45 protein-coding genes, 5 tRNA genes and 3 rRNA genes (2 of these 53 only partly in view) are annotated in these 57,671 nt (G+C 36.2%); 39 read left to right on the top strand and 14 right to left on the bottom strand.

The annotated features are described in order from the left end of the window. Window positions 1-25, top strand: the final stretch of a protein-coding gene (gene purL / locus AC5LXV_RS16285) for a phosphoribosylformylglycinamidine synthase (protein ID WP_493467039.1). 3,878 nt of this gene lie to the left of the window's left edge; 25 of the gene's 3,903 nt are visible here — the last part of the coding sequence; the start codon falls outside the window, past its left edge; it ends in the stop codon at window positions 23-25. Between the two features lie 57 nt (window positions 26-82). On the opposite strand, the gene AC5LXV_RS16280 is transcribed toward purL, so the two are convergent. Then, the gene (locus tag AC5LXV_RS16280) at window positions 83-1,153 is read right to left on the bottom strand and encodes a 3-deoxy-7-phosphoheptulonate synthase (RefSeq protein ID WP_493467038.1); all 1,071 of its coding nucleotides are present in this window, start codon (window positions 1,151-1,153) and stop codon (window positions 83-85) included. Between the two features lie 259 nt (window positions 1,154-1,412). Here AC5LXV_RS16280 and AC5LXV_RS16275 point away from each other — a divergent pair, with 259 nt between their 5' ends. After that, complete coding sequence (locus AC5LXV_RS16275) at window positions 1,413-2,333, top strand: FAD:protein FMN transferase (RefSeq protein ID WP_493467037.1); 921 nt, start codon at window positions 1,413-1,415, stop codon at window positions 2,331-2,333. A gap of 46 nt (window positions 2,334-2,379) precedes the next feature. Here the strand turns inward: AC5LXV_RS16275 and AC5LXV_RS16270 are convergent, their stop codons facing one another. After that, window positions 2,380-3,303 (bottom strand): LysR family transcriptional regulator, encoded by a 924-nt coding sequence (locus AC5LXV_RS16270; protein ID WP_493445449.1) that lies wholly within the window; start codon window positions 3,301-3,303, stop codon window positions 2,380-2,382. 244 nt (window positions 3,304-3,547) lie between these two features. On the opposite strand from AC5LXV_RS16270, the gene AC5LXV_RS16265 reads away from it, so the two are divergent. The 3 genes from AC5LXV_RS16265 to AC5LXV_RS16255 are packed head-to-tail and all read left to right on the top strand — an operon-like array spanning window position 3,548 to window position 7,828. Further along, the gene (locus AC5LXV_RS16265) at window positions 3,548-4,174 is read left to right on the top strand and encodes an NADPH-dependent FMN reductase (protein WP_086364966.1); all 627 of its coding nucleotides are present in this window, start codon (window positions 3,548-3,550) and stop codon (window positions 4,172-4,174) included. Next, window positions 4,171-6,627: a flavocytochrome c gene (locus tag AC5LXV_RS16260; protein ID WP_493467036.1), complete on the top strand. Its 2,457-nt coding sequence runs from the start codon at window positions 4,171-4,173 to the stop codon at window positions 6,625-6,627. The genes AC5LXV_RS16265 and AC5LXV_RS16260 overlap by 4 nt, the downstream gene beginning before the upstream one ends. After that, window positions 6,611-7,828, top strand: coding sequence for an L-lactate MFS transporter (locus tag AC5LXV_RS16255; RefSeq protein ID WP_086364968.1), 1,218 nt, complete (start codon window positions 6,611-6,613; stop codon window positions 7,826-7,828). Before AC5LXV_RS16260 ends, AC5LXV_RS16255 begins: the two co-directional genes overlap by 17 nt. A gap of 97 nt (window positions 7,829-7,925) precedes the next feature. On the opposite strand, the gene aroB is transcribed toward AC5LXV_RS16255, so the two are convergent. Continuing rightward, window positions 7,926-9,005 (bottom strand): 3-dehydroquinate synthase, encoded by a 1,080-nt coding sequence (gene aroB / locus AC5LXV_RS16250; protein ID WP_493467035.1) that lies wholly within the window; start codon window positions 9,003-9,005, stop codon window positions 7,926-7,928. A gap of 113 nt (window positions 9,006-9,118) precedes the next feature. Here aroB and AC5LXV_RS16245 point away from each other — a divergent pair, with 113 nt between their 5' ends. Next, on the top strand, window positions 9,119-10,726 hold the full coding sequence (locus AC5LXV_RS16245) for an NAD+ synthase (protein ID WP_493468015.1): 1,608 nt from the start codon (window positions 9,119-9,121) through the stop codon (window positions 10,724-10,726). A gap of 23 nt (window positions 10,727-10,749) precedes the next feature. Further along, a complete protein-coding gene (gene glnB, locus AC5LXV_RS16240; RefSeq protein ID WP_034883030.1) occupies window positions 10,750-11,088 on the top strand; it encodes a nitrogen regulatory protein P-II in 339 nt (112 codons plus the stop codon). Here glnB and AC5LXV_RS16235 read toward each other — a convergent pair. After that, complete coding sequence (locus AC5LXV_RS16235; RefSeq protein ID WP_493467034.1) at window positions 11,081-11,737, bottom strand: hypothetical protein; 657 nt, start codon at window positions 11,735-11,737, stop codon at window positions 11,081-11,083. The two genes, glnB and AC5LXV_RS16235, sit on opposite strands and share 8 nt — an antisense overlap. A gap of 318 nt (window positions 11,738-12,055) precedes the next feature. Between AC5LXV_RS16235 and AC5LXV_RS16230 the strand changes: the two genes are divergently transcribed. Then, entirely contained in the window at window positions 12,056-12,661 is a 606-nt protein-coding gene (locus AC5LXV_RS16230; RefSeq protein WP_493467033.1) for a TfoX/Sxy family DNA transformation protein, read from the top strand. A 105-nt stretch (window positions 12,662-12,766) separates the two neighbouring features. Here the strand turns inward: AC5LXV_RS16230 and rhlB are convergent, their stop codons facing one another. Further along, window positions 12,767-13,993, bottom strand: a complete 1,227-nt coding sequence (gene rhlB / locus AC5LXV_RS16225; protein ID WP_493467032.1) for an ATP-dependent RNA helicase RhlB — start codon at window positions 13,991-13,993, stop codon at window positions 12,767-12,769. Window positions 13,994-14,146: 153 nt separating this feature from the next. Between rhlB and trxA the strand changes: the two genes are divergently transcribed. The 5 genes from trxA to nrdG all read left to right on the top strand — a co-directional run bounded on the left by trxA (window position 14,147) and on the right by nrdG (window position 20,649). Next, on the top strand, window positions 14,147-14,473 hold the full coding sequence (gene trxA / locus AC5LXV_RS16220; protein ID WP_493467031.1) for a thioredoxin TrxA: 327 nt from the start codon (window positions 14,147-14,149) through the stop codon (window positions 14,471-14,473). 339 nt (window positions 14,474-14,812) lie between these two features. Continuing rightward, entirely contained in the window at window positions 14,813-16,075 is a 1,263-nt protein-coding gene (gene rho, locus AC5LXV_RS16215; protein ID WP_034883026.1) for a transcription termination factor Rho, read from the top strand. A 166-nt stretch (window positions 16,076-16,241) separates the two neighbouring features. Then, window positions 16,242-17,657 (top strand): NADP-dependent phosphogluconate dehydrogenase, encoded by a 1,416-nt coding sequence (gnd, locus tag AC5LXV_RS16210; RefSeq protein ID WP_110432494.1) that lies wholly within the window; start codon window positions 16,242-16,244, stop codon window positions 17,655-17,657. 374 nt (window positions 17,658-18,031) lie between these two features. Beyond that, window positions 18,032-20,167 (top strand): anaerobic ribonucleoside-triphosphate reductase, encoded by a 2,136-nt coding sequence (gene nrdD, locus AC5LXV_RS16205; protein ID WP_493467030.1) that lies wholly within the window; start codon window positions 18,032-18,034, stop codon window positions 20,165-20,167. Window positions 20,168-20,184: 17 nt separating this feature from the next. Next, on the top strand, window positions 20,185-20,649 hold the full coding sequence (gene nrdG / locus AC5LXV_RS16200; RefSeq protein ID WP_493460954.1) for an anaerobic ribonucleoside-triphosphate reductase-activating protein: 465 nt from the start codon (window positions 20,185-20,187) through the stop codon (window positions 20,647-20,649). Window positions 20,650-20,651: 2 nt separating this feature from the next. Here the strand turns inward: nrdG and can are convergent, their stop codons facing one another. The 4 genes from can to AC5LXV_RS16180 all read right to left on the bottom strand — a co-directional run bounded on the left by can (window position 20,652) and on the right by AC5LXV_RS16180 (window position 23,813). Continuing rightward, window positions 20,652-21,311 (bottom strand): carbonate dehydratase, encoded by a 660-nt coding sequence (gene can, locus AC5LXV_RS16195; protein ID WP_493452542.1) that lies wholly within the window; start codon window positions 21,309-21,311, stop codon window positions 20,652-20,654. 56 nt (window positions 21,312-21,367) lie between these two features. Further along, window positions 21,368-22,426 (bottom strand): FAD-binding protein, encoded by a 1,059-nt coding sequence (locus AC5LXV_RS16190; RefSeq protein ID WP_493467029.1) that lies wholly within the window; start codon window positions 22,424-22,426, stop codon window positions 21,368-21,370. Window positions 22,427-22,566: 140 nt separating this feature from the next. Next, window positions 22,567-23,598 (bottom strand): CobW family GTP-binding protein, encoded by a 1,032-nt coding sequence (locus AC5LXV_RS16185; RefSeq protein WP_493467028.1) that lies wholly within the window; start codon window positions 23,596-23,598, stop codon window positions 22,567-22,569. 17 nt (window positions 23,599-23,615) lie between these two features. Then, complete coding sequence (locus tag AC5LXV_RS16180; RefSeq protein ID WP_034883017.1) at window positions 23,616-23,813, bottom strand: YbdD/YjiX family protein; 198 nt, start codon at window positions 23,811-23,813, stop codon at window positions 23,616-23,618. A gap of 305 nt (window positions 23,814-24,118) precedes the next feature. Between AC5LXV_RS16180 and murA the strand changes: the two genes are divergently transcribed. The 14 genes from murA (at window position 24,119) to AC5LXV_RS16110 (ending at window position 35,985) form a co-directional block, all read left to right on the top strand. Then, the gene (gene murA, locus AC5LXV_RS16175; protein ID WP_110432499.1) at window positions 24,119-25,372 is read left to right on the top strand and encodes a UDP-N-acetylglucosamine 1-carboxyvinyltransferase; all 1,254 of its coding nucleotides are present in this window, start codon (window positions 24,119-24,121) and stop codon (window positions 25,370-25,372) included. A 52-nt stretch (window positions 25,373-25,424) separates the two neighbouring features. Then, a complete protein-coding gene (locus AC5LXV_RS16170) occupies window positions 25,425-26,000 on the top strand; it encodes a DJ-1 family glyoxalase III (RefSeq protein ID WP_493467027.1) in 576 nt (191 codons plus the stop codon). 11 nt (window positions 26,001-26,011) lie between these two features. Continuing rightward, on the top strand, window positions 26,012-26,908 hold the full coding sequence (locus tag AC5LXV_RS16165) for a cation diffusion facilitator family transporter (protein ID WP_493467026.1): 897 nt from the start codon (window positions 26,012-26,014) through the stop codon (window positions 26,906-26,908). A 94-nt stretch (window positions 26,909-27,002) separates the two neighbouring features. Then, window positions 27,003-27,965: a 6-phosphofructokinase gene (gene pfkA, locus AC5LXV_RS16160; RefSeq protein WP_493467025.1), complete on the top strand. Its 963-nt coding sequence runs from the start codon at window positions 27,003-27,005 to the stop codon at window positions 27,963-27,965. A 173-nt stretch (window positions 27,966-28,138) separates the two neighbouring features. Then, on the top strand, window positions 28,139-28,402 hold the full coding sequence (locus AC5LXV_RS16155; RefSeq protein WP_493467024.1) for a GNAT family N-acetyltransferase: 264 nt from the start codon (window positions 28,139-28,141) through the stop codon (window positions 28,400-28,402). 146 nt (window positions 28,403-28,548) lie between these two features. Next, complete coding sequence (locus AC5LXV_RS16150; protein ID WP_493467023.1) at window positions 28,549-29,619, top strand: acyltransferase; 1,071 nt, start codon at window positions 28,549-28,551, stop codon at window positions 29,617-29,619. A gap of 548 nt (window positions 29,620-30,167) precedes the next feature. After that, window positions 30,168-31,705: ribosomal RNA gene (locus tag AC5LXV_RS16145) — 16S ribosomal RNA — on the top strand. A 55-nt stretch (window positions 31,706-31,760) separates the two neighbouring features. Next, a tRNA-Ile gene (locus tag AC5LXV_RS16140) sits at window positions 31,761-31,837 on the top strand. Between the two features lie 49 nt (window positions 31,838-31,886). Next, window positions 31,887-31,962 (top strand) — tRNA-Ala (locus tag AC5LXV_RS16135). Between the two features lie 208 nt (window positions 31,963-32,170). Then, window positions 32,171-35,069, top strand: a 23S ribosomal RNA gene (locus AC5LXV_RS16130). Between the two features lie 134 nt (window positions 35,070-35,203). After that, window positions 35,204-35,319, top strand: a 5S ribosomal RNA gene (rrf, locus tag AC5LXV_RS16125). The 16S, 23S and 5S rRNA genes sit together here with 4 tRNA genes alongside, the layout of an rRNA operon. 32 nt (window positions 35,320-35,351) lie before the next feature. Then, window positions 35,352-35,428, top strand: a tRNA-Asp gene (locus tag AC5LXV_RS16120). 8 nt (window positions 35,429-35,436) lie between these two features. Then, a tRNA-Trp gene (locus AC5LXV_RS16115) sits at window positions 35,437-35,512 on the top strand. A gap of 134 nt (window positions 35,513-35,646) precedes the next feature. Beyond that, the gene (locus AC5LXV_RS16110) at window positions 35,647-35,985 is read left to right on the top strand and encodes a MaoP family protein (protein WP_110432513.1); all 339 of its coding nucleotides are present in this window, start codon (window positions 35,647-35,649) and stop codon (window positions 35,983-35,985) included. A 4-nt stretch (window positions 35,986-35,989) separates the two neighbouring features. Here the strand turns inward: AC5LXV_RS16110 and AC5LXV_RS16105 are convergent, their stop codons facing one another. The 3 genes from AC5LXV_RS16105 to znuC all read right to left on the bottom strand — a co-directional run bounded on the left by AC5LXV_RS16105 (window position 35,990) and on the right by znuC (window position 39,217). Next, complete coding sequence (locus AC5LXV_RS16105; protein ID WP_493467022.1) at window positions 35,990-37,519, bottom strand: YifB family Mg chelatase-like AAA ATPase; 1,530 nt, start codon at window positions 37,517-37,519, stop codon at window positions 35,990-35,992. A gap of 119 nt (window positions 37,520-37,638) precedes the next feature. Beyond that, window positions 37,639-38,439 carry a zinc ABC transporter permease subunit ZnuB gene (znuB, locus tag AC5LXV_RS16100; protein ID WP_493467021.1) on the bottom strand — a complete coding sequence of 267 codons (801 nt, stop codon included), beginning with the start codon at window positions 38,437-38,439 and terminating at the stop codon, window positions 37,639-37,641. Then, a complete protein-coding gene (gene znuC / locus AC5LXV_RS16095; RefSeq protein ID WP_493445435.1) occupies window positions 38,432-39,217 on the bottom strand; it encodes a zinc ABC transporter ATP-binding protein ZnuC in 786 nt (261 codons plus the stop codon). Before znuC ends, znuB begins: the two co-directional genes overlap by 8 nt. Window positions 39,218-39,311: 94 nt before the next feature. Here znuC and znuA point away from each other — a divergent pair, with 94 nt between their 5' ends. The 9 genes from znuA (at window position 39,312) to AC5LXV_RS16050 (ending at window position 50,718) form a co-directional block, all read left to right on the top strand. Continuing rightward, a complete protein-coding gene (gene znuA, locus AC5LXV_RS16090) occupies window positions 39,312-40,262 on the top strand; it encodes a zinc ABC transporter substrate-binding protein ZnuA (RefSeq protein ID WP_493445434.1) in 951 nt (316 codons plus the stop codon). A gap of 16 nt (window positions 40,263-40,278) precedes the next feature. Beyond that, a complete protein-coding gene (gene mepM, locus AC5LXV_RS16085; RefSeq protein WP_493453052.1) occupies window positions 40,279-41,640 on the top strand; it encodes a murein DD-endopeptidase MepM in 1,362 nt (453 codons plus the stop codon). Between the two features lie 123 nt (window positions 41,641-41,763). After that, the gene (gene mrcB, locus AC5LXV_RS16080) at window positions 41,764-44,088 is read left to right on the top strand and encodes a bifunctional glycosyl transferase/transpeptidase (protein ID WP_493445433.1); all 2,325 of its coding nucleotides are present in this window, start codon (window positions 41,764-41,766) and stop codon (window positions 44,086-44,088) included. Window positions 44,089-44,101: 13 nt separating this feature from the next. Then, window positions 44,102-44,911 (top strand): bifunctional DNA-formamidopyrimidine glycosylase/DNA-(apurinic or apyrimidinic site) lyase, encoded by an 810-nt coding sequence (gene mutM, locus AC5LXV_RS16075; protein WP_493445432.1) that lies wholly within the window; start codon window positions 44,102-44,104, stop codon window positions 44,909-44,911. A gap of 385 nt (window positions 44,912-45,296) precedes the next feature. Continuing rightward, window positions 45,297-46,592, top strand: a complete 1,296-nt coding sequence (gene tolB, locus AC5LXV_RS16070) for a Tol-Pal system beta propeller repeat protein TolB (protein WP_493468014.1) — start codon at window positions 45,297-45,299, stop codon at window positions 46,590-46,592. Window positions 46,593-46,764: 172 nt separating this feature from the next. Then, window positions 46,765-47,241: a peptidoglycan-associated lipoprotein Pal gene (pal, locus tag AC5LXV_RS16065; RefSeq protein ID WP_110432521.1), complete on the top strand. Its 477-nt coding sequence runs from the start codon at window positions 46,765-46,767 to the stop codon at window positions 47,239-47,241. A 67-nt stretch (window positions 47,242-47,308) separates the two neighbouring features. Further along, window positions 47,309-48,049 (top strand): tol-pal system protein YbgF, encoded by a 741-nt coding sequence (gene ybgF, locus AC5LXV_RS16060; RefSeq protein ID WP_493453049.1) that lies wholly within the window; start codon window positions 47,309-47,311, stop codon window positions 48,047-48,049. A 136-nt stretch (window positions 48,050-48,185) separates the two neighbouring features. Continuing rightward, window positions 48,186-48,261: transfer RNA gene (locus AC5LXV_RS16055), tRNA-Lys, on the top strand. A gap of 339 nt (window positions 48,262-48,600) precedes the next feature. Then, window positions 48,601-50,718: a TonB-dependent receptor gene (locus AC5LXV_RS16050; protein WP_493467020.1), complete on the top strand. Its 2,118-nt coding sequence runs from the start codon at window positions 48,601-48,603 to the stop codon at window positions 50,716-50,718. A gap of 121 nt (window positions 50,719-50,839) precedes the next feature. Here the strand turns inward: AC5LXV_RS16050 and pepT are convergent, their stop codons facing one another. Together pepT and AC5LXV_RS16040 are read right to left on the bottom strand one after the other, a co-directional pair. Next, window positions 50,840-52,069, bottom strand: a complete 1,230-nt coding sequence (gene pepT, locus AC5LXV_RS16045; protein WP_493467019.1) for a peptidase T — start codon at window positions 52,067-52,069, stop codon at window positions 50,840-50,842. A 21-nt stretch (window positions 52,070-52,090) separates the two neighbouring features. Further along, the gene (locus AC5LXV_RS16040) at window positions 52,091-53,650 is read right to left on the bottom strand and encodes an AbgT family transporter (protein ID WP_493467018.1); all 1,560 of its coding nucleotides are present in this window, start codon (window positions 53,648-53,650) and stop codon (window positions 52,091-52,093) included. A gap of 394 nt (window positions 53,651-54,044) precedes the next feature. Here AC5LXV_RS16040 and AC5LXV_RS16035 point away from each other — a divergent pair, with 394 nt between their 5' ends. The 3 genes in view from AC5LXV_RS16035 to AC5LXV_RS16025 are tightly spaced (at most 21 nt apart) and all read left to right on the top strand, a layout consistent with a single transcriptional unit that may run on beyond the window. After that, window positions 54,045-56,309 carry an aconitate hydratase gene (locus AC5LXV_RS16035; RefSeq protein WP_493467017.1) on the top strand — a complete coding sequence of 755 codons (2,265 nt, stop codon included), beginning with the start codon at window positions 54,045-54,047 and terminating at the stop codon, window positions 56,307-56,309. 21 nt (window positions 56,310-56,330) lie between these two features. Continuing rightward, entirely contained in the window at window positions 56,331-57,593 is a 1,263-nt protein-coding gene (icd, locus tag AC5LXV_RS16030; protein ID WP_493467016.1) for an NADP-dependent isocitrate dehydrogenase, read from the top strand. Between the two features lie 17 nt (window positions 57,594-57,610). Further along, window positions 57,611-57,671, top strand: partial view of a citrate/2-methylcitrate synthase gene (locus AC5LXV_RS16025; protein ID WP_110432528.1) — the 5' portion only. Its footprint extends 1,295 nt past the window's final position; the window shows 61 of its 1,356 coding nt (coding positions 1-61); its start codon is at window positions 57,611-57,613; its stop codon lies off the right edge, out of view.

Below are 57,671 nucleotides of genomic sequence, written 5' to 3'. Positions count from 1 at the left end.
TAATGCTCGTAAGCAACTTGGTTAGTAAAAAAATCGCCGACAATAGTCGGCGATTTATAAACATAATTTTAGCTTTAACCGTTTACTTTTTTCTACTCTTTAACGGCTGTGCTAAATCATTATTCATTCTTCGCAATAATTGCTCAGTTGTTTCAAAGTTAATGCAAGCGTCAGTAACTGATACCCCATATTTGAAATTTTCTTTTGGTTGTTCGGATGATTGATTGCCTTCAAATAAATTACTTTCTATCATGACACCAATAATTGAATTATTACCTTGCTTAATTTGCTCAATAATTGAGTCAGCAACAATTGGTTGATTACGGTAATCTTTGTTTGAGTTGGCGTGACTACAATCTATCATTAGGTTAGGTACTAATTTAGCCTTATCCATTTGCAGTTCGCATAATGCAACATTTTCAGCATCAAAATTAGGTGCTTTGCCACCTCTTAGAATGACATGACCATGTGGATTGCCCAAGGTTTGTAATACAGTAACTTGCCCTTGTTGATTAATACCCACAAATCGATGAGCCATGGAAGCTGATTTCATGGCATTAATCGCCACATCTAAACTGCCATCTGTGCCATTTTTAAAGCCAACAGGCATTGATAACCCTGACGCCATTTCGCGGTGGGTTTGTGATTCCGTGGTTCTTGCGCCAATAGCCGACCAGCTGATTAAATCACCAATGTATTGAGGTGTATTTGGGTCTAATGCTTCAGTGGCAATGGGTAAGCCGATTTTAGAGATATCAAGAAGTAATTTACGAGCTTTTTTCAGACCATGTTCAATATCAAACGAACTATCCATATGCGGGTCATTGATCATGCCTTTCCAACCAACGGTTGTTCTTGGTTTTTCAAAATAGACACGCATGACAATAAATAAGTTATCTTTAACTTCATCAGAAAGTTTTTTCAGTTTATGCGCATATTCAATTGCGGCTTGAGTATCGTGAATTGAGCAAGGACCGCAAACAATCAATAAACGGTGATCACGACGTTCTAAAATATTTACGATGGTTTGGCGTGAAGCGGCAATTTGGTTTTCTAATTCAGAAGATAATGGATAAAGATTTTTAATCTCTTCTGGGGTGATTAGCATCTGTTCATCTCTGATTCGAACATTATTTAGTGTGTCTTTTAACATTTTATTTTCCTTGTTAAAATCATTCATATTTTTTATATGTAAAATATTAAATACATAAACATGACATATGTAAACACAAAATTACATTGCAGTAAACTTAATTTTCGATATTTTACTTAATTAATTTAGTTGTGTAATAAAATGTTTACATATCACCTGTGAAACTGTGATTTGATAGTCGATTATTTTTTTGTTATAACTGACTTTAAGATTAATAAGTTGTGACCAGCATAATTTTTACTATTAGGAACTCATCAGCATGAAGAATGATAAGCGATTCCTCAATTTAATGGGGACCATAATTCAAATCTGGGTCGAACATGATCGTGCAAAAGATTTATTAGATATAGCTGAAAAAAAATTAATTGATTATGAAAGTCGTTTTAGCGCTAATTGTCGCAATTCAGATTTAATGCAAATCAATCTTAATGCCGGTATTAAGCCTGTAACAGTAAAACCCGATCTTTTTACCTTGATAAAAATAGGTAAAGCGCAAAGTTTAATTAATAATCGTTTTTTAAATATTGCAATTGGTCCGCTCATACAAGCATGGCGAGTCGGATTTCATGACGCTAGATACCCACCGGATTCAGAGATTCAGCAACTTTTAACTCTTATCGATCCAAATGATATTGTTTTGGATGAGGTAAATAAGTCGGTATTTTTAAAATATAAAGGAATGGCCATTGATCTGGGGGCGTTAGCTAAAGGGTATTTTGCCGATAACATACTGCAAATTTTTAAAAAACTGAACGCAAAATCGGCATTTATTGATTTAGGGGGCAATGTATTAACTTATGGTGAGTGTCCCTTTCATGATGATGGATTTTGGCGAGTAGGTATTCAAAACCCGTTTCAAAGTCGCGGCAATGTAATTAAGGTATTAAAGATTAAAAATCAATCGGTAGTCACATCTGGACTTTATGAAAGAACATTTAATTATAAAGGTAAAACTTATCATCATATTTTTAACAGTCAAACCGGATATCCTGTAGAAACAGAGATCGAAAGCCTTACCATTGTATCAACGCATTCAATAGATGGTGAAATTTTGACGACGCAACTCTATGGTTATAGTGCCGAGAATGCGATAAAAAAAATTAATCAATTAGCCAATATTGAAGGAATGGTTATTACCACCAATAAAGAATTTGCTTGTTCAAATGGGTTATTGACGTAATCTACAGCTAATTTGGTTATTTAAGATTAGTCATTAACCCGATAATTTATGGTATAGAAGAGATGAATAGGTCAATAAGTTCTTTTTCCACACTGCTAAGCATTTTATGAGAAGAGTAGGCAATAAAATAACTCAACGAGATGAGATCCAAAGGCAGTGGTATTAAATTATATGCTAGATCACCTGGTTTTTCATTGACACAGACGCTTTCAGGGATAAAAGTAATTCCTAACCCTTTTTTAGCTAACTCAACAAGTGTAAAAATGTTACTACTTTCGAGAATAATATTGGGTTGAATCCGATATTTTTGAATAAGATAATCAACTTGTTGACGAATTGCTGAACCATGTGCAGTCAAAATAAGCTTTTCTTGTAACAATGATTTCATGAATTTATGATTATATTCATTAGCGTTAACTTCTTTTCGATATAATTTTGAGGTTTCTGGTATTAAGGCGTAATATCGATGTTTACCACATTTATGACAAATTAAATTTTGGGATATTGTTTCTGGATTCTGTCCTATAAAAAAATCCAGGGTTTGATTTTCAATTTTTTCTTCACTATTTTTAGGAATATATTCATGTAATTCTATTTTAATATCAGGATATTTACTCATAAATTTAGGTAAAAATAGCGGTAGTAGATAAGTCCCTAAACTTGGTAATACACCAATTTGGATAACGGTATAATCACTGTCAGTATATTTTTTGATTTTTCTTTTGAATTGTTCTTGTTCGTTAACTAATGATGTTAAATACTGATAATAGATCTTTCCCGCTTCGGTTAATTGTAAGGGGGTACTTTGCCGATTGATAATATCAATCCCTAGTTCATTTTCTATTTTTTTTATTGTTTGGGTTAGATATGATTGAGAAATATACAAATTCTGCGCAGCTTTAGTGTAATTGCCATGCTTAAGTAAAACATCAATGTATTGCAACATACTGAGCGAATTAATTTTTGCCATTTGTTTAAATTCTTTTATTAAACCTCATTATAATAAATTACTTATAACCCCATAATTAATCAGCTATTTCACAAACCTTTTTTTCTGTTCTACACTAGCTTACATAATGATTTGCACAATAGTCAATAGGCCTAATATAACTAAAATTCAATCTACCTCTTTGTGCTGTCGACTAAAGAATTTGTATTACTAAAATTTTAATATTGATTTAATTGTACTGTAAGGTACTAAGTGAGGTTATAAAGTGAAATTCGTTGGTATAGTTGGAACTAATTCAGATAGTTCTACTAATAGAAAATTACTTCATTATATGAGAGAACATTTTGCTGATAAAGCAGAAATTGAAGTTTGTGAAATAAAATCGTTACCGGCATTTAATGAACCGAAGGATAAAACGCCTCCTCCAGCGGTTAAAGCGTTATCGGATAAAATTGAATCGGCTGACGGAATCATCATTGCCACGCCAGAATATGATCATTCAATAACAGCCGCGTTGAAAAGTGTTATTGAATGGCTGTCTTATACCACCAGACCGTTGATTAATAAATGTGTCATGATTGTTGGTGCATCGCACGGTATGTTAGGTTCTTCAAGAGCCCAAGCTCATTTAAGGCAAATCTTAGATGCTCCTGAATTGAAAGCCCGTATTATGCCTAGTTCTGAATTTTTATTAGGAAAATCTCTGCAAGCATTTGATGAAAAAGGTAATCTGGTTTATTTAGACAAAGTGAAAGAATTGGAAGAGTGTTTTGACGAATTTTTATTATTTGTAAAATTAACTAACCAATTACTGGCGACAGAAAAATTTAATACCGAGCAAAATAAAAAATTCAGTTGGTTAAAAACAGCAGAAGAAGGAGCATTGTCATGAAATTAATTGGAATTGTTGGAACTAATGCTCAAGAATCTTATAACCGAATGCTATTACAATTTATGCAAAAACATTTTAAGCATAAAGCAGAAATTGAAATATTAGAATTGACCGATGTCCCAATGTTTAATGAGTCAGATGATCAATCTAATAGTGATATTATTCAGCATTTTAATAATAAAATTATTGAGGCTGATGGCGTTATTATTGCAACACCAGAACATAATCATTCGATTCCTTCAGCTTTGAAAAGTATACTTGAATGGCTTTCATTTAATTTACATCCTTTTGATGGTAAACCGGTGATGATTGTTGGTGCATCTTATGATGTACAAGGTTCGTCACGTGCTCAATTACATTTACGCCAAATTCTTGATGCCCCAGGTGTTAATGCAACCGTTATGCCTGGCTACGAATTTTTGCTCGGTCAAGCACATCATGCTTTTGATGAACAGGGTAATATTAAATCAGAACGGACTATCGATTTTCTTGAAAGTTGCTTTTGGCGTTTTTTACGTTTCACTCAAGTTGCTAATTTACTTAATGTGCCGGAAGAGATTACCTATGAACCGGGCCAATATTGTGTAACTGCGCCTGGACATAATGGTGATTTACCTATGGTAGTTACGTTATCAATGGATCGTATTGAATCAATTGATATTGATACTGAAGGTGAATCAGAGGGAATTGCTGATGTCGTATTTAAACGTATTCCTTCACAAATTCTTGAAGGTCAGACCCTTAATGTTGATATTTTATCAGGAGCTTCAGTAACGAGTAATGGTGTTATCGACGGCGTGGCTAAAGCAATAAAAATGGCAGGAGCTAACCCGGATGTATTACGTAAAAGACCGAAAGCACCGAGTGCGGTCGATACTTCAGATGCACAGTATACTACTGATGTAGTGGTAGTTGGTGCTGGTGGGGCTGGATTATCCGCAGCTGCAAGTATTTTGCAGGAAGGTAAAAAGGTCATAGTCGTGGAAAAATTCCCAGCTATTGGCGGTAATACTGTACGGACCGGAGGTCCAATGAATGCGGCAAATCCGCAATGGCAAAACACTTTTGATGCTATCGCGGGTGAAAGTCATACTTTACAGGAAATTTCGGCTATTGATGAGTCAACGATTGATAGTGAATATCTTGATGATTTTAAAGAGTTAAAACAACAAATTACCAACTATTTAGCTGAAAATACCGGTAAAACAGGTTATTTGTTTGATTCAGCATTATTACATCGTATCCAAACTTATCTTGGTGGTAAACGTACAGACCAATTAGGTAATATTATTTATGGTCAATATGATTTGGTTAAAATTTTAACTGACGAGGCGTTAGAATCGGTCAAGTGGCTTGAAGATGTTGGTGTTGAGTTTGACAAACACGACGTGACAATGCCAGTTGGTGCTTTATGGCGTAGAGGTCATAAACCGTTAAAAAGTGAAGGTTATGCATATGTTTCTGCTTTACAGAAATATGTTGAAGATCATGGTGGCGTAATCATTACTGACACAGCGGTTAAAAAACTGATAGTTGAAGATGGACATGTATCTGGAGTTATTGGTACTGGTTTAAATGGTAAAAAAATTACTGTTAAAGCCAATGCTGTCATCTTGGCATCAGGCGGTTTTGGTGCAAATACTAAAATGTTAAAAGAGTATAATACTTATTGGACAGAAATTGACGATGATATTAAAACCTCTAACTCACCAGCTATTACAGGCGATGGTATTATTTTAGGGCAAAGTGTTGGCGCTGATTTGGTCGGTATGGGATTTTCTCAAATGATGCCGGTTTCCGATCCTGACACAGGTGCATTATTCAGTGGACTACAAGTACCACCGCAAAATTTCATTATGGTAAACAAGCAAGGTAAGCGATTTGTTAATGAATATGGTAGTCGAGATAAACTAACTCAGGCCGCTATTGATAATGGTGGGTTATTTTATTTAATTGCTGATGAACAAATTAAAAAAACGGCTTACAACACTTCGCAAGAAAAAATTGATAAGCAAATTGCTGCCGGAACGCTATTTTGCGCTAACACCCTAGAAGAGTTAGCTGAAAAACTAGCAATGGATTCGACAGTCTTTAAACAAACTATTGCTGATTATAATACTTATGTTGATGCTGGACACGATCCTGAATTTGGTAAAGATGTGTTTGATCTAAAAGTTGAAATTCCGCCATTCTATGCTACGCCAAGAAAACCGGCAGTACATCATACAATGGGTGGTTTAAGAATTGATACACAAACTCATGTATTAGATAGTAAGGGACAAAAAATTTCCGGTCTATATGCTGCAGGTGAAGTGGCAGGAGGTATCCATGCAGGAAATCGTTTGGGCGGTAACTCTCTAACTGATATTTTTACATTTGGTCGAATTGCAGGAAAAACGGCTTCGCATGACATAAATCTAAGGAAGGATAGCAATCATGGATCAAACAAATAAAACGATAAATCGATGGGTAGTACTAATTGCCTCAACTTCGATTTTACTTTGTACTGGGGCCATTTATGCTTTTAGTGTATTCGCCGAACCATTAAGCCTTGCAAAAAATTGGAGTAAAGCGGATGTCATGATTGCATTTTCAATTAATGCAGCAGTGGGTCCTATTCCGATGATACTAGGTGGTTTTTTAACCGATAAAGGGTTGGCAAAATGGTCTAGTGTTATTGGTGGGCTGTTATTTGGGCTTGGTTTTTTCCTATCAGGTTTTGTTACTAGTCCAATTATGTTGTATGTAACTTATGGATTATTAAGTGGTTTTGGCCAAGGGTTGGCCTATTCTGGCTGTTTAAGTAATACTATAAGGTTTTTCCCGGATAAAAAAGGTCTTGCCTCCGGAATTATCACCGCCGGGATGGGCGGTGCATCGATTATCGCTGCGCCGATAGGTCATCATTTAATTGAAAATTATGGGGTTTTGCATGCTTTTCAAACACTTGGATGTAGCTATTTAATCGTCGTTGTGGTTGCCAGTGTCTTTATTAAAGTTGCCCCCGTTAATTACCAACCAGAAGGTTGGACTCCGGCAAGTATTCAACAAGGTAAAGCTATTATTAATAAAAATTGGCTAGAGATGTTACAAACACCTTATTTTTACCTTATATTTTTTATGCTTGGAACAGGGGCTTTCTCGGGATTAATGATTGCCTCAAACGCCTCTGGAATTGGTCAACAAATGTTTGGATTAACTGCGGGTATTGCTTCATTTTATGTGAGTTTATATTCGTTAAGTAATTGTGCCGGACGTGTGGTTTGGGGGACAGTGTCAGATAAACTGGGACGAAATAAAACATTGAATATCATTTTTTTGGTAATCATCTTTGCTTTTATCGCATTTTTATATATACCATCGCAAATAGGTTTTGCAATAGGAATTATAGCGTTAGGTTTATGTTTTGGTGGTGTGATGGGCGTTTTCCCGCCAATGGTAATGGAAAATTATGGTCCAGTTAATCAAGGCGTAAACTATGGTGTCATTTTTATTGGCTATTCTTCAGCAGCCTTTTTTGCCCCCAAAGTAACCGCTGATATTTTAGCAAATAATGGTGGAAGTTATACCTATGCGTTTTATATCGCTATTTCAGTGGCATTCGTTGGTTTAATATTAAATATAATCTATAAATCACTAAAGAATAGACAATAATACTTAAGTTTATTGTCTATTATATTGGTAAAGGGAGCACACTGTTAGTGCTCCTTTATTTACATATACAATATCATTTAACATAGTTAAATAAATTTTATGAGTTGTTTATTGACTCAAGTACCACACTTTTCTCTATTCCATCCATTACTTCAACCTGACCAATTTTAGTTGGAATTACTAACCGAAGCTTACCAGAAATAACTTTTTTATCTCGTAACATATGGGGAATATAAGATTCGATTGTCATCTGTTCTGGTCTTTTAACTGGCAGTTTAGCTTTAATTAATAAATTTTTTATTCTTTCAATATCTTTATCTGCCAACAGACCTAGCAATTTAGCTGTTTGTGCCGCCATTAACATACCAACACTAACTGCTTCGCCATGTAACCAATTGCCATAGCCGAGCTCGGCTTCAATGGCATGCCCATAGGTATGACCAAGATTTAAAATAGCACGCATATCTTGTTCGGTTTCATCGGCGGCAACCACTTGAGCCTTTAATTCACAGCAGCGATAAATACAATGACTTAAGGCATCGACATCTAAATTAAGCAAATCATCAATATGAGTCTCTAACCAATTAAAAAAAGCAGAGTCCATAATAATGCCATATTTAATTACTTCAGCTAGACCGGCAGAGAGCTCTCTTTGTGGTAAGGTTTTTAAACAATTAATATCAATTACCACTGATTGAGGTTGATAAAATGCGCCAATCATATTTTTACCTAAAGGATGATTAATAGCCGTTTTACCGCCAACTGAAGAATCGACTTGAGATAATAAGGTTGTCGGAACCTGAATAAATTTAATTCCACGTTGGTAAGCAGAAGCCGCAAATCCTGCTACATCACCAATAACTCCCCCACCAAGCGCAACAAGTATACTGCTTCGAGTATGATTATTGGCGAGTAAAGCAGTTAAAATTTGGTTCCATGTTTCCATCGTTTTATATTGTTCACCATCAGGTACAATAACAGAGTCAGTTTTGACGCCATGAGCCTCAAGCATATCAAGCAAATGTTGTAAATAAATTGGAGCAATGGTGTCATTGGTGACAACAAGAACTCTCTGGCCACTATGCAGTTTAAAATGTTCAAATTGACTAAGTAAGTTTTCACCAATAGTAATTGGGTAACTGCGATTGTCTAACGCCACATTTAAGATCTTTTGCATAATTCTTTCCAGATAAGTTAATACCAATTTAATCTTGCATGTTAACGATAAAAAAGTAGCAGTGCAACTTAGAATCATTTAAACTTACCCGTAATTTTTATCTGTAATGTTGAATTTATATGTCTTTATCGTTGGTGTTAGCACAAAAAAATTGGTGTGTAGGTGATATTGAAGGTAATACTCAGCAAATCATTGAACTGATACGAAACCATTCATCGCATGATCTGATTATTTTCTCTGAACTTGCAATCTGTGGTTATCCTCCAGAGGATTTAATTTATCGTGATGATTTTAAAATTCGTTGCCAACATGCTTTATCAACTATTAAACAAGCCAGTAAACAATGTGGAGTGATTGTTGGACATCCTCATTGGCAAGGTGGGGTAGTTTATAATGCGTTATCACTGTTTTTTGAAGGACAGCTGTTAGCGTGTTATCACAAACAGCTGTTACCTAATTATGATGTATTTGATGAAAAACGTTATTTCACGGCCGGTGAACACACTTGCGTTGTCGATTTCAAAGACAAAAAAATTGGTTTATTAATCTGTGAAGATCTATGGCAATCTGAACCTATCGATCGAATTGATGCGAATTGTGCAGATTTGGTTATCTCTATCAATGCGTCACCTTATGCTTATGAAAAACAGCAATATCGCCAAGAACTGATTAAACAACATGCTCTAAGAACCGGTTTACCAATTATCTATGTTAATCAAATAGGTGGTCAAGATGAGCTTGTTTTTGATGGTGGATCATTTGTATGTAATGAAAAAGGCAATATTATTCATCAATTAAACTCTTTTGAAGAGCAAATTTCCGTTTTTCAAATGGGGGATAATCATCAACCTGTCTCTGTTTCTAAAAATGAACCACTAGCTGATGTTTATGACGCATTAGTTCTCGCGACTCGCGATTACATTACCAAAAATGGTTTCCAAGGAGCGGTATTGGGGTTATCTGGTGGAATTGATTCGGCTTTAACTTTGGCAATCGCTGTTGATGCTTTAGGTAAAGATAAAGTACAAGCAGTTATGATGCCATTTCGTTATACGGCGGATATTAGTATCACTGATGCTAAAGAAGAGGCGGAAATATTAGGTGTTGAGTTTGATATCATTTCAATCGAACCGATGTTTGATGCTTTTATGTCTTCTTTAACACCGATGTTTTTGGGGACACAAAAAGATACTACCGAAGAGAACCTACAAGCGCGTTGTCGTGGCGTCATTTTAATGGCACTTTCCAATAAACGTCGAAGGTTAGTATTAACGACTGGTAATAAAAGCGAAATGTCGGTCGGTTATGCTACACTGTATGGCGATATGGCTGGTGGTTTTGATGTGCTTAAAGATGTGCCTAAAACCATGGTATTTGCATTATCTAAATATCGAAATAGCCGATCGTATGTTATCCCAGAACGCGTTATTACTCGTCCTCCATCAGCTGAACTTGCGCCAGATCAAAAAGATGAAGACAGTCTACCTCCTTATGATATTTTAGATGGAATATTAAAAGGCTATGTTGAACAAGATTTTTCCGTTGAACAACTGATTACGCAAGGTTATGATGAAGCAACTGTAAGGCGAGTGGTTAAATTAGTTGATATCAACGAATATAAAAGACGGCAATCAGCAGTTGGGCCGAAAATAACTGCGCGTAACTTTGGTAAAGGCAGACGCTATCCAATAACTTCTGCTTTTGGTTTTAAGAATTGGTAATCTCGAATTAAGGGCAAAGAGATATGAAAAAAATTGAAGCAATTATTAAACCTTTTAAATTAGACGATATTCGAGAAGCACTTGCCGATCAAGGCATTACCGGCATGACAGTCACGGAAGTGAAAGGGTTTGGTCGTCAAAAAGGACATACTGAACTTTATCGGGGTGCAGAATATATGGTTGATTTTTTACCAAAGGTAAAAATAGAACTTGTTGTTGCTGATGATATTTTAGAAACCTGTATTGAAACTATCATGAAAACAGCGCAAACCGGCAAAATTGGTGATGGAAAAATATTTGTTTATAATGTTGAACAAGTAATACGTATTCGTACTGGCGAAATGGATGAGTCAGCTATTTAATTTGATCGATTTGAATATCAGGGCGTTCTTGCCGAAGTAAATTATTGGTGACAATGCCTTGAATAGAACAGATAAGAAGTTGCATATTATCCCCCTTTTCAAGTAATAATAATTTTTCAGTGGTATTGGGCGCTGGAATCGTTTTAACGCCAACAACAGTTCCGGTATTTTTATGCCAGACTTGAATATCATCACTAACACTTCGAATCATTGGATTGGCGATATACAGAAGATTATCCTCCATATTTTTCCACTCTAGAAAGTCTAAACTGTCACGTATCTCATTTATATCGTTATCAATAATAAAACCCCAAAAATAGTATTTACCCATTTTTTTTAAATCCATTGCACTATCATAATAACCAATAAGTTTCAGGTTTTTATATTGAATAGGAGATTTGAAATACACAAAGTTTTTGTTAGTATCTGAGCGATTTTCAACGGGAATATAAGCTTGATTCTGGTTAAAAACCTCAACATTAGTATGAGTTTTTAACTCTTCTCTATGTGCATAGATATGATTAAAAAAATCTGGATTACAGGCTGTCAATTCTTGAATCAGTGGTAATTTATCTGCTGATGCGAAAAATGAAAAAAAAATAAAAAGCGTTAATATAGCGTTTTTAAACATGTTGATTGAAATTGACAATAATGGATACCATTTAGTTAATACCGCTGATTGTATAATTATTACAACAGAATAACAATCTAAAGGCGTCTTTTCTTTTTTAAAGAAATATTAAGATATTTACAACTAGTTAATTGTTAAAAAGTTGCTAAAAATCTTTAGAACAAAAAAATATAATTAATCAAGTTTAAATCAAACAAATATTCATTTATGGAAGACAGATCCCATATTTATTAATTAATACTAAATAATTGTTTGAATATCAAAAAAATTACTATAGTTTAGCATAAACTCATTCTTTGGAGTTACATGTTGTAGTAAGTGAAAAAGGGAATTTTTATGCTTAAGACATTAGCAATAAATATTAAACATGAGTTTTCTTACCTTAAAGATGTTACTTTACGTTCATTTTTTGGCGGATTCAGTCTGAATAGCGAATCAATTATGTTTGCCTGGATAGATCAAAATAATATTTATTTAAGGGCCCATGATGAGTATCGGTCAATGTTTATTGAGTTAGGTATGCTGCCACTTGATTTAATTTTTGATGGATCGCATAAACTACTTGATTACTATAGAGTTGAAGATGAATTACGCCAAGATAGACAAAAATTGCATACTATTGTACAAATGGTTATTAAATATGCTAAGCAAGATCTTGATGAGAAATTAGCTAAAAGCCAAAGTCGTTTAAAATCATTACCCAATATGACAGTTTCTTTGGAAAAATTAATGGTAAGTGCTGGTATTATCAATATTAACATTTTCAGAGAGGTAGGTTATTTGGAAACTTATTATCGGATAAAAAGTAAAAACCCAAAGTTGTCGATTAATATTCTATTTGGATTATTTGGCGCATTACATGGCCGACATGTTGGAACATTATCATCCGAATCGAAACAAATAATTGAATTAGCTTATCAGAATTTTTTGAAGAAAAAATAGGTTTTAAATTAATTGGTAACTTAATAATTAAGAAGAATACCATCATTAAATGTATTTTTAATAATGGTATTGAGTTAATTTTTTAGATATTTATCAATTATCTTTTTACGATGGTTTTCTACGGTTGGTTCTTTTAAATGGTTTAGGTGTTGGCAAGCCAGATAATAACGCCTGAGGGTCATATTGGCTAACTGGAATTGGGTGGTCAATGGCTTTTTCAATAGCGGGTAAGTTTTGTGAATAACGTTCACAAGCTAGTGAAATTGAATAGCCTTCAGCGCCAGCACGTCCGGTACGACCAATTCGATGTCTATAATCATCACAATCATCAGGAAGATCGTAGTTAAAAACGTGAGTTACATTTGGAATATGTAAGCCACGAGCCGCGACGTCTGTTGCTACTAATATATCAAGTTCGCCTTGAGTAAATTTATCAAGGATGGATAAACGTTTTTTTTGTGCAATATCGCCGGTAAGTAATCCAACACGATGACCATCAGCAACTAAATGACGCCAGATTTTTTCACAAGCGACTTTGGTGTTAGCAAATACAATGCTTCGCTCGGGCCACTCTTCTTCTATAAGTGTTTGTAATAAAGCTAATTTATCTTCATTTGATGGGAAAAATAGCTCTTCTTTTATTCTATGACCAATTTTTTGTTCTGGTTCTACTTCAACATATTGTGGTTCATTCATGTATTCAAAAGCAAGTTCACGCACATTGTGGGTTAAGGTTGCTGAAAATAACATGGTAAGACGATTTTGTGGTGGGGTCATCTGTCTAAATATCCATCGGATATCACGGATGAAGCCTAAATCAAACATACGATCGGCTTCGTCCAAAACAGCAACTTGTATTGCCCCTAAATTGATATAATTTTGTTTTGCATAATCAATTAAGCGTCCTGTAGTTGCAATCAATATATCCACACCGGCAGAAAGCATTTTTAATTGCTTATCATAACCATCACCACCATAAGCTAATCCTAATTTAATACCTGTTTCTTCTGAAAGAGGTAGCGCATCATTATATATTTGTACAACCAATTCGCGTGTAGGCGCAATAATGATAGCTCTTGGTTGATTAGGTTTATGCTCGGATAATGGACCATTATTCAATAAATGATTAAATGTTGATGCCAAAAACGCAATCGTTTTACCTGTACCGGTTTGTCCTTGTCCTGCAATGTCAATTCCTTTGGTTGTTAATGGCAATGTTTGCTCTTGAATTGGGGTACAGTAAACGAAACCTTTTGTCTCCAATGCTTTGATGACTGAAGGGTGTAAGGGAAATTGATTGAAAGTTGTTTTTGTAAGGTATGATTGAATCATTATTGTTTAGAAGATAATTATCAGAGTGTCGCAATTGTAACACACTAAATACAACAACTTCACTAATAATTATGTCCTATTAGAATAATTACTAGCGGTAAATATGAAAATATCCTAATATATTTTTAGATAAATTCCTTAGGAGATAATTAAATGAGTCATAACATTGTTGCACTTACTGAAGCTACATTTGATAAGACGATAAATGAATCAACTAAACCGATTCTAGTCGATTTTTGGGCTCAATGGTGTAGACCTTGTAAACAAATTGCCCCTATTTTAGATGAACTCGCTGAAGAATACGGTGACAAAATTATTTTTACTAAATTAAATGTGGAACAAAATCCTAGTGTTGCCCCTAAATTTGGTATTCGTGGTATTCCAACGTTATTAATTTTTAAAAATGGTCAAGTTGTTGCTACTCATGTAGGCGAATCATTAAAAGCGCAACTTAGAGCTTTTATTGAACCATTCCTTTAATTAAAATCTAAATTTGTTCAGTAAATATAATAATAAGCGTTTAAAATAGCGCTTATTATTTTTTTATTCCAATAAAATATAATTAAAAATATAGACATCCCTATAAATTTAGTGTAAATTGCTAAACTCTTACATAGACCCCTTTCAGCAATCCATTGTTTTTCTTGATAAAGTGGTGAGAATTCAATATCCAAAGTATATAATTATCATCGAAAGCTAGGTAATAAATTAATTTTACATATTGCTAGAAAGAGAATTTTTTATAAGTAAATGAAAGAAATATACAAAAATAGCAGTAATTGCAAACATATCAATTTTATCCTCAAGAATTTATAAACTATGAATTTAACTGAATTAAAAAACACTTCTGTTTCCGAGCTTGTAGCGCTTGGTGAGAAAAAAATGGGGCTTGAAAATCTTGCCCGTCTTAGAAAACAAGATATTATTTTTGCAATTTTAAAACAGCACGCTAAAAGTGGCGAAGATATTTTCGGCGATGGTGTACTTGAAATTTTGCAAGATGGCTTTGGCTTTTTACGCTCTGCTGATAGTTCTTATTTAGCTGGTCCTGACGATATATATGTATCACCAAGTCAAATTAGACGATTTAATTTGAGAACGGGTGATACTATTGCCGGTAAAATTAGGCCGCCAAAAGAAGGTGAGCGATACTTTGCGTTATTAAAAGTAAATGAAGTTAATCACGATAAACCTGAAGACGCTCGCAATAAAATCCTTTTCGAAAACCTAACTCCTCTACATCCTAATTCTCGCTTACGTATGGAACGTGGTAATGGCTCTACTGAAGATATTACCGCCAGAGTTCTTGATTTAGCTTCGCCAATTGGTAAAGGTCAACGTGGTTTGATTGTAGCTCCACCAAAAGCAGGTAAAACCATGTTATTACAAAACATTGCTCAAAGCTTAGCGGTAAATCATCCAGAATGTGAATTAGTGGTATTGATGATTGATGAACGACCAGAAGAAGTTACCGAAATGCAACGTTTAGTCAAAGGGGAAGTTGTGGCTTCTACGTTTGACGAACCAGCGGCAAGACATGTTCAGGTTGCCGAAATGGTAATTGAACGAGCAAAACGTTTAGTCGAACATAAAAAAGATGTGATTATTTTATTAGATTCGATTACCCGTTTAGCTCGTGCATATAACACGGTTATTCCATCATCAGGTAAAGTATTAACAGGTGGTGTTGATGCTAATGCATTACATCGTCCTAAACGCTTTTTTGGTGCAGCACGTAATGTGGAAGAAGGTGGTAGCTTAACAATTATTGCGACTGCTCTAATTGATACCGGCTCTAAAATGGATGAAGTTATTTACGAAGAGTTTAAAGGTACCGGTAATATGGAAGTTCATTTATCGCGCAAAATTGCAGAACGACGTGTTTTCCCTGCGATTGATTTTAACCGTTCTGGTACGCGTAAAGAAGATTTAATGACTTCGCCTGATGAACTACAAAAAATGTGGATTTTACGTAAAATCCTCAATCCAATGGGTGAAATTGACGCAATGGAGTTCTTAATCGATAAACTTGCCATGACGAAAACCAATGACGAGTTTTTTGAAATGATGAAGCGTTCATGATTCGCTTAATTGCAAAACAGTTTAACTAAATAGTGAAAAACCGTATTATGTATTGATACGGTTTTTTTTATGGCAATATATCACTTAATGGTAATATTCCATCGAATTAATATACTAGTAGCAAAACCTTATTAAGGTTATAGAGATTAAATAAAGGAGCCAAATTATGTCAAAACAGCAAATCGGTGTCATTGGAATGGCCGTGATGGGGCGAAACCTAGCACTGAATATTGAAAGTCGAGGATTTTCAGTATCAATTTACAATCGCTCTAGAGACAAAACAGAAGAGGTTATAGCAGAACATTCTGATAAACAATTGGTTCCTTATTATACTATTGAAGAGTTTGTTAATTCTTTAGAAAAACCTCGCCGCATCCTAATTATGGTGCAAGCAGGTAAAGGTACCGATGCTGTCATTGATGAACTTAGACCCTTGTTAGATAAAGGTGATATTATTATAGATGGTGGAAATGCTTATTTTGAAGACACTATTCGTCGTAATAAAATGTTATCTAATGAAGGCTTTAATTTTATAGGGGCTGGTGTTTCTGGTGGTGAAGAAGGTGCACTAAAAGGCCCTTCAATTATGCCTGGCGGTCAAAAAGAAGCTTATGAACTGGTTGCCCCAATTTTAGAAAAAATTGCTGCAAAAGCGAATGGGGAACCTTGCGTAGCTTATATCGGCCCTGATGGAGCAGGACATTATGTGAAAATGGCTCACAACGGCATTGAATATGGTGATATGCAATTAATTGCCGAAACCTATAGTGTGTTAAAACATGTAGGAGGGTTAACTAATGATGAACTTTCTGATGTTTTTTCTGATTGGAATAAAGGCGAGTTAGATAGTTATTTAACTGAAATCACGGCTGATATCTTTAAGTATAAAGATGAAAATGGCGATTATCTGGTAGATAAGATCCTTGACGCGGCAGGCAATAAAGGTACTGGCAAATGGACAAGCCAAAGCGCATTAGATTTAGGTGAACCATTATCTTTAATTACTGAATCGGTATTTGCACGTTATATTTCAGCGATTAAAGATCAACGCGTTGCTGCATCAAAAGTACTAAGAGGACCTAGTAAAGAGGCATTTACAGGAGATAAGCAAGCACTAATTGAAAAAGTTCGTAAAGCACTTTATATGGGGAAAATTATCTCTTATGCCCAAGGATTTGCGCAATTGAAAGCCGCATCAGAACATTATAATTGGCAACTAAATTATGGTGAAATTGCCAAGATTTTTAGAGCGGGTTGTATTATTCGTGCACAATTTTTACAAAAAATTACTGATGCTTATAGTGAAAATAATAATATTGATAACTTACTTTTAGCACCATATTTTTCTAAAACCGTTGAAGCTTATCAACAATCATTGCGTGATGTTATCTGTTTAGCCGTTTCACAAGGGATCCCGGTTCCTACTTTATCGGCAGCAATTGCATATTATGATAGTTATCGCTCAGAAGTATTACCTGCTAATTTAATTCAGGCTCAACGAGACTATTTTGGTGCACATACTTATAGACGTATCGATAAAGATGGCGTATTTCATACTGAATGGTTAAATATTGAATCTTAATTCTAATTAAAATCTGTTCTAATATTAAATTAAGAGTGCAAAATCGGTTGCACTCTTACAAAATTTCTACACCTTTTATACTCTTTTTAGCCAAATTTATCGAAGTTAATTTTTCGGGAAAACTTGCGGTTATTGGTGTTGGCCTTGTCAAGTAAATTTATTTTTTAAAAAACTAGAAAAACACAATATATGGTGTATAATTCACGCATATTTACTACATATAGTGTTTTCATTGGCAATGTGAAAATCCGACTTTATATCGAAAAGCCCATATTTCAATAAAAAATCAATAGCTTTGAATAATACAAAAACTATTAAGGTTGATATAAAAATCATGCTGAGCGCTAACTATTAATGAATATCGAGGAGTATATATGCCCGTAGTAATCAAACGTGATGGCTGTCAAACTGCATTTAATGAGAATCGCATTAAAGATGCTATTATAAGAGCGGCTGTTGCGGCCAATGTTGAGGATCCAGATTATTGTGCTGCTGTTGCTCGCGTTGTTACCAATCAAATGAAGGATCGGGACAGTGTTGATATTAATGAAATTCAAGATATGGTGGAAAATCAGCTCATGTCAGGGCCTTATAAAAAATTGGCCAGAGCTTATATTGAATATCGACATGATCGTGATCGTGCCCGTGAAGAACGTAGCCGTTTGAACCAAGATATTCGCGGTTTAATCGAACAAAGTAACGTCGCCATTTTGAACGAGAATGCCAATAAAGATAGTAAAGTTATTCCAACTCAACGTGATCTACTAGCAGGTATTGTTGCTCGGCATTATGCTAAACAATATTTATTACCTAAAGATATTTCTCATGCTCATGATTGTGGTGAAATTCATTATCATGATCTTGATTATGCGCCATTTTTCCCAATGTTCAATTGTATGTTAATTGATTTAGATGGGATGTTAACCAATGGTTTTAAGATGGGTAATGCTGAAATTGAGCCGCCAAAATCTATTGCCACTGCAACCGCGGTAACCGCTCAAATTATTGCGCAAGTAGCCAGTCATATTTATGGCGGTACCACCATAAATCGAATTGATGAAATTTTAGCAAAATTTGTGACTATCAGTTATCAAAAACATAAAAAAGTTGCCGAAGAATGGGATATTCCAAATCCTGAAGCTTATGCAGAAAGCCGTACCCAAAAAGAGTGTTATGATGCATTTCAATCTCTAGAGTATGAAGTTAATACACTCCATACCGCGAATGGACAAACACCTTTTGTTACTTTTGGTTTTGGTTTAGGAACCTGTTGGGAATCACGATTAATTCAAGAATCGATTCTAAAAGTGCGTATAAAAGGGTTAGGTAAAAATCATAAAACTGCGGTATTCCCGAAATTGGTTTTTGCTATTAAAGATGGTATTAACCATAAGCAAGGAGATGCTAATTATGATATTAAACAATTGGCATTAGAGTGTGCGAGTAAACGTATGTATCCGGATATTTTAAACTACGATAGAGTTGTTGAAGTAACCGGATCATTCAAAACACCAATGGGATGTCGAAGCTTTTTAGGTGTTTATGAAGAAGATGGCCAACAAATTCATGATGGGCGTAACAATTTAGGGGTAATTAGCCTCAATTTACCTCGTATTGCAATTGAAGCTAAAGGTGATGAAGCCCGTTTCTGGGAAATTTTAGATAAACGTTTAAACCTTTGTAAAAAAGCATTAATGACGCGTATTGCTCGTCTTGATGGTGTAAAAGCACGTGTTGCGCCGATTTTATATATGGAAGGCGCATGTGGTGTTCGATTAAAAGAAGATGATAATGTTTCTGAAATCTTCAAAAATGGCCGTGCATCAATCTCTTTAGGTTATATTGGTCTGCATGAAACATTAAATGCACTTTATGGTAACCAAACTCACCCATTTGATAGCGAAACTTTACGTAAAAAAGGTGTGGCAATCGTTGAACACTTAGCCAAAGCTGTCGATCAATGGAAAAAAGAGACTGGCTATGGATTTAGCTTATATAGTACTCCAAGTGAAAATTTATGTGACCGATTCTGCCGTTTAGATACAGCCGAATTTGGTATTATTCCTGGAGTAACTGATAAAGGTTACTATACTAATAGTTTCCACCTTGATGTTGAGAAAAAGGTTAATCCATATGAAAAAATTGAATTTGAAAAACCTTACCCAGCAGTAGCGAGTGGTGGATTCATCTGTTATGGTGAGTATCCTAACATGATTAATAATGTTAAAGCATTAGAAGATGTATGGGATTATAGTTATGCCCGTGTACCTTATTATGGTACCAATACCCCGATTGACGAATGTTATGAATGTGGTTATACCGGTGAGTTCTCCTGTACTAGCAAGGGTTTTGTTTGCCCTAGTTGTGGTAATCATGATTCATCGAAAGTTTCTGTTACTCGCCGTGTTTGTGGATATTTAGGTAGTCCTGATGCTCGTCCATTTAATGCCGGTAAGCAAGAGGAAGTAAAACGTCGGGTTAAACATTTGGATAATGGTCAAATAGGTTAATCAATAATTTTGTCATTATGAATTATCATCGTTATTATCCTGTGGATGTCGTTAATGGCGAAGGGACTCGTTGTACACTTTTTGTAGCAGGCTGTGTACATCAATGCCCTGGCTGTTATAACAAAAGTACATGGGGAATAAACTCTGGTAAGCCATTTACACAATCACTTGAAGATCAAATTATTAAAGATTTACAAGATACCGAAATAAAGCGCCAAGGATTATCACTTTCTGGTGGTGATCCTTTACACCCTCAAAATGTCTCAGCTATTTTAAAACTGGTTAAACGAGTTAAAACTGAATGCATTAATAAAGATATTTGGTTATGGACAGGTTATAAACTTGATGAATTAACCGATGATCAGCAAGCGGTAATTCCTTATATTGATGTATTAATTGATGGAAAATTTGTCCAAGAACTGGCCGATCCTAAACTAGTATGGCGCGGAAGCAGTAATCAAATAATCCATCGTTTCAAATAAATTTACTGTAACTTGTGCAGATTTAACAGATAAGAAATCGCTTCACGATAGTTGATTTCAAGGTTTTCACGACTTGATGATGTAATGTGTAAATCGGTAATCTTGCCATTATCGATCCCATAAACCCAACCATGCAAATTGACTTTTTGACCGCGTTGCCATGCCGATTGAATGATTGTGGAATGTCCTAAGTTATAGATCTGCTCAATTACATTAAGTTCACATAAAATATCCATTCTAATATCAGCAGGGAATTTGCCAAGTAAAGAACTGTTACGAAACCATAAATCTCGAATATGAAGCAACCAATTATTAATCAAACCTAAATCGGGATTTTCAACCGCAGCACGAATGCCACCACAATCTAAATGACCACAGACAATAATATCTTCGATTTTAAGTACATCAACTGCATATTGAACAACCGAAAGGCAATTTAGATCCGTATGAATTACTTGGTTGCCAACATTTCGGTGAACAAACATTTCTCCAGGTTTTAATTTAATCAATTTTTCTGCAGGAACCCTGCTATCAGAACAACCAATCCATAAAAATTTAGGATTTTGTGCAATAGCTAATTGTTTAAAAAATTCAGGATCTTCCTGCTCAATTTTTTCTGACCATTCATGGTTAAAACGAATTAAATCACTTACATCAAACATATATCTATTCCTTATTATATTTAGTTGTGTTAATAATGTTTGTTAATTTTGTATAGCTAAATTGTTTTTACATGCTTAATCTTACTTTTCATTATTAACTTTCGCCATAATGGAGTAGTAAGAATTTTGGCTTTGATTATTTTACTATAGAGCTTTAAACGTAAAGGTATGGTTTTTTGGTAATAATGTTTGTTTGGTTTGGCTATGCCACTATTTAATATTTTGCTTAAAATCTCAGCACTATCAAGTGCATAACTGATTCCTTCTAACGAACTTGCACTAATGAAGCCAGCGGCTTCACCGATTAAAAAAATATTTTCATTGCCGGTATAAAAATCTCGGAAGCGATTTGGATAAATCACAAGACATTTTTCCGTTTTTAACGGTTCTCCAAAAATAAAACCTTGTTTAGTTAACTTTTCTTTTAGTAATTCAAAATTTTGATTGGCGGTTTTTTTCGGGAACGCACCGCCAAAAATGAAATATCCATCTTTAGAAATGCTCCATGCATAGCAATTAGTCGATTCATTATCAAAAATACAAGAATAAAAAGGACGTTGATGTTTTTCTGCAAACCATTGTTGAATGGCAACATATTGCCTGATGGAATGATGAGGATAGCGCATACGTCTAACAACGGAGTTAGCACCATCGGCACCAACTACATATTTAGCGGTTATTTTATACTCTACGTCATATTCATCAGTATAAGTGACTTGATATCCATCGATGACTCTTCTAATTTCTTTGCATAACGTGTTATGTAAAACGTTAACATTGTTTGGAATCAGTGACTTTAACCATAAATCGAATTTATGCCGATCAAAGCTGACATAACTGCGCTGATAATTACGAATTAGTTTAGTTTGAAGATCAATTGTTTTAACACTAAAAATTTGCGGTTCAGTTAATATATCGGCAGGTAAATTTAATTTTTGACGTACAAAAGCTTTTTGGGCGTCGTTAGCTAATAAACCACCACAAGGTTTATGAAAGCCTTCATTACCCGTTTGATGTTTTTTATCCAATGCAATAATTTTAAAAGAGGAATTAAGTAAACGTGCAAGTGTACTACCAGCAGGTCCAAGTCCAATGATTGCAATATCGTAGTCCATATTTTTGTATTGTATGTTTTAACAGGTTGAAAACCGCTCATTCTATCATATTTGATAAAAAGGCAGTTAATAGTAAAATTGATGATTTATCACATTTTATTAAAATGTTTGAGAAAAAAGAGAGCACCGCAGCTAACTAATTAACTGGCGGCAGTTTGCAAAAATGCCTTATTCAATTCCTCAAACGGTAATGTTCGGCTGATCACCACTAAGCGAGATATTTTTTCTGAAGCTTGTTGCCAAGGAGAACCATAATCAAAACCGACAATTTTATGGACACCTTGAACGATTAATCTTTGGTTATTGTCTTGAATTGCAAGAATGCCTTTATAGCGCAACATATCATTGCCATATTTTTCAACTAAATTTTCCATAAATGAACCTATTTTTTTTAAATCAAGTTCTCCTGCTTCAAAATAATAAGAACAGATATCATCATTCCAGGATAAGGTTTGATAGGGAATTGTTTTAAATTTAGTTTCTAATTGTTTTGTTGGATCAACGATAAAAAAACCTTTATTAAGAACTAACTCTTCATCTAAATCAAAAGCATGAATATCTAACCATTGTGATTTGGCAATTTTCCCATTAATCGCTTGATAGATAGCTGCTTTACTATTGATTTTTTGAAGGCGATTTATAATTTCAATTTGTTGTTGTTCAGTTATACAATCAGTTTTAGATAAAATAATTCGATCGGCAAAACCTATTTGAGAAACAGCAACTCGATGTTCATTTAAATGCTGCAAAATATGCTGACAATCAACAATAGTAATAATCGCATCAAGTCTAATGGCTTGTCTAATTAGCTCATCAATAAAAAAAGTTTGAATAATTGGTGCCGGGTCAGCGAGTCCAGTGGTTTCGATAATAAGCCGATCAAATTGCAATTTACCTGCTTGCCTTTCTGCATATAATTGATGAAGGGCCTTGGTCAATTCTCCTTGCACTGTACAACAAATGCAGCCATTAGTCATTTCAACCACTTGGATATTATGATTTGGTATAAGTAAGTTGCTATCGAGGTTTACCGAGCCAAATTCATTTTCAATAATCATTATTTTTTCATGGTGATTATTTTCGAGCAGGTAATTGATGAGAGTGGTTTTCCCTGAACCCAGAAATCCGGTTAATAAAGTGACAGGTAATAATGATGTAATATCTTGAGTCATACATTATCTCTTTATATTTAACAACATTTAAAGCCACCTTTGCCACTATAACGAGCATCCTGTCGTTCTTTAAAAAACTCTTCATAAGTCATAGGAGTCTGTTCAGGATGGGTCAGTTTCATATGTTGAACATAAGTATCGTAATCGGGAATCCCAACCATAAGCTTGGCAGCTTGGCCTAAATATTTTCCTGCTTTAGCGATTGAGTCAAACATACTTCTCTCTTTTATTAAATATTAAACAAATCAGTTAGGATGAATTTGATTTTTAACCAGATGATATTTTGAAAATATCCGTCTCACTATAAATGCCGATGTGAAACGAGTCAATCTTTGATTAACAATAATTTTAATCTAGTTTGTTAAATTAAAATTAAGATAAAAAAGAGCAATATTAAATAATTGCAATTGTTCTGGGTGATAGTAAAGATAATTCGATCATTATGTTTGAATAAAATTCATTTATCTATTAGTAAATAACTTCTATAATGTTGCCCATTTGAAATGAATAAGAGTTAATAATGGAAAAGTTTCATGTTACAGGCCCGACTTCGTTAAACGGAGAAGTTGTTATTTCTGGCGCTAAAAATGCGGCGCTACCCATTTTATTTGCTGCGATTTTGGCTGAAAAACCAGTCGAATTACAAAATGTTCCTAAATTAAAAGATATCGATACTACACTGGAACTGCTTGCGCAATTGGGCGTGAAATACCAACGTAATGGCTCTATTCATCTTGATGCAGGACAGATTAATAACTATTGTGCACCGTATGAACTAGTTAAAACTATGCGGGCTTCAATTTGGGCTTTAGGTCCGTTAGTTGCGCGATTTGGTCAAGGTCAGGTCTCATTGCCGGGAGGATGTGCTATAGGTGCAAGGCCAGTTGATTTGCATATTACTGGTTTACAACAGTTGGGCGCAACAATTACCTTAGATGAAGGTTATGTTAAAGCGTCAGTTGATGGTCGCTTAAAAGGTGCTCATATTGTAATGGATAAGGTTAGTGTTGGTGCAACAGTCACTATTATGTGTGCAGCAACGTTAGCTGAAGGTAAAACGATAATTGAAAATGCAGCGTGTGAGCCAGAAATTGTTGATACAGCAAAATTTTTAAATATGCTAGGTGCTAAAATTAGCGGTGCTGGTACTATGCGTATTGAAATTGAAGGCGTTACTAATCTTGGTGGTGGCGTACACGAAGTGGTTTCTGATCGCATTGAAACAGGAACCTTTTTGGTTGCTGCTGCTATTTCACGCGGTAAAATAACTTGCCGTAAAACAGATCCCAATTTACTTGATGCCGTATTATCAAAATTGAAAGAAGCCGGTGCTAATATTGAAATAGGTGAAGATTGGATTTGCTTAGATATGCAAAATAAACGCCCTAAAGCTGTCAATATTCACACCGCTCCTCATCCGGGGTTTCCAACTGATATGCAAGCCCAGTTTTCATTATTAAACATGGTGGCAGAAGGAACCGGAATTATTAAAGAAACGATTTTTGAAAATCGCTTTATGCATGTGCCTGAACTTATTCGTATGGGGGCTCATGGTGAAATTGAAGGTAATACCTTGATTACTCACGGAGTTGAAAAACTTAGCGGTACTCAAGTAATGGCAACAGATTTACGTGCTTCTGCAAGTTTAGTTCTAGCTGGATGCATAGCCGAAGGTTCAACAATTGTTGATCGTATTTACCATATTGATCGTGGTTATGATAATATTGAAGACAAATTGAGAAAATTAGGCGCAAATATCGAACGTGTAAAATAGTGCCGTGTTTAACGTTATTTAAATATAGTTAATAGCTAGAACGGAGTGTAATATGACAAAGCAAGCATTAGTTTTCTTATCAAATGGCTGTGAGGAAACCGAAGCGGTTATAACTATTGATCTATTAACACGAGCTGGAATTAAAGTTACCTACGCCAGTATCACTGAAGATAAAAAAGTTGAATGTTCTCGTGGTGTTACTATTTTAGCCGAAAAAACATTTTCAGAAGTTGACAATCTTGATTTTGATGTGATTATTTTACCTGGCGGATTAACTGGTGCTGAAAACTTTCGGGACTCGCAACAATTAATCAAAAAATTAAAACAAGCACATCAAGCTGGGGTTGTCATTGCTGCTATTTGTGCAACACCAGCAATGGTTTTGCAACATCACAATTTATTCCCAAATGCTTATATGACTGGTTATCCAACGACCAAAGATACAATTAAAAATTGGAAATCGGATAGAGCTTATTTTGATGCTCAATATAAACTTATCACCAGTCAAGGCCCTGGAACTTCTATTGATTTTGCCTTAAAAATAATTGAAGTTCTGTTAGATAAAAAGGCGGCGGCTGAAGTAGCTGCACAATTGGTGCTTCCACAAGGGATAGAATCCTACCAATAAATAGGTAACAAATGTCAAAATCGCATTTGTACGAAAAATTAATTAAAAGGGCAACATTATGTGCCGTTTTAATTTCTGTTTTCCTTATTATTATCAAATTACTTACCTGCTGGTTTACTGGCTCAATGAGTTTATTTGCCTCGCTTTTAGATTCGAGTATTGATTTGCTGGCATCTGGGCTTAACTTCTTCTTAGTCCGTTATGCATTGAAACCAGCTGATGATGATCATACTTTTGGTCACGGAAAAGCCGAATCGTTAGCCGCATTAGCGCAAAGTACCTTTATTATTGGTTCAGCGACCATTTTGTTACTTTCTAGTATCAAATCAATTATTCATCCTACTATGATAAAGTCACCTTTATTAGGTATTAGCGTATCTATCATTTCGGTTATTGTGACAGGTATATTAGTTTTATATCAAAAGCATGTTATAAAAGAGACAAGTAGCAAAGCGATAGAAGCAGATATGTTACATTACTCTTCAGATATGTTTATGAACATTGCGGTTATTATGGCGCTATTTTTAAGTTGGTATGGGATCACTTATGCTGACGCCTGCTTTGCATTTTTTATTGCGCTATATATTTTTTATAACGCTTGTAAAATAGCTTATGGTGCAATTCAAGACTTGTTAGATAAGGCTTTACCAGAAAGTGATAATCAGAAAATCAGTGATATTGTTTCCTCTTATGTAAATGTGCGTGGTTTCCATGATTTGAAGACTAGACAAGCCGGGCCAGTAAAATTTATACAATTACATCTTGAATTAGATGATGACATGCCTTTAATAAAAGCCCATGCAGTTGCAGATGCAATTGAAAAACATATCTCTCGAGAATTTGCCCCGGCAACAGTGATTATCCATCAAGATCCTGTTTCTGTTGTTCCCCTAGAAATGAAGCAGTAGAAAAACTATTCAAAATAGTCCCTAAACTTTATATTGTTAGTTAATAATTATGACTTTATAATAGCCAAAGGTTTATAAATTGGAGTTATTTTTTATGATAAAAAAAATAGGTATTTTAACCAGTGGTGGTGATGCCCCAGGGATGAATGCAGCTATTCGTGGCGTTGTGAGAACCGCGTTAACTGAAGGTCTAGAGGTTTTCGGTATCTATGATGGTTATTTGGGACTTTGTGAAGATCACATTGTTAAGTTAGATCGCGCTAGTGTTTCAGATATTATCACCCGCGGTGGGACATTTTTAGGATCAGCGAGGTTTCCTGAATTCAAAGATCAAGAAGTTAGAAAAAAAGGGATCGCGAATTTAAAGAAACATCAAATTGATGCCTTAGTGGTTATTGGTGGTGATGGTTCATATATGGGAGCTATGCGATTAACTGAAGAAGGTTTTCCATGCGTAGGTTTACCTGGCACCATTGATAATGACATTCGTGGAACTGACTATACTATTGGTTATTTCACTGCATTAAGCACAGTTGTTGAATCTATAGATAGATTAAGAGACACTTGTTCTTCACATCATCGAATTTCTGTGATTGAGATCATGGGCCGTGATTGCGGTGATTTGACATTAAGTGCATCAGTGGCTGGTGGTTGTGAATTTATGATCATCCCTGAAGTTTCTTATACTAAAGAAGACTTAATTGAAGAGATAAAATTAGGTTTTGAGAAAGGTAAAAAACATGCAATTGTGACTGTTACGGAGCATATGTGTGATGTAAATCAATTAGCGAAGGATATTGAAGCAGCTGTTCATCATGAAACTCGAGCAACAATTCTGGGGCATGTACAACGCGGTGGTTCACCTGTGCCTTATGACCGAATTTTAGGTTCGCGAATGGGTGCTTATGCTGTTGAATTACTTATTAATGGTCATGCTGGACGTTGTGTTGGTATCCAAAATGGTAAATTAGTGCATCATGATATTATTGATGCTATCAATAATATGAAAAGACCATTTGATATGGATCTTTACAATACTGCGAAACGTTTATTCTAAAAATTGTACTATTGATAATCTAATAAGATGTGAATAATTGGTAATACTATGGTTTGAACTTGGTATAACTATTGTTCACATTATTAATTTTATAAAAAACTTTAAAATCGAATAATTTCAAAAGTAATTTCTTCTTATTTTTAACGAATTTCGCTGAAAAATCATACCAATTATTGAGGGATTTTATGACATTACAGTATAAGCAAGATAACGATCGTTTCTATGTGTGTAATGATAATAATCAAGAAATAGCTGAAATGACGTTTACTCGAATTGGCCAAGATAAAGCAACCATCAATCATACTTATACTGATCCTAATTATCGTGGACAAGGAATTGCAGATAAGTTACTTGAGCTTGTGGTAAAAGTATTAGTGCAAGAAAAACGCGAAATTATACCTTTATGTTCTTTTGCTGCCAGTAAATTAGCTAATTAATTGAGTTTATATCGTATAAGTATTTGTAATTTATCTATAAATATGTCAAGCAATATTTTCAGTAATTTCTAAAATAATACTAGTTTTTATCTAATGATTTTATGCTAATGTATAACAAATTTTTTTGTTATATTTTGATAACTGAAATGACAACAGTAAGACCCCAAAAAATCCATTCTATTCATTTATTACGTGGCGTAGCCATTATCATGATTGTTTTTAGCCATTGTTTAGGTGTATTTAAAAATAGTCATTTAATAGCTAATAGTTATTTATTTTCTTTTTTAAATTTATTTGCTTTTAATTTTACAACCTTCTTCGTGTTAATTGCAGGTTTTTTATTTCAGCATTTAACGTATAAATATGATGTAAAAGGATATTATTTATCTAAATTTAAAACGGTAGTATGCCCTTATATTTCTGTATCAATATTTTGTTTTTTATATTTCCATTATCAATACTTGTCCAGATTACCTGTTTTCTCGCTAACCGAGCCTAGCTCTAGTATGTCAATTGTTAAAATGATGTTGACCGGAACCCAGCTTTTACCACTGTGGTTTATGCCGATGATTATCATTATTTTTGCAATTAGTCCTTTATTGTATAAATGGTCAAAAAAGAGTTTGATTGTCATTGGATTAGTCTCGATGTTTTGGGTGGTAATGTTCACTAAACCTGATTATAAACAACCTTTATTAAATTTATTGCATTATGGACCGGTATATTTAACCGGCATGATGATAAAACAGAATTATGAAAAAATTATGAAACTAGTTAAAGAAAATTTGGCTCTAGTTATATTTTTCTTTGGTTTATGTCTTTTTATTCCATTTGCTTATCGTTATGTTGATTATCTTGGTGTTGAAAGACTTTATTATGATACATTACAAAAAATTATTTTATTTATTTTAGCGCTTTATTTTTTAGATGGTTTGAACCATAAAAATAATGAAGGTGGAATATATAAATTTTTTTCATATCTGGCCAATGTCAGTTTTCCAATCTACTTTATTCACCAAATTATAGTATTATTTTTAGAACAGCAGTTAATTAACTCTCCTTTTGGTTACATTATTAAAACGGATAATGGTCAATTGGCGTCGGTTGGTGCCATAAGCTTTTTAATCTGTACGTTAACTATAAGTATTTTTATTGCTAATGCCATTAAATTTGTATTTAAAGATAAAGCAAAATATTTAATTGGTGGTAATCGTTAATTTCTCAATAGCCATAGTTGTACGTTTTTTAGATAAAACATTTAAGTTTTTTATGGTTGAAAGTATCAATAAATGTGACAGACATCAAAGTTTTATTTTTTTTTAATGTTTATAATAAGATATCTATCTTTATCACATATATATTAACGATGTTACTGAACAAATAAAAAACAAACGATATTTTAAGTGTTATTTTTCACTTGCCAAAAAAAATGAAGTGCCTATAATGCGCATCCACTGACACGGCGTCAGCGATAAGCAGACAAAACGAGTGTTAGTGAGCAAGGTCAAAAATTTTTAAAAAAGATCTTGACGAATGAAAAAGTGTAGCGTAGTATACGCAGCCCTTGAGGCAGCAAACTAAAACAAGAAATTGTGAAGTTAATTAATAAGCTGTCAGCTCTTTAAAAAGAAGAAACAGACAATCTGTGTGGGCACTTGCGAGACGAAAAATTAAAAGTCTACGGACTAAAAAAATTAAGTCTTGATAAGTGACACTGAAGATTCATTTGAATTATGTCAGAGACAGTTATTGAGCATCAAACTTTAAATTGAAGAGTTTGATCATGGCTCAGATTGAACGCTGGCGGCAGGCTTAACACATGCAAGTCGAACGGTAACATGAGTGCTTGCACTTGATGACGAGTGGCGGACGGGTGAGTAAAGTATGGGGATCTGCCGAATGGAGGGGGACAACAGTTGGAAACGACTGCTAATACCGCATAAAGTTGAGAGACCAAAGCATGGGACCTTCGGGCCATGCACCATTTGATGAACCCATATGGGATTAGCTAGTTGGTAGGGTAAAGGCTTACCAAGGCGACGATCTCTAGCTGGTCTGAGAGGATGACCAGCCACACTGGAACTGAGACACGGTCCAGACTCCTACGGGAGGCAGCAGTGGGGAATATTGCACAATGGGGGAAACCCTGATGCAGCCATGCCGCGTGTATGAAGAAGGCCTTCGGGTTGTAAAGTACTTTCGGTAATGAGGAAGGTGATGTATCGAATAGGTGCATCAATTGACGTTAATTACAGAAGAAGCACCGGCTAACTCCGTGCCAGCAGCCGCGGTAATACGGAGGGTGCGAGCGTTAATCGGAATGACTGGGCGTAAAGGGCATGTAGGCGGATAATTAAGTTAGGTGTGAAAGCCCTGGGCTCAACCTAGGAATTGCACTTAAAACTGGTTAACTAGAGTATTGTAGAGGAAGGTAGAATTCCACGTGTAGCGGTGAAATGCGTAGAGATGTGGAGGAATACCGGTGGCGAAGGCGGCCTTCTGGACAGATACTGACGCTGAGATGCGAAAGCGTGGGGAGCAAACAGGATTAGATACCCTGGTAGTCCACGCTGTAAACGATGTCGATTTGGAGTTTGTTGCCCTGAGTGATGGGCTCCGAAGCTAACGCGATAAATCGACCGCCTGGGGAGTACGGCCGCAAGGTTAAAACTCAAATGAATTGACGGGGGCCCGCACAAGCGGTGGAGCATGTGGTTTAATTCGATGCAACGCGAAGAACCTTACCTGGTCTTGACATCCACAGAATCTTGCAGAGATGCGAGAGTGCCTTCGGGAACTGTGAGACAGGTGCTGCATGGCTGTCGTCAGCTCGTGTTGTGAAATGTTGGGTTAAGTCCCGCAACGAGCGCAACCCTTATCCTTTGTTGCCAGCGGTTCGGCCGGGAACTCAAAGGAGACTGCCGTTGATAAAGCGGAGGAAGGTGGGGACGACGTCAAGTCATCATGGCCCTTACGACCAGGGCTACACACGTGCTACAATGGCGTATACAAAGGGAGGCGACCTCGCGAGAGCAAGCGGACCTCATAAAGTACGTCTAAGTCCGGATTGGAGTCTGCAACTCGACTCCATGAAGTCGGAATCGCTAGTAATCGTGAATCAGAATGTCACGGTGAATACGTTCCCGGGCCTTGTACACACCGCCCGTCACACCATGGGAGTGGGTTGCACCAGAAGTAGATAGCTTAACCGCAAGGAGGGCGTTTACCACGGTGTGGTCCATGACTGGGGTGAAGTCGTAACAAGGTAACCGTAGGGGAACCTGCGGTTGGATCACCTCCTTACGAAGAGCTCGTAAGTGTTCACACAGATTGTTTGTTTAGAAAGAGTCACTTTATTGGGTCTGTAGCTCAGGTGGTTAGAGCGCACCCCTGATAAGGGTGAGGTCGGTGGTTCAAGTCCACTCAGACCCACCAATTCGACTGCTTAAGCGGATAGCTTGATTAGTTGATGAAGTGAGACAATGGGGCTATAGCTCAGCTGGGAGAGCGCCTGCCTTGCACGCAGGAGGCCAGCGGTTCGATCCCGCTTAGCTCCACCATTAAAGAAGTCTCTTTTATTATATATAAATTATGTTTGTATTTATTTGATATTCGAATGAATAGAAAGATAAAGCTCTTTAACAATTAGGAACAAGCTGAAAGAAACGAGTTCTCGTTTTTATGGCAAATTGATGTATGAAAATATATTAGTTTGAGATAAGAAAGAGAAGAAAGCGTAATTAAAACCAAGACAACTGTGAGTTGTAAGGTTAAGAAATTAAGCGTACACGGTGGATGCCTAGGCAATCAGAGGCGATGAAGGACGTGTTAATCTGCGAAAAGCAACGGTAAGTCGATAAAAGGCGCTATAACCGTTGATGTCCGAATGGGGAAACCCAGTGCAGGCGACTGCACTATCATCTGATGAATACATAGTCAGATGAGGCGAACCGGGAGAACTGAAACATCTAAGTACCCCGAGGAAAAGAAATCAACCGAGATTCCCTAAGTAGCGGCGAGCGAAAGGGGAGGAGCCCAAGCGGGTAGCATATTGTGTTAGTGGAAGCGTCTGGAAAGTCGCACGATAGAGGGTGAAAGTCCCGTACACGAAGATGCATTATGTGGAAGCTTATAGAGTAGGGCGGGACACGTGATATCCTGTCTGAAGATGGGGGGACCATCCTCCAAGGCTAAATACTCCTGATTGACCGATAGTGAACCAGTACCGTGAGGGAAAGGCGAAAAGAACCCCGGGAGGGGAGTGAAATAGACCCTGAAACCGTGTACGTACAATCAGTGGGAGCTGTTACCATTAGGTAATAGTGACTGCGTACCTTTTGTATAATGGGTCAGCGACTTATATTCTGTAGCAAGGTTAACCGAATAGGGGAGCCGAAGGGAAACCGAGTATTAACTGTGCGTTAAGTTGCAGGGTATAGACCCGAAACCCGGTGATCTAGCCATGGGCAGGTTGAAGGTTGGTTAACACTAACTGGAGGACCGAACCGACTAATGTTGAAAAATTAGCGGATGACCTGTGGCTGGGGGTGAAAGGCCAATCAAACCGGGAGATAGCTGGTTCTCCCCGAAAGCTATTTAGGTAGCGCCTCATGAGTAACTGTTGGGGGTAGAGCACTGTTTCGGCTAGGGGGCCATCCCGGCTTACCAACCCGATGCAAACTCCGAATACTGACAAGTTTAATCATGGGAGACACACGGCGGGTGCTAACGTTCGTCGTGAAGAGGGAAACAACCCAGACCGCCAGCTAAGGTCCCAAAGTCATAGTTAAGTGGGAAACGAAGTGGGAAGGCTTAGACAGCTAGGATGTTGGCTTAGAAGCAGCCATCATTTAAAGAAAGCGTAATAGCTCACTAGTCGAGTCGGCCTGCGCGGAAGATGTAACGGGGCTAAAACTATGCACCGAAGCTGCGGCAGTGCACGAAAGTGTGTTGGGTAGGGGAGCGTTCTGTAAGCCGTTGAAGGTGTATTGTGAGGTATGCTGGAGGTATCAGAAGTGCGAATGCTGACATAAGTAACGATAAAGCGGGTGAAAAGCCCGCTCGCCGGAAGACCAAGGGTTCCTGTCCAACGTTAATCGGGGCAGGGTGAGTCGACCCCTAAGGAGAGGCCGAAGGGCGTATCTGATGGGAAACGGGTTAATATTCCCGTACTGGCTATAACTGCGATGGGGGGACGAAGAAGGCTAGGTTTACCACCTATTGGATGGTGGGTTAAACGTGTAGGGGTGTGATTAGGCAAATCCGGTCACTAAGACTCTGAGGCGTGACGACGAGGCACTAAGGTGCTGAAGTAATTGATGCCCTGCTTCCAGGAAAATCCTCTAAGCTTCAGGTTATAGTTAATCGTACCCGAAACCGACACAGGTGGTCAGGTAGAGAATACTAAGGCGCTTGAGAGAACTCGGGTGAAGGAACTAGGCAAAATGGTGCCGTAACTTCGGGAGAAGGCACGCTGATGGTAATTGAAGTCCCACGCGGATGGAGGTGAAATCAGTCGAAGATACCAGCTGGCTGCAACTGTTTAATAAAAACACAGCACTGTGCAAACACGAAAGTGGACGTATACGGTGTGACGCCTGCCCGGTGCTGGAAGGTTAATTGATGGGGTTATGCGTAAGCAGAAGCTCTTGATCGAAGCCCCAGTAAACGGCGGCCGTAACTATAACGGTCCTAAGGTAGCGAAATTCCTTGTCGGGTAAGTTCCGACCTGCACGAATGGCGTAATGATGGCCAGGCTGTCTCCACCCGAGACTCAGTGAAATTGAACTTGCCGTGAAGATGCGGTGTACCCGTGGCAAGACGGAAAGACCCCGTGAACCTTTACTATAGCTTGACAGTGAACATTGAGCCTTAATGTGTAGGATAGGTGGGAGACTAAGAAGTGTGTACGCCAGTATGCATGGAGTCAACCTTGAAATACCACCCTTTAATGTTTGATGTTCTAACCTATACTTCTGAATCGAGGTAAGGGACACTGTCTGGTGGGTAGTTTGACTGGGGCGGTCTCCTCCCAAAGAGTAACGGAGGAGCACGAAGGTTAGCTAATCCTGGTCGGACATCAGGAGGTTAGTGCAATGGCAAAAGCTAGCTTGACTGCGAGAGTGACGGCTCGAGCAGGTACGAAAGTAGGTCATAGTGATCCGGTGGTTCTGAATGGAAGGGCCATCGCTCAACGGATAAAAGGTACTCCGGGGATAACAGGCTGATACCGCCCAAGAGTTCATATCGACGGCGGTGTTTGGCACCTCGATGTCGGCTCATCACATCCTGGGGCTGAAGTAGGTCCCAAGGGTACGGCTGTTCGCCGTTTAAAGTGGTACGCGAGCTGGGTTTAGAACGTCGTGAGACAGTTCGGTCCCTATCTGCCATGGGCGTAGGAAAATTGAGAGGGTTTGCTTCTAGTACGAGAGGACCGAAGTGAACGCACCGCTGGTGTTCGGGTTGTGATGCCAATTGCATTGCCCGGTAGCTACGTGCGGAATAGATAAGTGCTGAAAGCATCTAAGTACGAAACTAGCCTCGAGATGAGTTTTCCCTGATGAGAATCAGTAAGGTCCGTTTGAGACTAAGACGTAGATAGGTCAGGTGTGTAAGTGTAGTGATACATTGAGCTAACTGATACTAATGAACCGAGAGTCTTAACCTTACAACTCGGAGTTGTTTTGGATACGCGAAGATAGATATTGATTATGAGATAATCAAACAGTTTGTTCCGGATTGAGCGATTGTTGTGGATATGAGATAATGCGCAGCAATTGGAAGAAGAGAAGACAGGATATGTCTGGCGGTAATAGCGCGGTGGTCCCACCTGACCCCATGCCGAACTCAGAAGTGAAACGCCGTAGTGCCGATGGTAGTGTGGGTATTACCCATGTGAGAGTAGGGTGCCGCCAGACTTTTAATTTATTATATACACACCAAATACGGTGGAGCGGTAGTTCAGTTGGTTAGAATACCTGCCTGTCACGCAGGGGGTCGCGGGTTCGAGCCCCGTCCGTTCCGCCACCTTATCTAGGGGCGTAGTTCAATTGGTAGAGCACCGGTCTCCAAAACCGGGTGTTGGGAGTTCGAGACTCTCCGCCCCTGCCAAAAAAATGATGTTTTTGCTTTAATTTTAGTCATTTGTTCAAATTTATCTATATAAATAAGAAAATTTTGTTTACAGATTAACTTTGTCAATTATAATTCCCGCCCAAGTACTTTTATAATCTAGAGGATATAACATGACTGAAAGTTTTGTAAGTCAACAACGTTTTTTTGATAACAAGAATTATCCAAGAGGATTTTCTCGTCACGGTGATTTTACTATCAAAGAGGCCCAGATCTTAGAAAAATATGGTTGTGCTTTTAGAGATCTTGATACAGAAACTAAAAAGCCAGCTACTCCAGAAGAAAAATCTTTTGTTGCAGTTTGTAAAGGGAAAAAGGAACCTACTACTGATTATGAAAAGGCATGGTTAAAGTACCTTTCTAAAATCAACAAACCAAAACGTTTCCACACATTATCGGGTGGAAAACCTCAAGTTGATGTGGGTGATGACTTTGTCGATACTGATGATTAATTTGTTAGCCAATATTTTTGTGCATTTGAATTAATAATCGATCCATAGAGCGATAACTTAGTGCTTCTGAAATATGTTTTCGTTCTATGTTTTTGGCACAATCTAAATCAGCAATAGTACGCGATACTTTTAATATTCGGTGCCAAGCTCGCGCAGAAAGCCCTAATTTAATTAAAGCTTGTTCCAAATAGTCGTTATCTTCATCAGTTAATAAGCAATAAATTTGAATTTCTTTTGGTGATAATTGACTGTTTAATTTTTTATTTCTTATCATTTGAATCTTTCTTGCATCTATAACCCTTTTTTTTACTTTATCCGTTGATTCGGTAATGGTAACTTTCTGACTTAATGTACCTTTAGGTAATAATGGTACTTCAATTGAGATATCAAAACGGTCTAAAAATGGACCAGAAAGTCGATTTAAGTAACGTATTATTTGTTGTGGTGTTGTTCTATTATGTGTTCCTTGATAATGACCAGTAGGGCTTGGGTTCATTGCTGCTATAAGTTGAAACTTGGCTGGAAATTTTATTTTGGCATTTGCCCGAGATATAACAATTTCGCCAGATTCAATAGGTTCTCTAAGGGCATCTAATACTTTACGGTTAAATTCTGGTAACTCATCTAAAAATAGAACGCCATTGTGAGCTAATGAAATTTCTCCGGGACGAGGAATAGAACCACCACCTACTAAAGCTGCGGTTGATGCACTATGATGTGGTGCTCTAAATGGCCTTATTCGCCAATTTTGAATCGAACCATTAGTACTAACTAGACTTGTGATTGCTGCACTTTCAAGCGCTTCGTCATCTGATAATGGCGGTAATAATGAAGTTAACCGCGTGGCTAGCATCGTTTTCCCAGTTCCAGGGGGGCCAATTAATAATAAATTATGTCCACCGGCAGCGGCAATTTCTAAAGCTCTTTTGGCGTGTTCTTGACCAATGATATCTTGTAGATTGACCAGTTGATTATCTTCATCGCCATCTTTATATTCTCTGTATTCAACAGACGGTAAGGTAATTTCATTGTATAGATATTGACACAATTCTAATAAATTATGCGTAATTAATGTATTATTATGGTGGATTAATGATATTTCTGATTGATTTTCAGAAGAGATAATTAAAGTACGATTATTTTTTTTAGATGACAAAGCAGCGGGAATTGCCCCTTTTACTGCCTTAATTTCACCAGACAACGCCAATTCACCTAAAAATTCATATTCAGCAAGATGATCATTAGGTATTTGTTCTGTAGCTGCCAGAATAGCAATTGCTATGGGTAAATCAAAACGGCTCCCTTCTTTGGGTAGATCTGCTGGAGATAAATTAACAGTTATTTTTTTAGCAGGAAATGTAAAACCACTATTAATAATGGCACTTCTAACCCTGTCCTTAGATTCTTTTACGGTTGCTTCTGGCAGACCAACCAGAACAAAACCTGGTAATCCATTACTGATATGCACCTCGACATTAATTTGAGGTGCTTGTATTCCTATAGAGGCTCTTGTATAAATAATTGCGAGGGACATAATTTTATCGTCATTAATTTGAGATTTTTAGCACTTTATTGATAACTCAAGTATTTGCATAGAACTATGACTAAAAATGCGTGTTCACTCGCAAAAAATTTTCTAATTTTGTTACTATTTCAATTTTTTGTTCTTATAAAGAATTTAGAAATAAATAATGATATGAAAAATAAGCAGGTATTACTTAAAACAACAGAAGGCCCTGTAGGTGTATCATAAATTAATGAAAACAAAATCCCGCCCAAAATTGATAGCATTCCAATTAATATTGCGATTATTGCCATTGATTCCGGATTTTTAGCATAGTATTTTGCAGTAGCAGCTGGAATGATTAACAGTGCAGTAATAATTAAAGCTCCAACAAATTTCATGGCTATTCCTATTGTTAACGCTAAAAGTATAGTTAACATAAATTTTGTTAGAGGTACATTAATACCATGACTAAATGCCAATTCCTCACTAACAGTGATAAATAAAAAGTGATTCCAACGCCATATTAGTAAGGAACCAATTATAATTACACAAACTGTTATCTGGTAAACATCAAACATGGTTATCGATAAAAGATCACCGAAGAGATAGGCCATTAAATCAATTCGTAAATTACTCATTAAGCTTATTACCACTAAACCAAGTGAAAGAGCACTATGAGCTAAAATACCTAATAATGTATCAACAGGTAGTTGTTTTTGCGATTCTAGCCATAACAGTCCGATGGCTAAAAACAAGGTCACAAAAATAATGGCATAAAATAAATTGATATTTAAAAGAAAGCCAAAAGCGACACCTAATAAGGCTGCATGGGATAGCGTATCGCCAAAATAGGACATTCTTCGCCAAACAACAAATGTTCCTAATGGCCCTGTTAGGCACGATAAGCATAAACCAGCAAGTAAGGAAGGTAAGAGTAACTCAATCATTGTTGTGTCCTCTTAATTCAGGTAAGATCATTTTTTGATGTTGATGATTATGCTGATGTTGACAAAAATCATGATTATGATTGTGATGATGTTTATAAAGAGCAATTTGTGATGCGCCGTGTTGTCCAAATAAGGAGATAAATTCAGGATCATTTGAAACACTAGCAGGCGTTCCAGAACAACAGATATGATGGTTTAAGCAAATTACTTCATCCGTTTTTGCCATAACTAAATGTAGATCATGTGAAACCATTACAACACCACAATTAAACTCGGTTTTCGCATCCATAATTAAATCATATAATAGAACCTGTCCATTAACATCAACACCTTGTGTAGGTTCGTCGAGAATTAGTAATTTTGGACGTTTTGCTAATGCTTGAGCTAGGAGTACGCGTTGTAGTTCTCCTCCTGATAATTGATGCATAGATCGATCAATAAGATATTCAGCTTTAACTAATGATAAAGTTTTAATGATGTCATCATAACTTAATTGTTTATTTAAATGCATAAACCGTTCGACGGTTATTGGTAAAGTTGGATTTAAATTTATTGATTGGGGTACATAGCCGATAGTTAAATCAGAAGCACGTTTAATGGTGCCAGTTGTTGGTGAAATTAATCCTAAGATAACTTTAACCAGTGTGGATTTTCCCGCACCATTGGGACCTAGTATTGTTATAATTTGGTTTAAGTTAATCGATAATGAAACATCATATAATATTTTTTGCTTATTTATTTCGATCGAAATATTATTTAGCGCCATTAACTGTTTCATGATAGTGATAGTCCTTGCTGACCAACATGTTATGTTATATTATAACAATAAACTGATTTTATTCTATCATATTTTATAATTATTGGATGATAAAGTGAAAAATTTAACTAAAAACACTATACAATTGCTACGTTTTCATTTGTTAGTTATTTTATCCTTTATAGGATTAGTTACCAATGCTAATGCCACAATAATTTCTTCTGTAAGACCTATAGGTTTTATTACTGAAGCAATTGCATCTGGTGTCACAAATACCGATATATTACTACCAGATGGCGCCTCTCCTCACACTTATTCATTAAAACCATCTGATTTGATTAAAATAAAGAACGCAGATTTAATCATTTGGGTTGGTGAGGATATGGAAGCTTTTATGCCAACTATTTTAAAAAACATCGATACACAAAAACAGATAGAATTAATGGATATAGCCGAAATTAAGACTTTGCTTCGAACTAATCATTACTCTGATGATAAACATGAGTCTCATGATGATAGTGATCACCATCATGGTGAATATGATCAACATATTTGGCTTTCTCCTAAAATTGCTAAAATTATTGCAAAGTCAATCCATGATAAGCTTGTTGAACTGTACCCTAACAAAGCACAATTACTTGATGCCAATCTGAACGAATTTATTACAAATCTATCAGAAACAGAACAAAATATTGCAAAAAAACTAATTAACGTCCAAAATAGAGGGTATTTTGTGTTTCATGATGCTTATGGCTATTTTGAATCACATTTTGGATTAAAAAATCTAGGAAGTTTTACCATAAATCCATCAGTACAGCCTGGCGTTCAAACAGTCTATGCAATTCAAAAAGAACTAGCGGAACACCAAGCAGTCTGTGTTTTTAGAGAGCCACAGTTTAGTCCTGCAGTTATTAAGAAGTTAGTGAATGGTACAGACGTTCAAATTGGTGAGTTAAATCCATTAGGAACCGGTATCGTGTTAGAAAAAGATGCTTATTCACACTTTTTATTAGCATTGACTCAGCAGCTGTTGGATTGTTTAGATAAAAATAGTATAAATAATTAGATAGTTAAGGTTAATTTTGGCACAGCTGATTAAATTCCCTAATATTGGAAAGAAAAATTTCAAAATTCCCTATTTTTCAATATTGGGCGTACTTGTTGTTGTTATTTTTGTAACTATATTGTGGCGACCTTTAAATTTGGATCGAACAATGTATGTTCCTTTGAATTCTCAAGCCCAAACTACAGTTACAGATACCCCCTCGTCTTCAGTTGTTGTCGATTATGGACGAATTGATATGCTTGGCGCTAAACCAAAAACTGATAAAGTTACTCAGTCGTCGGATGTGCCCGAAGATGATATAGCTAAAGATGAATTAGATGATCTCGCTGAAGAAAAAGATAACACAGTGCAATATACTATTTCACGGGGTGATACATTACACGATATTTTGAACCGTTATAATGTTAATAAAAATGATATCGCACAATTAACCGGTAAGTATAAACAGCTAGCAAATTTGAGAATTGGCCAACAAGTAAGTTGGACGACGGATGATAATCATAATTTACTCAGTTTTAATTGGACAATATCAAGTAATAATGTTCGACTTTTTGAAAAGTCTGGCAATAGCTTTATTGAAAGCACAGAAACAATGGAAGGGACATTGCAAAATGTTCGTATTACAGGTGAAATAAAATCTAGCTTTGTTGCAGATGCACGTAAAGCGGGTCTAACTAGTAATGAAATTGGTATTATTACTCGAGCATTACAATGGCGATTAGATTTTCGACGTTTAAAAGCTGGCGATAAATTTGCAGCCTATTTATCACGTGAAATGCATGGTAATCGTTTATCTAATAGTAAATTACTTGGTGTACGCCTTAAAAACGGTAATAAAGATTATTATGCTATGTTAGCTGATGATGGTAAATATTATGATATTAATGCTGATAGTCTATCGCAAAGTTTTTTCCGCTATCCTTTAGCTGCCAAGGCTCGTGTATCGTCAGGGTTTAATCCGCGACGTTTAAATCCAGTTACTGGAATTGTTACTCCTCATAATGGTGTTGATTTCGCAGTATCGAGAGGAACACCTGTTTTATCGGTAGGTAATGGTGAAGTTGTGATTGCTAAATACAGTGGTTCAGCTGGTAATTATATAGCCATACGCCATGGTAGACAGTATATGACAGCATATATGCATTTAGATAAAATTTTAGTGAAACCAGGGCAACAAGTTAAACAAGGCGATAAAATTGGTTTATCTGGTAACACTGGACGTTCGACTGGTCCTCATCTGCATTTTGAATTACATATCAATAATAAACCAGTTAATCCATTAACAGCCAGTTTGCCGATTAATGAGGGGCTAACCGGTAAGTCTAAAAAAGCATTTATAGAAAGAGTTAAAAGTATTCAATCTCAACTTAATTTTTAATTGTTTTTTATATTCTACCAGATTATTTAAGCTAAGAATTCTTATTCATAAGAAGCGCAATGCTTCATTAAAAAGTTGTGTTATTATAGGACAATTTTATTTAATCAGAATATTAGGTGCAATTTGAAAAAAACAAAAAAAAAGACATCGACTAAGAGAGCTTCAAAAAAGAACAAGAAATCTTTGTGGCGTCGACTCTGGCCGTTGTTATTTAAATTATTTCTTATATTCGCAACGGTTACAGCCGGTTATGGGATTTATCTAGATCAACAAATTAAAGAGCGTATTGATGGTAATGTCTGGGAACTACCTGCAGCTGTTTATGGACAGATAGTCGATCTTGAACCTGATAGTGATTATAGTCTAAGTGATGTCGTTACTTTGCTAAAAGGTGCGCAGTATCGCCAACAAGACAGTAAAGTCATGCGTCCGGGGGAATTTATTGTACAAAATGGTGCGGTTGAAATTTATCGTCGACCATTTACTTTTCCTGATGGTGAAGAAAAAGCATTCCGAGTCAAAATTACTTTTTATGAAAACAGAATCGACCGTATATCTAATTTAGATACCGGACGTGATTTTGGCCTACTTAAGATCGATCCTAAATTGATAACCATGTTGCACTCTCCAAATGGTGAACAACGACTTTTTGTACCTTTGAAAGAATTTTCTGATTCGTTAATAAAAACCTTAGTGGCAACCGAAGATAAACGTTTTTATGATCATCATGGTGTAAGCTTTTATTCCATCGCTCGTGCCGTTTTTGTTAATTTAACGACCGGACGAACCGAGGGTGGAAGCACATTAACGCAACAAACTGTTAAAAATATCTTTTTAACAAATGAAAGAAGTTTAATTCGTAAAATACGTGAAGCTTATATGGCTATCATTTTAGATGCCCGTTATAGTAAAGAACGTATTTTAGAGCTCTACTTAAATGAAGTTTATTTGGGGCAAGCTGGTAGTGAAGAAATTCATGGTTTCCCATTAGCGAGTCTTTACTATTTCGGTCGCCCAGTAAATGAATTAACATTAGATCAACAAGCAGTTTTAGTTGGTATGGTAAAAGGTGCTTCATACTATAATCCTTGGACACAACCACAACAAGTGATTGAGCGTCGTAATGTCGTGTTAAAACTTGCTGAGCAACAAGGGATTATCGATGGAGAGTTATTCAATATACTTAGCCAACGTCCACTTTCGGTTTTACCAAAAGGTGGAGTGATATCGCCACAACCAGCATTTATGCAAGTTGTACGAAGTGAACTTCGAAAACAGTTAGGTGACAAAGCTGACCATCTTTCCGGAATGAAAATCTTCACAACATTCGATCCGGTTGCTCAGGCCGCAGCAGAACAATCGGTTATGGATGAGATTGAAACATTACGTAAATCGACTAATAAAGAGTTACAGACAGCAATGGTTATTGTTAGTCGTGAAACCGGTGAAATTCGTTCAATTATTGGCAGTGCTGAACCCCGTTATGCTGGGTATAATCGGGCGTGGTTAACCAGACGTTCAATTGGTTCACTAGCTAAACCATCAACCTACTTAACAGCATTAGGTCAACCAGCAAGTTATCAACTTAATACTTGGTTAGATGATAGTCCATTATCCATCAAACTTGATAATGGTTCTTATTGGCAACCGAAGAATTTTGATCGCAAGTTTCGTGATAAAGTGATGCTCGTAGATGCGTTAGCGCTTTCACTTAACGTACCAACAGTTAATTTAGGCATGGCGTTAGGTTTAGAAGCAACCAAAAATACGTTACAAGCGTTGGGAGTGCCAGAAGATCGTATACCTAATTTACCGTCACGATTATTGGGTGCATTAGAGTTAACGCCATTAGAAACAGCTCAAATGTTTCAAACTATTTCCAATAATGGTCAACGAGCACCGCTTACTATTTTAAGATATGTATTAACCGATAAGGGTGAACTTGTCTATCAAAATTATCCACAACAAATTCAAGCGGTTTCTCAACAAGCTGCTTATTTGACGACTTATGCAATGCAGCAGGTTGTTGCGTCAGGAACATCGCGTTCATTAAAAGCGAAGTATGGTTCGTTCAACTTAGCAGCGAAAACCGGAACAAGTAATGATTCACGTGATAGTTGGTTTACAGGTATCGATGGTAAAAATGTCGCTGTAATTTGGATAGGACTTGATGACCATTCACCAATGAAATTAACTGGTGCTACCGGAGCATTAAAAATATATAGTGAATACTTACAAAATAATCCGCCAAAAAGGTTACAACTACCAATACCACAAAATATATATATGTTACCTATTAATAGTGAAGGACAATGGCTGTGCAATGGAGGCGGTGAGCGAACTTTACCTGCATGGACTAGCAACCCTCAAAGTTTATGTGCGGCAAGTCCTCAAGTGGAACCTGACCAACAAGCACCAAGTTGGCTGACTGACATGTTAAATAATTAAATGAGGTTATTCCATGCCTGAGTTGCCAGAAGTTGAAACGAGTCGAAGGGGTATTTTACCTTATTTAAAGGGCCAAACTATCAAGCATATTATTGTGCGACAATCAAAACTTCGTTGGCCTATTGACGAGGCAATCAGAGATGCTCAAGGTCAAGTAATTGTAGATATCAAAAGACGTGCTAAATATCTACTGTTACAATTGACACATGATTGGATTGTTATACATTTGGGGATGTCAGGTAGTTTACGCATATTAGAATCATACCAAGAACCAGCTAAACATGATCATGTTGATTTGGTATTAGTTAATGGAGTAATATTAAGATATACAGATCCAAGGCGTTTTGGGTCGTGGCTTTGGACTAATTCTATTGATAAATTAACTCAATTGAAATGTTTAGGTCCAGAGCCTTTAAGCAATGATTTTTCTGCTAATTATCTATTCGAAAAAGGCCATAATCGAAATATTCCAATTAAAAGTTGGATTATGAATAATCATATCGTAGTAGGTGTTGGTAATATTTATGCCTCAGAATCATTATTTATGGCCAAAATTAATCCACATCGAAAAGTTAATAGTCTAACATTAACCGAATTTGAAAGATTAGTAACAGCTATTAAGCAAGTACTAGCTAAATCTATAGAACAAGGTGGTACAACACTTAAAGATTTTGTTCAGTCAGATGGTAAACCAGGTTACTTTGTGCAAAAACTCCAAGTATATGGTAGAGAAGGCGAAAAATGTTTACTTTGCCAATCTGATATAAAGTCTGCTCGAATAGGACAGCGTAATACATTCTATTGTGAAGATTGCCAAACATAGTAACTAACCATTTTTTTACGATCATTCTCCATTACTTAGTACCTTTAGCCCAATTATCTTCAATTTATAGAAAAAATGTTGCCAGACTACTTTTAACTCTAGCAAAATCGGCATAATATAAGTAACCTAAAAATAGTATTTGTAAATATAACAATAATAATATAATGCAGTTAAAAAATCTTTTTTACTCAAACAACTATGGACTTGTTACGTAATATCGGCTATCTTTCTTCCGGTAAAATTTTCAATGTTTTGTAAAGAGCAATATCTGTTATTAAGTAATAGCATTAAGTTAATTGTTAAAGATTTAATCTTTTTTATTTATATACGGTGTTATATTTATTTTAACCTAATGTATTTCGCTTCGATTAAGGAATTTAAGATGATCAAATTTGCTTTCCGCTTTTTGATAGCTTGTTTTGTTTTATTATCTACAATGATAGCGACTGCTGAAGTTAGAATTGTAATCACTGATGGCGTCAGTTCAGCTAAACCAATTGCAGTCGTACCATTTAAATGGACTGGCAGTGGAGCACCTCCACAAGTTATAGATAACATAATTGCATCTGATTTACGCAATAGTGGTAAGTTTAATCCAATTGATGTGGCTGCAATGCCACAAAGACCAACTACTGCTTCTCAAGTCAATTCAGCTGCTTGGAGTAATATTGGTATTTCTGCCGTAGTGGTAGGAACCATCCAACCTGATGCCTCGGGAGAATATCTTATCAACTATCAGTTAGTCGATACCGTTGATCATCCCGGTACTGTCTTGGCTCAAAATCAATTTACCATTGGTGACCGTTGGTTACGTTATGCTGCTCATACAGCCAGTGATGAAATTTTTGAAAAATTAACGGGAATCAAAGGTGCATTTAGAACACGTATTGCCTACGTAGTAAAAAATAGTAAAGGCCTTTATACGCATGAATTACGTGTATCTGATTATGATGGATTTGATCAAATCACCATTCATCGTTCCAAAGAACCATTAATGTCACCAACATGGTCACCGGACGGTAAAAAAATAGCCTATGTAACTTTTGAAAGTGGTCGTTCAGCTTTAGTATTGAAAACTTTAGATAGTGGGGCTGTTCAAACTATTGCCTCTTTCCCACAACACAATGGCGCTCCAGCTTTTTCACCTGATGGTAGTAAATTAGCTTTTGCGTTATCAAAAAGTGGTAACTTAAATCTATATATGATGGATTTAAAATCTAAGAAAATTAAGCAAATTACATCTGGACACAGTAATGACACTGAACCTTCATGGATGCCAGATAACCAAACTATAGTTTATACTTCTGATCAAGCTGGGCGCCCGCAACTTTATTCAATTAATATAAATAGTGGTGAGGCCCAACGTGTAACATGGGATAATACCCAAAATCAAAATGCCCGTGTATCTCCAGACGGTAAATTTATCGCATTGATCTCTACTAATAATGGTGAGCAACATATTACTCGATATGATATAGAAACAAACACGTATCAAAGATTAACTGACACGTTCTTAGATGAAACTCCGAGTATTGCTCCAAATGGCACTATGATTATCTACAGTTCTTCTCAGGGTTTAAATACTATATTAAACCTTGTTTCAACTGATGGTAATTTTAAAGCAAGGTTACCGGCAACTGATGGACAAGTAAAATTCCCTTCTTGGTCACCTTATTTATAAAGAGTGACTAATTTTTAGGCAATAATGCTATTATTAAAATTGTGTAAAAGTTGAGGTCGTTATAATATATATATCTAATCTTTCGAGTTAGTAACAGGCGTTACTTTGGAGTTGGTTAGAAGTATAAAAACTTATAAATAATAATTTATTTAATCAAAAAGGAGTTAATTCAATGCAATTTTCTAAATTTCTTAAAGTAGCCGCGGTTACTTTACCATTAATAGCTGCAACTGCTTGTACAAACGGTAACAAAAATATTGTTAGTAACGTTTCTTTACCAGATGATATTCAAGCTCAAATTCAAAAATTAGAACAAATTAATACTGTATATTTTGATTATGACAGATACAATGTTAAATCAGAGTATTCAACATTATTAAATGCCCATGCAGTCTTTATTCGTGCAACTTCTTCAAAATTAAAAGTGATTATTGAAGGTCATGCCGATGAACGTGGTACTCCAGAATACAATATCGCGTTAGGTGAACGTCGTGCAGCTGCAGTTAAATCTTACCTACAAGCAAATGGTGCTTCTGGTGAACAACTTTCAATCATCTCATATGGTAAAGAAAAACCAGCAGTATTAGGTCACAACGAAGCAGCTTATGCGAAAAACCGTCGTGCAGTAATTACTTACGATCTATTCTAATCTCATCTTATGACGGCTGACTTATCAGCCGTTTTTTATTTTTAAGTTCACGTAGAGTTTATATTATATGTATAAAAAAATACTCACATTGTCCTTATTTCTTTTATTCGCTGGATACGGATGTGTTGCGGGCGGTTCTGATGTTGATAGAACAATACAAGCGCAAGGACAGATGATAATCCAGAATCAACAAAAAATTAGCGATCTACAATCAGATTTAGATATACTTCGTGGCCAATTAGAAGAGACTAAGTATCAACTTAATCAAACTATTGAACGCCAAAAAATGATTTTTCAACAACTGAATAATGGGGCTGGATTCTCAGTAACGCCAAGTGCAGCAACTCAAGAAGAGAGTTCAGATTCTACATCAAACACTGACGCTACACCATCTTCATCCTCTTCAAACTTATCTAATTGGTCAACATCAGGTGACGATAAGGCGGATTATAATTTTGTTTTGCAATATATTAATGATGATAAACAGACTGATGACGTAATTGCTGCCTTTAAAAATTATCTAAAAGCCTATCCAAAAACCAATTACCGTGCAAATGTTAACTATTGGCTTGGTCAACTTTGTTATAAAAAAGGCAATAAAGATGAAGCATCATCTTATTATGCAACCGTTGTTAAAAATTTTCCATCTTCGCCAAAAGCAGCAGATAGCCTTTACAAGGTAGGGCTAATATTACTGGATAAAGGTGATAAAAAAAATGCTAAAACAGTTTTTCAACAAGTCGTAAATAAATATCCGAAAGATAAAAAGACAGTTGAGCTAGCAAACAAAAAAATAGCATCATTATAATAAAGTGTATAAATAAACAGCTATTAAATAAAAAAAGCAATAAAAGGGTTGCACAGCCTTATAATTATGAGTATTATAGCAACCCGAAATTGCTTGAAGCATTAAGTTATAAAGCCAAAAGTAATCATATCAAAATGGGTTGTTAGCTCAGTCGGTAGAGCAGCGGACTTTTAATCCGTTTGTCGAGCGTTCGAATCGCTCACGACCCACCACTTTCTCTCACACTAAGCATTCACTCAAAAATACAACAAAATAAGTCGAAATAAACTTGTCGATTGATTAACTAATTGAAAAACTACAATAAAACAAACTGTTATTTATTAGCAGATTAATCTTTAAAAAATAAATTTAGCAAAATATCCTCATATCTTTTCTCTAATACTATTGCATAATAAATAAAATCCAAACTTTCAATAAGATATAATTTAATACACATATTAAACAGCTACTAGAATAGAAAAATGTTGTAATCGCAAATAATAATCATTATCATTATCATTATTCGTCGTTATTTTAAAATTAATCAAATAACACAAATAATAGGAAAAATAATGAAATTAGTTAATCAATTAGTCTTACCTTGTATATTAGGCTCATCAGCTTTTATAGCTTACGCCCAAGATAGAGTTAATGATAATAATGATATTGAAACTATGAAAGTTGTCGCAACTATTAAGGATAATAATGATCAGCGCATAAAAAAATCATCAACTGCAACTAAAACATCTTTCGATATTAAAGATATTCCGCAAACCATTAATTCGGTGAACCTTGAGCAACAGAAAATTTATGGACAAAACGACTTAAGCGTTATCGTCAATAAATTACCGGGAGTCGATACTACTTACGATATGCGCGATGAAGGTATAAAAATTCGAGGTTTTTCGGCAAGTTCAGGTGATATTTACCGCGACGGTGTGCGCGCAAGCGGCCAAGTCAGACAAAGTACCGCTAATATAGAAAGAATTGAAGTATTAAAAGGACCTGCTTCAGTACTCTATGGACGAGGTTCAGGTGGTGGAATCATCAATATGATCAGTAAACAGGCAAACTTTGATTCACCATCGACGTTTAGTTTGCGCGGTGGCTCTTGGGATAAATATGGTGGAATGATAGATATTAACCATGTTTTAAATGATAAGTTTGCTGTACGAATGACAGTTGACCATCAATCTGAAAAAAGTTTTCGTAAAGGTATTAAACAACGCGATACGATGGTATCACCAAGTGTATTGTATGATAATTTAGAAGGATTTAATTGGTTAGTACAATATACCAATGATAAATTATGGCGTAAGCCTGATAGAGCGCCAGCTTATTATGATTTACCAAAAGGTGTGTCAATAAAAACAGCTTATGCTCACCCCGATGATTATGTGAAAGATAACTTTAACTCATTACGTTCGGTAATGGGATATGAATTTAATCATGACTGGTCGATTAAATTAACCAATATGTACCGTAAAGCTAACCAAAATTTCGACCATCTCTATGCCGGTAATTATTGTAATTTGGATGGTAAATTAAGTAATGGTAATCTTTGTAACTATAAAGGTAAGTTGAAATTCCGTCGTGCCTGGCAAGAGACATCGAATAAAACCTTAAGCAATACTGTTGATTTAGCTGGCAAATTTAATACCGCAAATATTGCTCATGATATGTTAGTCGGCGTTGAATATAATATTGAAAAACGTGAACCACGATTAGCTTTAACTAGCCTATATCCGGAAGCTATTGACCCGTACCACCCTCATTGGAGCTCAAAAAAACCTCACTATAATAAATTGAGTACTAAGACTAATCATAAAGCTACCTCTAAAGGATTGTATTGGCAAGACCTAATCAGTTTAACTCAACAATGGAAATTACTTGCTGGATTACGTTATGATAATTATGAGTTCGCGTCAAATAATAAATTAAACCATCAAAGTCGTTCATATGATGGTCACACTTTAAGTCCTCGTGTCGGATTGATTTGGCAACCGATAGCATCCCAAAGTTTTTATGCATCATATAGTAAAAACTTTGCACCTTATGGTGGTCGAGGCCTGATAACCATTGCGACTGATTCTAAGACTGTTTATGATGACAAACCGCAATATTCACGCCAGTATGAAATTGGGGTTAAGAGTGATTGGTTTAATGATAAACTCTCTTCACAAATCGCACTCTATGATCTTGAGCTCTATAACGTTCGCTATCAACCTGACTCTGTTAATGATCCTTATAATTGGCAAGTGAGGGGAAGTGATCGTAGCCAAGGAGTTGAACTAAGCGTTATTGGACAACTAAGTAAAAATTGGTATATCAATAGTGGTATTGGTTATCAACAAGCTAAAGTTCATAAAGATAAAAAAACACCGGCGAACGAAGGTAAATATTTATCGAATACCGCCAAACACAGTGGCAATTTAGGGGTACGTTATCTACCACATGAAAATTGGTTCACGGAAGTCGAATTTAATTATAAGGGATCGATGTACAATGACGATAAAAATCTTGTTAAACGCCCTGGTTATGGGACGTGGAATGCTGCAATTGGGTATCAAACGCGATCGGTTGATGTAACCTTAGCATTAACCAATTTACTTGGTAAAGAGTATTGGCGTTCTAGTAGTATGCCTGGTACTCCTAGAGCTTTCTTGTTAACTGCAAGTTATAAATTATAAACTTGATCACTTCTTTCGGGGAAGTGCTAGTAAGTTTTCTTATTTATAGATTAAAAAGCAAATTAAAATGACACCTAGCGATAGTAAAGAGGGAATATTATTCCCTCTTTTTTTATTCCTCTTAAACTTTAGTCGCTAATTCAATAATTTTCATGGTGACTTCAAAAGATTTTAAGAATGATGATAATGGTAAAAACTCAAAGCAAGAATGGAAGTTATGGGCTCCAGTAAAATAATTTGGTGTGGTTAGGCCCCTTGCTGATAATGCTGAACCATCTGTTCCGCCACGCATGGCGATAGTATTGGGTTTAATTCCTAATAATTCAAATGATTGATAAATCAAATCAATACAACGACGGTCATCACCTAAATAGTTAGCTATATTGCTATAGGTATCAGTAATTTGACATGCAATTTTTGCTCTAGGATATTTACGGCTGATAAAACTAATCACCTCTTGAATGTAAGTCTTACGAGCTTCGTAGTGAGTTAGATCAAAGTCACGAATACTCATTTTTAATGTAGTCGTACTCTGGTTACCAATAATATCATTAAACCAGAAATATCCTTCTTTACCTTCTGTATGTTCAGGTGTTTCACAGCTATCAAAACAGTTAATAATATCATTTGCGATGCGGATAGGATTGATTAAGACATTTTTTGCTGACATAGGATGAGCTGATACCCCTTCAATCTCAATGGTAACCGCTCCGGCATTGAATGTCTCATAAACGACTTCACCCAATTCACAACAGTCGATAGTATAAGCAAAATCAGGTTTAAAACGTTGTAAATCAAGTTTTTTGGCGCCATTTAGACCAACTTCTTCATCTGGCACAAAAGCAACATAGATATCACCATGTGGACAATTTTGTTGTTGCAGTTGATCTAACATGCTCATGACAACGGCAATTGCAGCTTTGTTATCTGCACCAAGAACACTAGTACCATCAGTTACAATTAACTCTTCATTCAGATATTTTTTCAATTCTGGATGTTCAGCTACCTTAAACCAAATATCTTTTTCGCTGTTTAATAAGATATCTTCCCCCGTAAAAGTTACACGTTGTGGATTAATCTTATCAGATAGCGCAACATCAACGGTATCAAGGTGTGCAACAAAACCGATTTTCGGTGCAAGCGGTGTGTTACCGGCTAATTTCGCCGTCACAATGCTATGTTCATCAAGATAAACATCTTGCATATTCAATGCAATTAACTCTTGTTTGAGTTGTTTAGCTAACTCAGTTTGTCCTGGGGTAGAGGGGACAATTGCCGAGCCAGCTTTGCTCTGGCTAGGAATACTTACATAACGTAAAAATCGGTCAACTAATTGTTCGGTAATATTCATTATTTAAATCCTTATCTGCGATTAACTATTTACTGGTGGATAGACATAACCACTATCAAAACCGATAGGTAGGCCCAAGAACCAAAATAGTAATAAATTTATTGTCAAAGCAATTAAGAGTGCCGCCGTATATGGGATCATCATCGAACTTAAGGTACCTACGCCGGTGTTTTTACAATATTGCTGACAATAGGCAATAATCAAAGGATAGAAAGCAAACATAGGCGTGCTGACATTCACTGCTGAGCTGATTCGATAAGCCGCTTGGGTTAATTCTGGCGAGATTCCTACTGACATCAGCATCGGGACAAAAATTGGCGCTAAAATAGCCCATTTAGACGATGCAGAAGTAATTAACACATTGAGCAGACTGGTTAGAATGATTACACCAAAAATAGTCACTACCGATGGCAAATGTAAAGCTTTCAAAAACTCAGCACCGCCGATCGCAATTAAGGTGCCAATTTGTGAATTTGAAAACACATATAAAAATTGTGCACAAAAGAAAGCAAAAACAATAAATGGAATAAGTGATTTAGTGATATTTTCCATTGATTTGACGATATCGCGCGACGATTTGAATGCGCCTGTGATAAAGCCATGAATTAATCCAGGTATTGCAAAAAACACAAATAACAATGGCACAATAATCTGCATGATTGGCGCTTTATTGCTAGTCATACTACCATCAGGTGCACGCAATAGTGAATCTTCTGGTAGTAATAACAATACTAAACCAAGAGCAATAATTAAAAATACCGCTGAGGCAACTTTAAATGCTTTATTTTCAATAGGCGAAATCTCGGGAGAATCGGCAATATTATCTAATTGAATATCATTGTTTAAAGGCATTGTTGCATTTAATCGCGGTTCAACAATTTTGTCGGTAACAAACCAGCAGGCTATCAATACAAAAAACGTGCCGCCAAAACTTAAAAAGTAGTTACAAAGTACATTGACTTGATAGGTTGGATCGATAATTTGCGCTGCACTTTGGGTAAAACCTTGCATTATTGGATCAATGATTGATGGCGTATAACTTGAACTAAAGCCTCCCGCGAGACCGGCAAATGCCGCAGCTATCCCCGCTAATGGATGACGGCCTGTAGCATAAAACATCATTGCTGATACTGGCATTAAAATCACATAAGCAGAATCTGACGCAATATGACAAACCATGCTGACAAAAATCACTGATGGAGTGACTAATTTTTTCGGGGTAATTGCCAATAATTTTTTTAGCAGGACATGAATATAGCCACTGCTTTCAGCAATGCCAATTCCTAATGTAGCAACAATGGTAATTCCAAGTGGTGGGAAAGTTACAAAGTTTGACACCAGTTTAGTAAAAAAAGTCACTAATTGGTTTGGCGCTAACATGTTCACCACAGCCAACTGTTCTTGCGTGACCGGATTAATATAATTAAAACTGACAAAAGAAAGTAATAATGAAGCAACCAGACAAATGATTAGAGCATAAAAGAATAGCGTAGTAACATCAGGGATTTTGTTTCCAATTCGTTCTATTGTATTTAAAAAGCCACCGTTTTTTACTGGTGACGGATTTTTTGTTTGATTCATGAAAAAAATAAGTGTAAATATTATTCGGGAAACCAATTTAACATAGATTAATAATTTAAGTAAACAACGTGTTGGCAATGCTTTAATGCTTTAAAGAACACTGTTCCGCAACTTTTTTACATTATTTTTACTTATGGGATTTGCTAATTTTGAATTTTCTTTAATGTGCATAATATTTAATATTTCGCTAGTATAGAGTTTCTATTAATAATGGTATCTAAATTTGTTGTTTTTAATCAAAGTTAACAACAAGTATTACTACAAGATTGCATAAAACAAAAATAGTGTTATATTGTTTGAATATTTAATCATAAAATAAGAATAAATATTCAATTATCCCGATTGTGAGTAAGGCTCTAAAGGATATTATAATGTAAGCAATGGGAGCTTAATTATGGTTTTCGATATAGATTTAATAAAAAATATTTATCAACATTATCCACAAAAAATTGATCTTATCCGCCAGAAAATTGGAAAACCATTAACCTTGACGGAAAAAATCCTTTATGCCCATCTGGCAGAAGGAGAGGAACTTAAAGCTTATAAACGAGGGGAAGATTATGTAAATTTCTCCCCCGATCGTGTCGCGATGCAAGATGCAACCGCACAGATGGCACTATTGCAGTTAATGAACTCTGGCCGTAAACGAGTCGCGGTGCCTTCAACTGTTCATTGTGATCACCTTATCCAAGCTTATAAAAATGCCCATGACGATCTTATTGTAGCTGAAAGTAACAACCACGAAGTTTATCAATTCTTACGCGATGTTTCGAACAAATATGGCATCGGATTTTGGAAGCCTGATGCTGGTATCATTCACCAAGTAGTGCTGGAAAATTATGCCTTTCCTGGTGGCATGATGATTGGTACCGATTCACATACCCCTAATGCCGGTGGTTTATCCATGATTGCAATTGGTGTTGGTGGTGCTGATGCCGTTGATGTAATGGCTGGTATGCCATGGGAACTGAAAATGCCAAAAATTATTGGCGTAAAATTGATTGGCAAATTATCGGGTTGGGCATCACCAAAAGATGTCATTTTAAAATTAGCAGGTATCTTAACGGTTAAAGGTGGTACTAATTCCATTATTGAATATTTTGGCGAAGGTACTGAGTCATTATCCGCCACTGGTAAAGCAACAATTTGTAATATGGGGGCAGAAGTGGGAGCAACGACTTCAATCTTCCCTTATAGCAAAAAATCTGCTGATTATCTGAGTATGACAGGTCGTCAAGAAGTGGTTGATTTAGCCAATACGTTAAGTGATTGTTTCAATCCTGATAAAGCGGTATTAGAACAACCTGAAAATTATTATGACCAAGTTATCGAGATTAACTTATCGACGTTAGAACCTTATGTTAATGGTCCATTTACTCCTGACTTAGCTTATCCTATTTCCCAGCTTGCCTCTGCTGTTAAGGAACATGATTATCCTGATAATATGGAAGTTGGACTTATTGGATCATGCACTAACTCTTCTTACGAAGATATGATGCGTGCAGCTTCAGTGATTGATAATGCCAATAAGTTAGGTTTGAAAGTAAATGCCAAATTAATTATCAATCCTGGCTCAGAGCAAGTTAAATATACTTCAAAACGAGATGGTATTTTAAGTCGTTTTGAACAAGCTGGTGCAGCTATTATGGCTAATGCATGTGGACCTTGTATTGGACAATGGCGTCGAGATGATGTTGCCGATGAACACAAAAATTCGATTGTCACTTCGTTCAATCGTAATTTCGCTAAACGTAATGATGGTAGTCCAAACACTTATGCATTTGTTTGTTCGCCAGAAATTGTAGTAGCGCTATCAATTGCTGGTAAATTAAGTTTTAATCCATTAACCGATAATCTCATCAATGATAAAGGTGAAAAAGTGAAACTCCCTGAACCCATCGGCGATGAGTTGCCAAGACAAGGATTTGCTGTCGATGATGCCGGTTATATTGAGCCGATGGCTGATGGTAGTTTAGTTGAAGTTCGTATTGCACCTAATTCAGAACGATTACAACAGTTGTTACCTTTCTCACCTTGGGATGGTAAAGATATTATTTCGCAGCCATTATTGATTAAAGCAACTGGTAAATGTACCACTGACCATATTTCAATGGCCGGTAAATGGTTAAAATTTCGTGGTCATTTAGATAATATTTCCAATAATATGTTAATTGGTGCGGTTAATGCTTTTAACCAGAAAACCAACAGTGTGTTGGATGCACAAACTGGCGATTATGTTGAAGTCCCTGCGTTGGCTCGTAAATTAAAAGCACAAGGAGTCGGCTCAATAGTCGTTGCTGAAGAGAATTACGGTGAAGGTTCGTCAAGGGAACATGCCGCAATGGAGCCACGCTTTTTAAATGTTAAAGCAATTGTGGTTAAATCGTTTGCGCGTATTCATGAAACTAATCTGAAAAAACAAGGCATGCTTGCATTAACCTTTGTTAACAAAGATGACTATGACAAGATCCGGGAAGACGATCAAATTAGTATTACTGGACTAGGCGATTTTGCACCGGGTAAAAATTTGACATTAACCCTTCATCATCGTGATGGTAGTCAAGATTCTTTTTCAGTAGCGCATACTTATAATCAAGCACAAATTGAATGGTTCAAAGCGGGTAGCGCATTGAATAAGTTAAAAGAAGAATTTAAATAAGAAATAAGAGGAAGAGACAATATGAATCAGCAAGTTTCAATTGAAAATGGACAATTAGTCGTTCCAAATCATCCAACGATTCCTTTTATTGAAGGCGATGGCGTTGGTAAAGAGATTTGGCATGCTGCTCAAACCATTTTTGATAAAGCAGTTGAAAAAGCTTATCAAGGCCAACGTAGTGTTCAATGGAAAGAGGTACTTGCTGGTGAAAAGTCGTTTAATGCAAATGGATCATGGTTACCGCAAGAGACCATGGATGCCTTCAAACATTATCTTATCGGTATCAAAGGACCATTAATGACACCAGTTGGCGGTGGGATCCGCTCACTCAATGTTGCTTTGCGTCAAGAGTTAGATCTTTATGTCTGTTTGCGCCCGGTGCGTTGGTTTAAAGGTGTTGAATCACCGTTAAAGCACCCAGAAAAAGTCAGTATGACTATTTTTCGTGAAAATACTGAAGACATTTATGCCGGGATTGAATGGCAACAAGGTACAGCTGAAGCTGAAAAGTTTTATCATTTTTTAGCTGACCAGATGAAAGTGACCAAAGTCCGTTTTCCTAATACTTCAGCTTTCGGGGTTAAACCTGTCTCTATTGAGGGATCTGAACGTTTAATCCGAGCAGCAATTAACTATGCATTACAACATAAATTACCATCGGTTACATTAGTTCATAAAGGTAATATTATGAAATTCACAGAAGGTGGATTTAAGCAATGGGGTTATGAACTTGCGGAAAGAGAATTTACTGACGTAGTGTTCACCATGAATCAATATGCCAAAATTCAAAAAGCCGAAGGTAAGGCAGCAGCTGAACAAGCATTACAAGCTGCGAAATCAGCCGGTAAATTAATTATAAAAGATGTGATTTGTGATGCATTTTTACAAAATACCTTGTTAAAACCCGAGGATTATTCGGTTGTTGCGACATTAAACCTTAATGGTGATTATGTTTCCGATCAGCTTGCCGCCATGGTTGGTGGTATTGGTATTGCACCGGGCGCCAATATTAATTATTTAACCGGACATGCTATATTCGAAGCGACTCATGGTACCGCTCCTGATATTGCTGGCCAAAATCAGGCCAATCCATCATCTCTATTATTATCTGGCGTAATGATGTTTGAATATTTAGGATGGCATGAAGTTGGGCAACTAATTACTAATGCCATGGAAAGCTTATTTCAATCAGGCAAAGCAACTGCAGATTTAGCGCGCTTTATGCAAAATGGGCAATCATTATCAACAACCCAATTTACTCAAGCAGTTATCGATAATTTATAACTCAAAGGAGATGGTTAATGAAAGAAAAGTTCTTAGTTTATAAATTATCGGAAACCATTAAAAATACCAGTAAAATTG

Source organism: Gilliamella sp. LMG 34359 (genome assembly GCF_984569085.1).
Note: the sequence above shows the minus strand (reverse complement) of the source record. Positions and strands in the feature narration are given on the sequence as shown.

What these genes read in the sequence shown, in the direction of transcription:
- AC5LXV_RS16040 (WP_493467018.1), bottom strand. Translation starts at nt 53,650, where the DNA reads ATGAATCAAACAAAAAATCCGTCACCAGTAAAAAACGGTGGCTTTTTA.
- ybgF (WP_493453049.1), top strand. Translation starts at nt 47,309, where the DNA reads ATGTATAAAAAAATACTCACATTGTCCTTATTTCTTTTATTCGCTGGA.
- AC5LXV_RS16035 (WP_493467017.1), top strand. Translation starts at nt 54,045, where the DNA reads ATGGTTTTCGATATAGATTTAATAAAAAATATTTATCAACATTATCCA.
- gnd (WP_110432494.1), top strand. Translation starts at nt 16,242, where the DNA reads ATGTCAAAACAGCAAATCGGTGTCATTGGAATGGCCGTGATGGGGCGA.
- AC5LXV_RS16105 (WP_493467022.1), bottom strand. Translation starts at nt 37,519, where the DNA reads ATGTCCCTCGCAATTATTTATACAAGAGCCTCTATAGGAATACAAGCA.
- trxA (WP_493467031.1), top strand. Translation starts at nt 14,147, where the DNA reads ATGAGTCATAACATTGTTGCACTTACTGAAGCTACATTTGATAAGACG.
- pepT (WP_493467019.1), bottom strand. Translation starts at nt 52,069, where the DNA reads ATGAATATTACCGAACAATTAGTTGACCGATTTTTACGTTATGTAAGT.
- AC5LXV_RS16280 (WP_493467038.1), bottom strand. Translation starts at nt 1,153, where the DNA reads ATGTTAAAAGACACACTAAATAATGTTCGAATCAGAGATGAACAGATG.
- mutM (WP_493445432.1), top strand. Translation starts at nt 44,102, where the DNA reads ATGCCTGAGTTGCCAGAAGTTGAAACGAGTCGAAGGGGTATTTTACCT.
- AC5LXV_RS16050 (WP_493467020.1), top strand. Translation starts at nt 48,601, where the DNA reads ATGAAATTAGTTAATCAATTAGTCTTACCTTGTATATTAGGCTCATCA.
- AC5LXV_RS16190 (WP_493467029.1), bottom strand. Translation starts at nt 22,426, where the DNA reads ATGGACTACGATATTGCAATCATTGGACTTGGACCTGCTGGTAGTACA.
- AC5LXV_RS16185 (WP_493467028.1), bottom strand. Translation starts at nt 23,598, where the DNA reads ATGACTCAAGATATTACATCATTATTACCTGTCACTTTATTAACCGGA.
- aroB (WP_493467035.1), bottom strand. Translation starts at nt 9,005, where the DNA reads ATGCAAAAGATCTTAAATGTGGCGTTAGACAATCGCAGTTACCCAATT.
- AC5LXV_RS16260 (WP_493467036.1), top strand. Translation starts at nt 4,171, where the DNA reads ATGAAATTAATTGGAATTGTTGGAACTAATGCTCAAGAATCTTATAAC.
- AC5LXV_RS16180 (WP_034883017.1), bottom strand. Translation starts at nt 23,813, where the DNA reads ATGTTTGACTCAATCGCTAAAGCAGGAAAATATTTAGGCCAAGCTGCC.
- znuB (WP_493467021.1), bottom strand. Translation starts at nt 38,439, where the DNA reads ATGATTGAGTTACTCTTACCTTCCTTACTTGCTGGTTTATGCTTATCG.
- AC5LXV_RS16165 (WP_493467026.1), top strand. Translation starts at nt 26,012, where the DNA reads ATGTCAAAATCGCATTTGTACGAAAAATTAATTAAAAGGGCAACATTA.
- rho (WP_034883026.1), top strand. Translation starts at nt 14,813, where the DNA reads ATGAATTTAACTGAATTAAAAAACACTTCTGTTTCCGAGCTTGTAGCG.
- can (WP_493452542.1), bottom strand. Translation starts at nt 21,311, where the DNA reads ATGTTTGATGTAAGTGATTTAATTCGTTTTAACCATGAATGGTCAGAA.
- nrdD (WP_493467030.1), top strand. Translation starts at nt 18,032, where the DNA reads ATGCCCGTAGTAATCAAACGTGATGGCTGTCAAACTGCATTTAATGAG.
- AC5LXV_RS16110 (WP_110432513.1), top strand. Translation starts at nt 35,647, where the DNA reads ATGACTGAAAGTTTTGTAAGTCAACAACGTTTTTTTGATAACAAGAAT.
- AC5LXV_RS16270 (WP_493445449.1), bottom strand. Translation starts at nt 3,303, where the DNA reads ATGGCAAAAATTAATTCGCTCAGTATGTTGCAATACATTGATGTTTTA.
- AC5LXV_RS16275 (WP_493467037.1), top strand. Translation starts at nt 1,413, where the DNA reads ATGAAGAATGATAAGCGATTCCTCAATTTAATGGGGACCATAATTCAA.
- AC5LXV_RS16150 (WP_493467023.1), top strand. Translation starts at nt 28,549, where the DNA reads ATGACAACAGTAAGACCCCAAAAAATCCATTCTATTCATTTATTACGT.
- murA (WP_110432499.1), top strand. Translation starts at nt 24,119, where the DNA reads ATGGAAAAGTTTCATGTTACAGGCCCGACTTCGTTAAACGGAGAAGTT.
- AC5LXV_RS16230 (WP_493467033.1), top strand. Translation starts at nt 12,056, where the DNA reads ATGCTTAAGACATTAGCAATAAATATTAAACATGAGTTTTCTTACCTT.
- icd (WP_493467016.1), top strand. Translation starts at nt 56,331, where the DNA reads ATGAATCAGCAAGTTTCAATTGAAAATGGACAATTAGTCGTTCCAAAT.
- nrdG (WP_493460954.1), top strand. Translation starts at nt 20,185, where the DNA reads ATGAATTATCATCGTTATTATCCTGTGGATGTCGTTAATGGCGAAGGG.
- pal (WP_110432521.1), top strand. Translation starts at nt 46,765, where the DNA reads ATGCAATTTTCTAAATTTCTTAAAGTAGCCGCGGTTACTTTACCATTA.
- znuC (WP_493445435.1), bottom strand. Translation starts at nt 39,217, where the DNA reads ATGAAACAGTTAATGGCGCTAAATAATATTTCGATCGAAATAAATAAG.
- rhlB (WP_493467032.1), bottom strand. Translation starts at nt 13,993, where the DNA reads ATGATTCAATCATACCTTACAAAAACAACTTTCAATCAATTTCCCTTA.
- AC5LXV_RS16170 (WP_493467027.1), top strand. Translation starts at nt 25,425, where the DNA reads ATGACAAAGCAAGCATTAGTTTTCTTATCAAATGGCTGTGAGGAAACC.
- AC5LXV_RS16255 (WP_086364968.1), top strand. Translation starts at nt 6,611, where the DNA reads ATGGATCAAACAAATAAAACGATAAATCGATGGGTAGTACTAATTGCC.
- pfkA (WP_493467025.1), top strand. Translation starts at nt 27,003, where the DNA reads ATGATAAAAAAAATAGGTATTTTAACCAGTGGTGGTGATGCCCCAGGG.
- glnB (WP_034883030.1), top strand. Translation starts at nt 10,750, where the DNA reads ATGAAAAAAATTGAAGCAATTATTAAACCTTTTAAATTAGACGATATT.